The organism is Phormidium tenue FACHB-1050 (assembly GCF_014696925.1).
GTDB lineage: Bacteria > Cyanobacteriota > Cyanobacteriia > Pseudanabaenales > Pseudanabaenaceae > Pseudanabaena.
Genome location: NZ_JACJQY010000047.1, coordinates 1 through 44,432, shown reverse-complemented (window position 1 = coordinate 44,432; position 44,432 = coordinate 1). Strand labels below are relative to the sequence as shown.

Annotated in this window: 41 protein-coding genes and 1 pseudogene; 17 read left to right on the top strand and 25 right to left on the bottom strand. The window is 41.5% G+C overall.

Annotation, left to right across the window (positions count from 1 at the left end; genetic code table 11):
- The first annotated feature begins 192 nt into the window (after positions 1–192).
- Positions 193–1,218 (top strand): HNH endonuclease family protein, encoded by a 1,026-nt coding sequence (locus tag H6G05_RS21100; protein ID WP_190581192.1) that lies wholly within the window; start codon positions 193–195, stop codon positions 1,216–1,218.
- Positions 1,219–1,670: 452 nt separating this feature from the next.
- Here the strand turns inward: H6G05_RS21100 and H6G05_RS21095 are convergent, their stop codons facing one another.
- The 4 genes from H6G05_RS21095 to H6G05_RS25120 form a co-directional block, all read right to left on the bottom strand.
- A complete protein-coding gene (locus H6G05_RS21095) occupies positions 1,671–2,447 on the bottom strand; it encodes a photosystem II S4 domain protein (protein WP_190581190.1) in 777 nt (258 codons plus the stop codon).
- Positions 2,447–3,445, bottom strand: a complete 999-nt coding sequence (locus tag H6G05_RS21090) for a PRC-barrel domain-containing protein (protein ID WP_190581188.1) — start codon at positions 3,443–3,445, stop codon at positions 2,447–2,449. The genes H6G05_RS21095 and H6G05_RS21090 overlap by 1 nt, the downstream gene beginning before the upstream one ends.
- 463 nt (positions 3,446–3,908) lie before the next feature.
- A complete protein-coding gene (locus H6G05_RS25125; RefSeq protein WP_322096413.1) occupies positions 3,909–4,169 on the bottom strand; it encodes a transposase in 261 nt (86 codons plus the stop codon).
- Positions 4,157–4,690 (bottom strand): transposase, encoded by a 534-nt coding sequence (locus H6G05_RS25120; RefSeq protein WP_199310705.1) that lies wholly within the window; start codon positions 4,688–4,690, stop codon positions 4,157–4,159. Before H6G05_RS25120 ends, H6G05_RS25125 begins: the two co-directional genes overlap by 13 nt.
- Positions 4,691–4,787: 97 nt before the next feature.
- On the opposite strand from H6G05_RS25120, the pseudogene H6G05_RS21080 reads away from it, so the two are divergent.
- The 5 genes and pseudogenes from H6G05_RS21080 to H6G05_RS26065 form a co-directional block, all read left to right on the top strand.
- Positions 4,788–4,934 (top strand): annotated as a pseudogene (locus tag H6G05_RS21080) (IS256 family transposase); the annotation flags it as partial.
- A 23-nt stretch (positions 4,935–4,957) separates the two neighbouring features.
- Entirely contained in the window at positions 4,958–5,569 is a 612-nt protein-coding gene (locus H6G05_RS21075; RefSeq protein ID WP_190581186.1) for a transposase, read from the top strand.
- A 47-nt stretch (positions 5,570–5,616) separates the two neighbouring features.
- Positions 5,617–6,459 (top strand): IS5 family transposase, encoded by an 843-nt coding sequence (locus tag H6G05_RS21070; RefSeq protein ID WP_190581175.1) that lies wholly within the window; start codon positions 5,617–5,619, stop codon positions 6,457–6,459.
- A 242-nt stretch (positions 6,460–6,701) separates the two neighbouring features.
- Positions 6,702–6,878, top strand: coding sequence for a hypothetical protein (locus tag H6G05_RS21065; protein WP_242025717.1), 177 nt, complete (start codon positions 6,702–6,704; stop codon positions 6,876–6,878).
- A gap of 57 nt (positions 6,879–6,935) precedes the next feature.
- Positions 6,936–7,301 (top strand): HNH endonuclease, encoded by a 366-nt coding sequence (locus H6G05_RS26065; protein WP_242025715.1) that lies wholly within the window; start codon positions 6,936–6,938, stop codon positions 7,299–7,301.
- Here the strand turns inward: H6G05_RS26065 and H6G05_RS21055 are convergent.
- Entirely contained in the window at positions 7,246–7,446 is a 201-nt protein-coding gene (locus H6G05_RS21055; protein ID WP_190581200.1) for a hypothetical protein, read from the bottom strand. The two genes, H6G05_RS26065 and H6G05_RS21055, sit on opposite strands and share 56 nt — an antisense overlap.
- 18 nt (positions 7,447–7,464) lie before the next feature.
- Between H6G05_RS21055 and H6G05_RS21050 the strand changes: the two genes are divergently transcribed.
- Positions 7,465–7,704 (top strand): hypothetical protein, encoded by a 240-nt coding sequence (locus H6G05_RS21050; RefSeq protein WP_190581173.1) that lies wholly within the window; start codon positions 7,465–7,467, stop codon positions 7,702–7,704.
- Between the two features lie 7 nt (positions 7,705–7,711).
- The gene (locus H6G05_RS21045; protein ID WP_190581171.1) at positions 7,712–8,164 is read left to right on the top strand and encodes an HNH endonuclease; all 453 of its coding nucleotides are present in this window, start codon (positions 7,712–7,714) and stop codon (positions 8,162–8,164) included.
- Between the two features lie 185 nt (positions 8,165–8,349).
- On the opposite strand, the gene H6G05_RS21040 is transcribed toward H6G05_RS21045, so the two are convergent.
- The 9 genes from H6G05_RS21040 to H6G05_RS20990 all read right to left on the bottom strand — a co-directional run bounded on the left by H6G05_RS21040 (position 8,350) and on the right by H6G05_RS20990 (position 20,479).
- Positions 8,350–10,662: a response regulator gene (locus H6G05_RS21040; RefSeq protein ID WP_190581168.1), complete on the bottom strand. Its 2,313-nt coding sequence runs from the start codon at positions 10,660–10,662 to the stop codon at positions 8,350–8,352.
- Between the two features lie 140 nt (positions 10,663–10,802).
- Complete coding sequence (locus H6G05_RS25115) at positions 10,803–15,344, bottom strand: PAS domain S-box protein (RefSeq protein ID WP_199310701.1); 4,542 nt, start codon at positions 15,342–15,344, stop codon at positions 10,803–10,805.
- A gap of 106 nt (positions 15,345–15,450) precedes the next feature.
- Positions 15,451–15,600: a hypothetical protein gene (locus tag H6G05_RS21020; RefSeq protein ID WP_190581166.1), complete on the bottom strand. Its 150-nt coding sequence runs from the start codon at positions 15,598–15,600 to the stop codon at positions 15,451–15,453.
- 31 nt (positions 15,601–15,631) lie between these two features.
- Positions 15,632–16,573 (bottom strand): ribonuclease Z, encoded by a 942-nt coding sequence (locus H6G05_RS21015; RefSeq protein ID WP_190581164.1) that lies wholly within the window; start codon positions 16,571–16,573, stop codon positions 15,632–15,634.
- Between the two features lie 2 nt (positions 16,574–16,575).
- Positions 16,576–17,136 (bottom strand): OmpA family protein, encoded by a 561-nt coding sequence (locus tag H6G05_RS25895; protein WP_190581162.1) that lies wholly within the window; start codon positions 17,134–17,136, stop codon positions 16,576–16,578.
- A gap of 2 nt (positions 17,137–17,138) precedes the next feature.
- Positions 17,139–17,339: an NAD(P)H dehydrogenase subunit NdhS gene (locus H6G05_RS21005; protein ID WP_094536372.1), complete on the bottom strand. Its 201-nt coding sequence runs from the start codon at positions 17,337–17,339 to the stop codon at positions 17,139–17,141.
- A gap of 103 nt (positions 17,340–17,442) precedes the next feature.
- Positions 17,443–18,546: a DnaJ domain-containing protein gene (locus H6G05_RS21000; protein ID WP_190581159.1), complete on the bottom strand. Its 1,104-nt coding sequence runs from the start codon at positions 18,544–18,546 to the stop codon at positions 17,443–17,445.
- A 615-nt stretch (positions 18,547–19,161) separates the two neighbouring features.
- Positions 19,162–20,133 (bottom strand): M56 family metallopeptidase, encoded by a 972-nt coding sequence (locus tag H6G05_RS20995; protein ID WP_199310697.1) that lies wholly within the window; start codon positions 20,131–20,133, stop codon positions 19,162–19,164.
- Positions 20,051–20,479: a BlaI/MecI/CopY family transcriptional regulator gene (locus H6G05_RS20990; protein ID WP_190581157.1), complete on the bottom strand. Its 429-nt coding sequence runs from the start codon at positions 20,477–20,479 to the stop codon at positions 20,051–20,053. The genes H6G05_RS20995 and H6G05_RS20990 overlap by 83 nt, the downstream gene beginning before the upstream one ends.
- Before the next feature lie 221 nt (positions 20,480–20,700).
- On the opposite strand from H6G05_RS20990, the gene H6G05_RS20985 reads away from it, so the two are divergent.
- The 4 genes from H6G05_RS20985 (at position 20,701) to dprA (ending at position 26,147) form a co-directional block, all read left to right on the top strand.
- The gene (locus tag H6G05_RS20985; RefSeq protein ID WP_190581155.1) at positions 20,701–22,767 is read left to right on the top strand and encodes a serine/threonine-protein kinase; all 2,067 of its coding nucleotides are present in this window, start codon (positions 20,701–20,703) and stop codon (positions 22,765–22,767) included.
- A gap of 264 nt (positions 22,768–23,031) precedes the next feature.
- Positions 23,032–24,282 (top strand): SufS family cysteine desulfurase, encoded by a 1,251-nt coding sequence (locus H6G05_RS20980; RefSeq protein WP_190581153.1) that lies wholly within the window; start codon positions 23,032–23,034, stop codon positions 24,280–24,282.
- A gap of 4 nt (positions 24,283–24,286) precedes the next feature.
- A complete protein-coding gene (locus tag H6G05_RS20975; protein WP_190581151.1) occupies positions 24,287–24,850 on the top strand; it encodes an adenylate kinase family protein in 564 nt (187 codons plus the stop codon).
- 187 nt (positions 24,851–25,037) lie between these two features.
- Positions 25,038–26,147, top strand: a complete 1,110-nt coding sequence (gene dprA, locus H6G05_RS20970; RefSeq protein ID WP_190581150.1) for a DNA-processing protein DprA — start codon at positions 25,038–25,040, stop codon at positions 26,145–26,147.
- Between the two features lie 44 nt (positions 26,148–26,191).
- Here dprA and recJ read toward each other — a convergent pair whose 3' ends face one another.
- From recJ to H6G05_RS20940, 6 genes are all read right to left on the bottom strand, one after another.
- Positions 26,192–28,495 carry a single-stranded-DNA-specific exonuclease RecJ gene (gene recJ / locus H6G05_RS20965; RefSeq protein WP_190581141.1) on the bottom strand — a complete coding sequence of 768 codons (2,304 nt, stop codon included), beginning with the start codon at positions 28,493–28,495 and terminating at the stop codon, positions 26,192–26,194.
- A 99-nt stretch (positions 28,496–28,594) separates the two neighbouring features.
- Positions 28,595–29,470 carry an Rpn family recombination-promoting nuclease/putative transposase gene (locus H6G05_RS20960; RefSeq protein ID WP_190581140.1) on the bottom strand — a complete coding sequence of 292 codons (876 nt, stop codon included), beginning with the start codon at positions 29,468–29,470 and terminating at the stop codon, positions 28,595–28,597.
- A gap of 9 nt (positions 29,471–29,479) precedes the next feature.
- The gene (locus H6G05_RS20955; protein ID WP_190581138.1) at positions 29,480–29,929 is read right to left on the bottom strand and encodes an NADAR family protein; all 450 of its coding nucleotides are present in this window, start codon (positions 29,927–29,929) and stop codon (positions 29,480–29,482) included.
- A 142-nt stretch (positions 29,930–30,071) separates the two neighbouring features.
- On the bottom strand, positions 30,072–31,178 hold the full coding sequence (locus H6G05_RS20950) for a hybrid sensor histidine kinase/response regulator (RefSeq protein WP_190581136.1): 1,107 nt from the start codon (positions 31,176–31,178) through the stop codon (positions 30,072–30,074).
- 535 nt (positions 31,179–31,713) lie between these two features.
- Positions 31,714–32,073 carry a sensor histidine kinase gene (locus tag H6G05_RS20945; RefSeq protein WP_190581134.1) on the bottom strand — a complete coding sequence of 120 codons (360 nt, stop codon included), beginning with the start codon at positions 32,071–32,073 and terminating at the stop codon, positions 31,714–31,716.
- Positions 32,074–32,188: 115 nt separating this feature from the next.
- Positions 32,189–36,361: a GAF domain-containing protein gene (locus tag H6G05_RS20940; RefSeq protein WP_190581132.1), complete on the bottom strand. Its 4,173-nt coding sequence runs from the start codon at positions 36,359–36,361 to the stop codon at positions 32,189–32,191.
- A gap of 260 nt (positions 36,362–36,621) precedes the next feature.
- On the opposite strand from H6G05_RS20940, the gene H6G05_RS20935 reads away from it, so the two are divergent.
- The 3 genes from H6G05_RS20935 to H6G05_RS25890 all read left to right on the top strand — a co-directional run bounded on the left by H6G05_RS20935 (position 36,622) and on the right by H6G05_RS25890 (position 39,074).
- Positions 36,622–36,903, top strand: a complete 282-nt coding sequence (locus tag H6G05_RS20935) for a hypothetical protein (protein WP_190581123.1) — start codon at positions 36,622–36,624, stop codon at positions 36,901–36,903.
- 136 nt (positions 36,904–37,039) lie between these two features.
- Positions 37,040–37,789 (top strand): DUF4079 domain-containing protein, encoded by a 750-nt coding sequence (locus H6G05_RS20930; RefSeq protein WP_190581121.1) that lies wholly within the window; start codon positions 37,040–37,042, stop codon positions 37,787–37,789.
- A 238-nt stretch (positions 37,790–38,027) separates the two neighbouring features.
- Positions 38,028–39,074 (top strand): DMT family transporter, encoded by a 1,047-nt coding sequence (locus H6G05_RS25890; RefSeq protein ID WP_199310695.1) that lies wholly within the window; start codon positions 38,028–38,030, stop codon positions 39,072–39,074.
- A gap of 28 nt (positions 39,075–39,102) precedes the next feature.
- Here the strand turns inward: H6G05_RS25890 and glgB are convergent, their stop codons facing one another.
- From glgB to H6G05_RS20910, 4 genes are all read right to left on the bottom strand, one after another.
- The gene (glgB, locus tag H6G05_RS20920; protein WP_190581119.1) at positions 39,103–41,361 is read right to left on the bottom strand and encodes a 1,4-alpha-glucan branching protein GlgB; all 2,259 of its coding nucleotides are present in this window, start codon (positions 41,359–41,361) and stop codon (positions 39,103–39,105) included.
- 136 nt (positions 41,362–41,497) lie between these two features.
- Positions 41,498–41,632, bottom strand: coding sequence for a hypothetical protein (locus tag H6G05_RS25670; protein WP_277874776.1), 135 nt, complete (start codon positions 41,630–41,632; stop codon positions 41,498–41,500).
- Positions 41,633–41,638: 6 nt separating this feature from the next.
- Positions 41,639–41,989 carry a DUF5615 family PIN-like protein gene (locus tag H6G05_RS20915; RefSeq protein ID WP_190581116.1) on the bottom strand — a complete coding sequence of 117 codons (351 nt, stop codon included), beginning with the start codon at positions 41,987–41,989 and terminating at the stop codon, positions 41,639–41,641.
- 1 nt (position 41,990) lies between these two features.
- Positions 41,991–42,302 carry a DUF433 domain-containing protein gene (locus tag H6G05_RS20910; protein ID WP_190581114.1) on the bottom strand — a complete coding sequence of 104 codons (312 nt, stop codon included), beginning with the start codon at positions 42,300–42,302 and terminating at the stop codon, positions 41,991–41,993.
- 176 nt (positions 42,303–42,478) lie between these two features.
- On the opposite strand from H6G05_RS20910, the gene H6G05_RS20905 reads away from it, so the two are divergent.
- Together H6G05_RS20905 and H6G05_RS20900 are read left to right on the top strand one after the other, a co-directional pair.
- Positions 42,479–42,700 carry a hypothetical protein gene (locus tag H6G05_RS20905; RefSeq protein WP_190581112.1) on the top strand — a complete coding sequence of 74 codons (222 nt, stop codon included), beginning with the start codon at positions 42,479–42,481 and terminating at the stop codon, positions 42,698–42,700.
- Positions 42,700–43,110: a type II toxin-antitoxin system VapC family toxin gene (locus H6G05_RS20900; RefSeq protein ID WP_190581110.1), complete on the top strand. Its 411-nt coding sequence runs from the start codon at positions 42,700–42,702 to the stop codon at positions 43,108–43,110. Before H6G05_RS20905 ends, H6G05_RS20900 begins: the two co-directional genes overlap by 1 nt.
- Positions 43,111–43,399: 289 nt before the next feature.
- Here the strand turns inward: H6G05_RS20900 and H6G05_RS20895 are convergent.
- On the bottom strand, positions 43,400–44,432 hold a 1,033-nt coding region (locus H6G05_RS20895), incomplete at its 5' end, for a hypothetical protein (RefSeq protein ID WP_206756222.1).

Here is a 44,432-nt window from a genome sequence, read left to right as displayed (position 1 = left end):
GTTCTATGGATGGTTTACGCAATACCGCCGCTTTATTGACGGTTATTCAAACTTGTAAAGCTCAAGGTAAATCTGTCATTGATTTTTTTCGTCAAGCTTTAATTGATCCTTCTTCCATCTCTCTCATCCCTATTCTTACCTGAATTCTTACCTGAAAATCTATTGCGTATTAATAGATTAAAATATACAGTTATGTATCCTTTCTTGTTAAACTGCTATCACGAATACAATCGTTCTTCCATATCAAAAAATGAATTTATTGATATTTTAAAAACACTTGAAAACTTTGCAGTACGACGTTTAGTTTGTGATATTGAAACGTTTGGACTCAATAGAATTTTCCCAATTCTTTACAGAGATGCTAGACATGAAAGCACCTCAAACCTAATTGATGGAGTAAAAATCAGACTTGGAAAAAATCGTTATCCTAGGGACAATGATTTTTGTAAGGATATGCTCAGGACATCTTTTAGTGCTACTGATGAGAGAACAAAATTGATACTGGAAACAATTGAAGTCTATTTAAGGAAGCAAAATTCAAAAGATACAAATACTTTCCAATCTTCGTCTTACAAAGTAGAGTTAATAATGCCCGACTCAATCAATGTTGAATGGGAGAAAGAACTAGGAGAGGATTGGCAGCAATATTATTACACATATAAACAAGTTCTTAGCAACTTAACTTTAGTTCCTCTGGATTATAACTCCGCTAACAAGTCTTATCAGCAGAAGAAGCAGTATTTCAATCAAAGTGATCTACTTTTAAATAATTATTTTCAAAATGTTGATCAATGGAATAAATCAGCGATTGAAGATAGAGCTAAAGTATTAGCTGATATGTGTCTGGAAATATGGTCATGTTTTGTTCCTAACAATCCTATTTCCTATTCCGATGATGTCACAGGGACAAGACCAACTAAATTGACAATTGCAGGAGACGAATATCAAGTAACTTATTGGAAAGATGTTTACATTGAAATCTTAAAGTGGATTCAAGAATATTCTCCTGAATCGTTTACTGAGATTAGTAATAAGTTTCCTTCTTTTATCACGGATATTCCACGCAATCTTACGGTATCCTACGACCTACAAAATGATTACTTTGCCGAACTCAGACTAAGTTCAAAAACTATATACCGATTTTGTGAGCAAGTTATGCGTTTAGATACGATTAGAAATTTATGTGATAGTTGGAATGTAGAACGAGAGGGAAGATAAAAATCATAAAACTTTAATCAATTGCTTCATGACTGAGATTAGGAGTGATCGCTGCTTGATGTTGTTGATTTGTTGAGGGGGCGATCGCTTGTGTGGTGAAAGTGTTGATGTTTTATACCAAAACACAAAGTGGCTACGCCATTTTGTGTTTTTAAAACCCTTACTGGGTTTGGTTTTCGATTCACAAAAGTGTTGCCACACTTTCGTGAATTGGTATTAGGCGATCGCTGTTTGATTGAGATTTAAGGGGCGATCGCTGTTTGGTGTTTTTGGTTGTTGAGGGGCGATCGCTGATGTGGTGAAAGTATGGATATTTTAGGCGATCGCTTTGTGATTGAGATTAGGTGCGATCGCTGTTTGGTGTTGTTAGTTTGTTGAGGTGCGATCGCGGTGTGGTGGAAGTATTATGGATTATTGCTCTCTCTTCCGCAACTTTACCTAGTTGTTTTACATTAAACTGAGCGTGTCATTTGCACGCGGTAGCGTTCCTTTTTGGTAATCATAATTTCACCAATCGTAACTCTACCTTTGCCACGAATGGCGATCAGATCACCAGATTTGAGTTGATAGTTAGGCTGAGAAACTGTTTTCCAATTGACACGCACATCTTCGCCATTGATCAGATCCACCATTTTGCTACGTGACATCCCAAAACCGAAGGAGGCGATCGCATCTAGTCTTAAGGATGCTTCCGTGGAAGTAAGTTCTTTAGTGACAGGAATGCGGATTTTCAACTCTTCCCACGCGATCGCATTGACCTTGACGGGAACTGTTCGCACTTGATTAAAATGGATTTGCAAATATTCCATGAGTTCTGGAACAACGATCGCCTGTGCGCCTTTTTCGCCTAGGACATTAACATCGCCGACTTTTTGACGCTCGATACCCGTACCAAGGAGCGCACCCAAAAAATCGCGATGGGTTGCCGTGTCAAATAGGAAGTTGCCAGAAATCGATATGGGAGTGAGACTAACCATTGAAGGTTCAAGGGGCAACTCAGAACGAGCGATCGCTAATCTTTGGCGTTCGGCTTGTTCATAACCACCCCATGCTAGGCAATGGATTTCGGTCATTTTGCCGAATACTTGTAGCGCTTCCGTAATTTCGGGCGGTGATAGAAAATCACTGCATACGACATCCCATGTCTGGATAGCGCGATCGCCTAAATCCAGCAATCGGCTAACGGTATCGCGATTTTCAACATGATTCAATAGGTCACGAGGTAGCATTAAATTTCGTCAAATTCCTCTTCGGGAATACGTTGTTTGGACTTGTCAGGAATTTTGGTTTCGCCCCAAGCATCACGGATCTGCTGTTGGGTTTCGTTACGAAAATTAGTTTTCGGTGTATCTAAATAATCGTCTTCAAAATCATCATACTCATCATCATAGTTATCGATGGGCGCAGGTGGTGGAGCGATCGGGCGCGATGGCTCAGGACGGACTTCGGCTCTGGCTTGGCGACGTTGTTGCTGCGGGGGATTTACAGGAATGCGCTCCTCAGCCCAATTATCGCCATCATCCCATGATTGTTCTTGACGATAGACAGGACGTTGCTGCTGCGGTGGGGGTGAATAGGTGCTTCTTGTGCCAGACGATAGGGCGTTGTCGCGAATGGTGGTGGATGGTGGCATGTAGTCATCCTCGAAGTCATCTTCCCAAGGTGCTTTGCCTAGTCCTAGACGCTCTAACAAGCCTTTGCTAAGTTGGGTCATCCGATCTTCCATGCCTTCGGTGACAATAATGCGATCGCGTCCCACGGCGATGATTTCATTGACATCAAGCTCGTAGGTGCTAATCAGGCTGGCAGGAATAATTGGGTTACCAATGGAGGCAACGATTAAGAAAAGTAAATCACCTGTCTCAGGGTCAAATCTAAAATCGCGTACTTTACCAAGCAATTCCCCTGATTCTGTAACTACTTCGTTGTTAATGAGGGTGGTGTAGCGCTCAGTAATTAAAATATCTTCGAGTACCGACTCGTCATCTACCAAGATGGCATCTGGCCCCAGCAGGTCAATGTTATCGAGGGACATAAAAAATGTGTCACCTATGCCAATGGGTGTGCCTGGGACAAATCTTTCAGCGACGGTCATTCCGACGACCCGCCTCTGATCGACATCTAGCCAGATTTGGGTGACGATGCCAAGCCGCACGGCTGAGCGCTTGCTAAAGACTTGCAAACCCAATACGGCGGCACGTTGACGAAGATTTTCCGATTGCATCATGGCGGTGACGTGGCTCTAAAAAGATTCCCAAACGATCCCCAACGAGTGGGGCATGAACTAAACAGGACGGTAAATACCTAGGCTTGATCTTAGCAGACTAGATCCCCGTCGGTATCTTAACGTTTGTTCGGTCGATTGTTCGGGCGATCGCATTATGCTTTATTGATGCATGGAAGAACTTCCTGCGATAGCGAAAGTCTAGGGCTGGCAAGGGGGCGCAGCCCCTTGTCCCACTATTTCAACGTTCATACAATTGCCAGAAAAATATAGTGATTACCAGCAATTCTCATTGGTTCAATAGGTGAATCGGGGAGGTAAGGAAAGTAGAGAGTGCAACAAAGGCACTGAGCAAAGCTTTACCCCTTCTCTTAGCATTATGAACAAACTCAAAGAAGCTCAAATATAAAGGTAGCTTTTCTTGAGAAATACCACGATGAGGACGTAACCAAGAGCGCAAAAGCGACTAAAAGTCCTCCATCGTATTGACATGAAACTCGCACAAGCCATCACCATCTTCATCTCTTGCATATTCTCCCGCGCCATGACAAACAGTTTTGTGCGTATAGCCCCAAGATTGTAAAGGGTTGTAGATGGCATATTCGTCAGTGTAAACCATCGTACCAAGAGCAATCTTTGCTTTAATCAGAGGCTCAATAGTCCGTTGTTGAACGTTTTCCATCATGAGAATTACCACTTCACCACCACGCTGAATCATGCCGAAGATGGGTGGTTTTTCTTTTTCAAGCGTCCCCCGCCACCCCTTGAGGCGATTACGTCTTCCCTTGCGCCCTTTTTTTTAACTTCTTCGGGGTTGACTTTGTGGCCTGCTGTCACATATACCTCGTCACACTCGACTGCGCCAGATAAGTTTACTTCAGGCTTGCTTTGGTCAATACCTTCTCGTAACTGAGTGGTCATATCTTGCACTACATCCTTGTCTAGGTCTAGTTCTTGGGCAATTTGTCGGTTTGAGAGGTTTAAGCCCATCAAGTATAGGCACAATATCCACATCCGTAGTGGTTGATGGTTTCCTGCAAATATTGTGGCGGTTAGATCGTCAAAGTTAGTGTTACAAGTTTTACACTGGTATCGTTGACGGGCAGGTTGCGTTTCATCTTTGCCTCGCTTGATTACCTCTGAGCTTTTACATTTTGGACAGTGTATTCCTGTTGTCCATCTCATCTGACGCACTGTTTCGTAACATTTTTCATCATCGATTAGATGGGTTAAGTTCACGCTCAGCATAGTGTTCGCTGCTTTGGGATTTCGCTACAATTTTATCAATTCCTGCCTTTCTTTCACCTCCCCGATTCACCTATTGAGCCAAGTGATTAAGTCCCAACAGATTTTCCCCTCTGATGAGGCTGCTTTCAAGCTGGTTTATTTGGCAGTGCGGAATATTTCTAAGAAATGGACGATGCCCATTCGTGATTGGAAACCTGCTCTTAATCGCTTTGCTATCCTCTTCGAGGATCGTCTCCATCTCTAGCTTCTAGACTTTACACACTTTGCTTGACAATCTCGATTGTCCTTGCTGATACTGAGTTTAGTACGGTGAAGTTTTTCAATGCAGTCCGCGCCAAGTCTTGGCGCATAGTTGTCGGCGTACGCAACAATCGCAAACTTCAAGATGGACGTACCGTCAAACAACTTTATCGTCATGGCAAACGGGGACAACAAGTTTTACTGAAAGGGCTAACTAAGCCTTTGACCATCTCTTGGTTCTGGCTCAAAAGAGCAGATAGGAAACGGGAGTTACGCTTTGTCGTCTCTTCGCATCCTTATTCTGGTGCTTATCTGGTGATGTTAGGACGTAAGCGTTGGGCGATTGAAGGATTCTTCAAAACCGTCAAGCATCGCTTTGGTTTGCATTGTTTTGGGCAATCTACAAAACTTGGTGTTTATCGTTGGTTGATTCTCTCTCTGCTTTCTTATCTTTTGGCTCATTGGATTGATCAATGGTCGATTCCTCCCATCTTGGACTGGAAAGCTACCTCTGATTTAACTCTTTCAGTTTTATTCCCTTCTGTCCTTTGGTTGAAACTTCTCAGGTATCTTCAAGTTAGTGCCGATATTGCTGCTCGTCATGGCTTTGAAATTATTCTCAAACCCATTCCCACTTAACTCTTTCAGGAATGGTGCAAGATCTGAGGTAAGAAAAGGGTGCAAAGATGGGATATAGCAGTAGCCTAAGCAACAAGGAGTGGGAGATTATTGAACCTCTGTTGCCGAAAAAGAAGAAAACTTGCCCACCAAAATGGACAAAACGACAAATATTAGACGGCATATTTTACCAACTCAAGCAAGGATGTAATTGGGCAGACTTACCCAAGGATTTACCCCCATACTCCACAGTGTATTGGCACTACAAGCAATGGCGAGAGTCAGGAGTACTGAGGGAAATCATGACCGCATTACACGAACAGGTGAGAGGACAAGCCGAAAAAAAGCCTAAGTGGACAACCTTAATCATCGTCGATTCACAAGCCACCAAAAATACCTGTAATGCAAGCGTTGAGTCTAAAGGTTTCTGCTCCTACAAAGCCACAAATGGGATCAAGAAAAACCTCGGTGTGGATTCTCTGGGTTTGCCATTCTTTACGCTTTGCACCAAGGCAAGTCTGTCCGATGACAAGGCTTTGCTTGAAATGTTTGCTCAAAACATTGATTACTTTAAATCTAAACCCGTGAATATTCCCAAAATAACTGTCATGGTTGATCATGGTTATCATCCTGATAAGCTGATCCCAGACTTAGAAGAGATTTATCCACAGATTATGACCAAGATTAGGTTTAAGGTTGCTCCGAAAATGTCTAGTCAGGAGAAGAAGTCTTTGGGCATATCTGGTTTTGTCGTCATTCCTATGCGTTGGATTGTGGAACGTTCCAATGCTTGGATGGAGCGTTGTAAAAGTCTGGTCAAAAACTTTGACAGAACTTTAGACAACTCTAATGCAAGAATTCATCTTTGCTTTATTAGGCTTATGCTTAAGCGCCTTGCTAAAGCTTCCTAAGATACCAAATGGGTTCTATATAAATAGTTTGACTAGCTTGCTTTCATAATGAGAATTGCTGTCTTCGTGGATATCTACAGGAATTATTACCGCAAAAGTGGGCACTGGTTGTTAAAGAAGTGATGAATAGCTACAAGGCTTATCCAACAAGGATTTATGGTGATTGAGTAGCAAGCTCGTGAAAAGCTTGCCCAGAAATACTTTGAGATACTTATCCCTCTTTAACAGTCCAGAGCCCAAAAGTGCGTGATCGCTATTTATTTAAGTTCTCCGAAGAATTACAAAGTCGCTTAGATAACTTGAATGAACGGCTCAAAGGAATTGGACTAAATGACAGAGAAAAAGCGGAATTAGTAGGGATTTTAGAATTAGATCAAATTTTCACCTTGCTTAATGCCGCGATTATTAGCGAATTCTAGATTTAAATGGCAATCTCTACAGCAATAAGACTCCAAATAAGATGAAGAGCTAATTTCTTGAGTGAATATTGCCATTCTTCAGAAGAAATTAGTCCCGCAAGGTTTGAGATAGATCACATTCAACCAAGATCTATTGGAGGTTCAGACAACCTTGATAACTTAGCCTTAGCTTGCCAGCGCTGCAACTCACATCATTACAACTTCATTCAAGGCAAAGATCCAGCAACATTAAACGCCGTAAATCTATTTCATCCTCGTCATCAAGTATGGAACGATCATTTTATTTGGAGTAACGATGGCACTGGACTGTTAAAGAGGGATAAGTATCTCAAAGTATTTCTGGGCAAGCTTTTCACGAGCTTGCTACTCAATCACCATAAATCCTTGTTGGATAAGCCTTGTAGCTATTCATCACTTCTTTAACAACCAGTGCCATATTTGAGGCGATCGCTTTGTAATTGATATTAGGGGCGATCGCTGTTTGATGTTGTTGGTTTGTTGAGGGGTGATCGCTTGTGTGGTGGAAGTGTGGATATTTGAGGCGATCGCTTATAATTGTTACTAGCAAGAGCAAGGAGTTAAACAAATGATGACTCAAACAATGGTCAAGCCATCTTCGTGGATATCTACAGGAATTATTACCGCAAAAGTGCGCGATCGCTATTTATTTAAATTCTCTGAGCCATTACAAGAGCGCCTAGATAATTTGAATGAGCGTCTTAAGGGAATCGGACTAAATGATCAAGAAAAAGCAGAATTAGCAGGGATTTTGGAATTAGACCAAATTTTTACCTTGCTTAATGCCAAAGTTATTAGCGAATCCTAGATTTTGTATGGCAATTCCTACCGCAGTAAAACTTCAAATAAGACAAAGAGCCAGTTTTTTGTGTGAATATTGTCATTCTTCAGAAGAAATTAGTCCCGCAAGGTTTGAGATAGATCACATTCAACCAAAATCCATTGGAGGGTCAGATGATATTGATAACTTAGCCCTAGCTTGCCAGCGCTGCAACTCACATCATTACAACTTCATTCAAGGCAAAGATCCAGCAACATTAAATGCCGTAAATCTATTTCATCCTCGTCATCAAGTATGGAACGATCATTTTATTTGGAGTAACGATGGATGTAGGATTATTGGTATTACTGAAACAGGAAGAGCAACTGTAAATCGGCTAGATTTGAATGATGAAGTTCGCAGTGAAGCAGAAATTGTGAGAGCCAGACAAGCATGGGTGAGAGTTGGTTGGCATCCTCCATCAACTGATTCAAGGAAATCTTTCTAGCTTTTTGTCATCAAGCTAATAAAGCGATCGCTTATTTGTGAAAGTATGGATATTTTGGGCGATCGCTTTTTGACTAAGATTTAGGGGCGATCGCTGTTTGATGTTGTTGGTTTGCTGAGGGGCGATCGCTTGTGTGGTGGAAATATGGATGTTTGAGGCACTGATGATAACAGACTAGCGAATTCTCAAACACGCTCTAATAATGTTTGAACCATTTTAGCTAAATTCTTTAACTTAACTGGCTTAGCTAAATAATCACTGGCTCCAGCTTCTAGAAATCTTTCGCGATCGCCAGCCATTGCTAAAGCCGTCAGCGCTATAATTGGAATATCAACCAGATTTGGATCGAGACGGATCTGCTGAGTTGCTTCCAAACCGTCCATGACTGGCATTTGAATATCCATCAAAATCAGATCAGGTTTATGGGCTTTAGTAAGTGCGATCGCTTCTTTCCCATCTTTTGCTAAGAGAACTCGATAACCCTTAACTTTAAGGTAACTTGAAACCGTCATAGAATTGACTTCATCATCGTCTACGATCAATATCAGAAAATCCTGTCTGACATCTGTATAGGTGGTTGCGATTTCAGTCTCTAAGGGCTTAACTGGTCGATTGCTTGAGCCTATTTTAGTTTGAGGGTTTGGGAGAGGCAGACAAGGTAGCAGGATTGAGAAGCAACTGCCTACGCCCAGTTCGCTAGTTAAATCTACATAGCCACCATGAAGCTCGACAATGCGCTTTACCAATGCTAGCCCCAATCCCGTTCCCTCAAATTGCCGATTTAAGGCGCTATCGATTTGAATAAAGGGCTGAAATAGTTTCTGAATATTCTCTGGCGCGATACCTATACCCGTATCGCTTATAGAAATCTGTAGATAGTCCTGTGTTGTATTTGTTGTTTTATTGAGGACAGAAGGCAGTTGTGTGACTTCTAAGGTGACTGCCCCTCCACCAGTCGGCGTAAATTTAACTGCATTATTGAGGAGATTAATTAATGCTTGACGAATACGCCGTTCATCTATTAGCAGATTAGGGAGGTTAGGGGCAAGTTTGATGGTCAATTGAATTTGTTTTTTTAAGGCTTGCTGCTTCACAAATTCTAAACTTGCTTGCGCTATCGATGGGATTGAAGCGATCGCAAAATCTAGATCGATCTGACCAGATTCAATTTTTGCTAAGTCCAAAATGTCGTTAATCAATTCGAGAAGATGGTTACCGCTCCTTTCGACAGTTTGTAATGCGTCAAGTTGGCGATCGTTGACTGCGCCAAATATGTGTTCTTGCAGTGATTCCGTCATTCCTAAAATGGCATTGAGGGGAGTACGCAGTTCGTGACTCATATTTGCCAAAAAACTATCCTTTAGACGATGGGATTCAATCAGTTGAGTATTGGTTAGTTGCAATTGCTGCAAAAGATTTTCTTGGCGTTCCATCATACTGAAGAAGGCTGTCGATAAACGACTAATTTCATCTTTGGAGCTAATTTGCTCATTGCTTTCTGTGGATGTCACTTCGCAAGCCTCTAAAATTGGCTGCAATCGACGGTTTAGATAACGGACAAATATCCCTACAACAAAAGCCATGACAATCGCTGCCGTGAGAGTTGCACTGAGAGAGAGCAATAGCGCAGGCTTGACAACCGTACCATAGGGAATAGATTGCAACATCACCCATTGACTACTCGGCACTCTCTCATAAACCCAATAACTTTGTGTTGCAGTTGACTCGATAAATCCTTGAGATTTCCCTTGAGCTAATTCATATTGAACTGAATCCCAAACAGCTTTGTATGCGGGAATTGATGCAATATTTTCTAGTTGAAATGCTTTGTTAAGTTCATGAGCATAGCCTAAGATTATTCCCTCTTGAGTCACTAATACTGAATATCCAGCATCCTTGGAGACACTGTACTCGTTAAGATTAAGATCTCTAATGTTAATATCACCATTCACAATTCCAATTAAATTGCCATTGCGATCGCGAATTGGTCCCGCATATGTTACTAATGGAACTGGATAAACTGCATTGATATATGGCTTTGACCAAAAAAACTTGTTCTCCTTGACAGCATCGGTATAATATTGCAATTCATGATATTTATCGACTTGCCAAAGTTCCACTAAACTGTAATTGGCATCTTCGGGAAGTTTAACACCTCGATTTGGTTGTGTCTCTTCGATATAAGGTCCAAACCACTGGCGATCTACCAAGCCATTTGGAGTCTGCATCACGCCAAAGCCAGTAATCAGTTTGGGACGAGCAGACATAAATGAAAGAACTATTTGGTCGTATGCAGATGGCGATCGCACCCCGTTATTTTGTAAATTGATAGTTGCTGCGACTAAACTCTTTAAAAAAACCTCACTGTTACGAAGTTCAGCATCTACCTCTCTAACTTTGAGATCCGCTTCCGCAGTTAAATGGTGTAGCTTGTCAGCCTCCAAATTAAAATAAAATAGAGTCCCCAATCCAGCTAATCCGATAGTAACAGGTGTCATTATTGATAAAAATAACCGTGTACCAATCGAAGAAAGCGCGAAGTCTCCTAGTTTAAATGAATTGATAGACTGCTTTTTAGATAAACTTTTTCTCATATATATCAAGGCTAAAAATATTTAGGTTAGAAACATCCAAAAAATTACACATTTTTCTTTGCGTTTAAAATTTGTTGAATACTAGTAGCCAGTTGCTTAAGCTTTAAGGGTTTTTGTAGATATTCATTTGCCCCTGCATCCAGACATCTTTCGCGATCGCCAGTCATTGCTAAAGCTGTCAGCGCAATAATCGGAATATCAGCAACATCAGGATCGAGACGAATTTGCTTAATTGCTTCTAAACCATCCATGACAGGCATTTGCACATCCATCAAAATCAAATCAGGGTGCTCGGCTTTTGTAATTGCGATCGCCTGTTGTCCATCCTTAGCAAATAAAAGGTGATAGCCCTTAGCTTTTAGGTAACTAGAGAATGAATCGATATTAGCCTCATTGTCTTCTGCTAGCAAAATTACAGGTGGATTTAGACTTTCTGTTTGGCTTTGACCTACCAAATATTTATTTACTGCGTCATACTCAGATTGGACTTCGGGAGTAGGACATCCTATGTTAAAGGGAAGATTAACCGCAACGCAACTACCGCCCCCCAATTTGCTAGTTAGTTCTACACTGCCTCCGTGAAGTTCGACGATTCTTTTGACTAGAGCCAGCCCCAAACCAGTACCAGTATATTGACGATTCAAGGCGCTATCAATTTGGATAAAGGGCTGAAATAGTTTCTGGATATTCTCGGCTGAGATACCTATCCCCGTATCAATTACAGCGATTCTTAGGTGGTTTTGATTCGTGAGATTGGTCGCAACTGGATTAGATTGAACTAGCGATACTTCTAAAGTAATCGTTCCTCCCTCTGGAGTGAATTTAACCGCATTATTTAGCAGATTGATTAAGACTTGACGAATCCGCCTCTCATCCACCATTACTTCTGGCAAGGATTTGGGGATTTTTTGGATTAGCTGTATTCGCTTTGTGAGTGCTTGCTGCTTAACGAATGACAAACTAGATGTACATAAGATTTCTATATTTGTAGCAGTTAAGTCTAGCAAGACCTGTCCAGATTCAATTTTTGCTACATCGAGAATGTCATTAATCAATGCTAAAAGATGGGTACTGCTATTCTCAATAGTTTGCAGTGCTTTGAGTTGGCGTTCATTAATGCTGCCAAATATGCCATCCTGTAGAGCTTCATTCATTCCTAAAATCGAATTGAGCGGTGTCCGCAACTCGTGACTCATATTAGCAAGAAACTCATCTTTAAGACGGGTAGCCCGCCTGAGTTCTTCGTTGGCTAGATGTAATTTAGCTTCTGCTTGTTTGCGATCGCTAATATCCTGCACACTAGACCAAATCAAAAACTCTCCATTGCTCAAAATCATTAATCCTGACAACATTACTGGCACAAGATGCCCATCTTTATGGATGTATTCTTTTTCATAGGGTCCATAGCAACCTTCTGTTTGAATTAATCGTAGCTGTTCGGCTTCTTGCTCAGCATATTTACTAGGCGTGATATCCCAATAACTTAGAGATAGAACTTCCTCAACTGTGTATCCTAAGATTTGGGCAAAGACGGCGTTAACAAATACTAAGTGTCCATCCAAGCGACAGCTTGCTAAGCCAATCGGAAATTCTGTAACTAACTGACGATTAAATGCTTCGCTTTCCGCTAAAGTCTCTTCGGCAATCTTGCGATCGCTAATATCTTGATAGGTTCCTAAAACACCTACTACGTCACCCTTCAAGTCACGCAAAGGAACTTTATTGGTTTCCAACCAAATATTTGGTCCATTTAGCTTATATTGAGTTTCAATAATATTTAGTTTAGAGTTGCCTGAAGTGATGACTTGCTGATCATCACTTCTATAGCTATATGCTTCAGTATTTCCCCAAGGCATCTCATAGTCAGTCTTACCGACTATTTCCGATGGCGAGTTTAAACCTGCGGCTGTAGCAAAGTTCTGATTACAACCCAAATAGACTGATTGACGATCTTTCCAAAATACAAACAATGGAAATGCATCAAGCACTAGTTGCAGAAACCGTTGAGATTCAAGAAGATCATTTTCTGTTTGTTTGCGTGCAGTAACATCTCTAAAGATGCCTCTGGTAGCAACTGGTGAGCCATCTTTTAGTTGACAGTTCACATTACCTTCCACAACAATAGTTCGACCATCCTTAGCAACGAATCTGGTTTCGATCCCTACACATTGATCTCCTTGAGCGCCACAAAATAAATTTTGCATGGCTCTCTGGCAATGTTCAATATCTTCGGGGTGGATGATTTGAAAAATCGATAATTTTTCTAGTTCGGCTTCACTATAGCCTAAGGTTCTTTTCCAAGCTTGATTTACAAATAAGATATTTCCTTCTGGCGATACGCTTTGGATTAAATCAGTAGCATTGTCAAAGAAATCCCGAAGTTGTTCCTCCCGTTCTTGCAGTTCTTGGGTACGCTGTTGGACACGCATCTCTAAATCTTGGTTTAGGGTTTTGAGTGCTTCGTTGACATTTTTGCGCTGCAACTCCGCTGATGCTCTTGCAGCAAAAACTTGCAAAATACCGAGCGATTCAGCCCTTTTAATTTTTGAGATAGGCTTTGAGTCTAAAATACAAAGATTGCCAATCGCCTTGTCATGATCGTCTTTTAAGGCAATTCCCAAATAGCTTTCAGCTTGCATAGAGGCAAGATCAAGATCTTCCGCAAAGATTTGTTGGACAGCTTGCTCACAATGATATTCTCCTTCTTGCAAAGAAATTTCACAGGGAGTCTTGGCAGGTAGATAGGAAATAGAAGGTTGTATTCTGCCATGTGCCCAAAATCCTAGCGTAATCAATCGTCCATCCACAAATTCGGTCACGAGAGCATAGGTAACATCAAGAGCCTCGGCAATGTGACGCACCAATTCTACAAAAAAGTCTACTCCTGTAACTGCGGCTGTTCCTGTGACTAGTTTTTGTGAGATTGTCTCGGCGCGTTTGAGATCGCTAATATCGGTAATCGTCCCCACATAGCCAATGATTTCACCATAGATATCGCGTTCGGCGCTGGCTCGTGAAAGCACCCAAGTCACTGTGCCATCAGGCTTTTGAAAACGGCATTCAAGCTCAAACGGGCGATGCTCCTGTACGGAGGCATACCATTCTGCTCCAACTTTTTCGCGATCATCTGGGTGCAATGCTCTCGCCCAGTTAGGACCATAGGCTTCTGCTGCGGTCAAGCCTGCGATCTCACACCAGCGATCGTTGAGGTAGATCGCATCACCAGTGGTATTAGTGCGATAAATGCCCACAGGCGCAACTGCGGCTAAAGACTCGAAGCGTTGCTGACTCTCACTTAAGGAAATCTCGATCTGTTTTCGAGTCGTGATATTTACGCCAACGCCCAAAACTCCTTCTGTATTGCCATATATTTTTATTGGGCGCTTTTGCCACTGAAGCCATTGGGAACCAAGTTCTACATGAGGTATTTTTTCTTCAGGCAGGAACAGCTCTTGCTGGGTTTCAATTATCTGGCGATTTTCTTGAATGAATCGCTCCGCATCTATAGGATTGGGGTGAAAGTCTGCATCTGTCTTACACACAAGGTTTTCAACTGTGGTGTTATAAAACTCAGCCATGGTCTGATTAGCAAAGAGATAGTGACCATCATAATCTTTCACAAAAATTAAGTTAGGGATACTGTCAATGACTAATCTAAAAAATCCCTGTTGTTGCTGGAGTTGATTCCGATTTGTACGCAATGACTCCTCGATTTTTGTGCGTTCTTGATTTTCTTGCTGTAAATCCACGATCGCTTTTTGTAGTTCGGCAGTCCGTTCGTTAACAGTATTTTCGAGGCATTGTTGATAATGTCGCAATTTAAGTTCAACTGACTTGAGAGAAGTGATGTTGCGGATTACCCCAACCCTAATTAAGTGGTGGTCTTCGATGACGCAAGTTTCCGAGACTAAAGCGACGAAATTTGTGCCATCTGCGCGACGCATCACAATTTCCGCTTCGATACTGCAACTCTCATGACTAAAAGTAGGAAGATTTCCCACCCATTCTTCTAGATCAGGCTGTTTTAAAACTTGAATCGTTTGACCGATCGCCTCTTGGGGAGAAATATTACTAAACTCGGCAAAAGTATTGTTAATGTACTGTAACTTTCCTTGGTTATCTAAAATGTAGATGCTGTCTTTGACGCTCGTTACCGCACGGTTGAGTAAATTTAATTGCCGTTCGGTTTGGTGGCGACTCAGCGTTTTACTAATGGTTACGGGTAAAATTTTCAGGTAGTTGCGTTCGGGATCTTTAATCAGATAGTCATCCGCCCCTTCATTCATCAATCCCGCCGCCGTTTCCTCGTCCCCACTCTCTATCGAGATCACAAATGGACAATTTTGTTCTTTGAGAATTGGAAATAGCTCGTTAGACCGCCCATCACCTAAGTTGTAATCGAGAATCGCTATTTGAAATTTGCGATCGCGCAGAATTTCCAGCGCCTCTGAGAGTGAACTTGCTAAAGTACATTCATAGGGCAAACTATGCTGTTTTACAGTTCGCGTGAAGGCAATGCGATCTTCTTGATCATCTTCGACAAACAGAAGCTGAATCTTTTCTGAACTATCATTAGTAAAAGCCATAAACTTATTAGCAGGGAGCTAGGTAAAATTAAAAAACAAAATTCAAGATTTTGCTTAATCGTCAATATTAATAAAGAATTAGTAACTGTGATGTTACGTTGAACCCTCATCCCCCCGACCCTTCTATCGCAGCATAATCAACCCTAAAATAGGTTTTAGCTTTAAGCGTCACACTTGAATGCAAGGCGATCGCGACTTCAAAAGTTAGTCTAATCTTACCACTATAGGCTTCAACAATTTGGTTAGCGATCGCCATGTAATACTCAGTAATGAGTACAAAATCCCCATCAATTAGCAAGATGAGAAGGAGCGATTTCGTAAGTCATGAAGTCATAGGCAGGAATTGTATTCGCAAAAATCATCCGTGCTTCATTAACTAAATCTTCTAATAGAATGGGATTACCAGGGGAATAGCGAGGACTGAAATGAGTCATGATTAATTGCTTCACATTCGCTAGTAGTGCTACTTGAGCCGCCATCGTACTCGTGGAATGCAAACGCTGAAAAGCCATGTCAGAATCTTGATGAGCAAAGGTTGTCTCATGGATTAGGACATCTGCATTTTGAGCTAATTCCACGGAACTATCGCAAAAAATTGTATCCGTACAGTAGGCGATCTTCCGCCCGATTTGGGGAGCGCCACAAAACTCCTTTCCATCTATTTTGCGTCCATCGGGAAGCGTCACCGTTTTACCTTGCTTCAGTTCACCAAAAATTGGACCTGAGGGAATATTCATCGCGATCGCCTTATCGACATCAAACTTACCAGCGCGATCGCGTTCTACCAAGCGATAACCATGGGCTGTGACTTTATGCTTGAGTGGAGCCGCCATCATATAAAACTCTGAATCTTCGCAAACTAGTCCCGTTTTGACCTTATGTACCTTGATCGAATAGGAGAGGCGCGTCTCGCTATAGCGCAAACAAGCATCAAGATAGTCACCCAAACCTGATGGCCCATAAATATCAATATGGCTGACATTCCCCGCCATGCCACAACTTGCCAGCAACCCAGGTAAACCAAAAATATGATCGCCATGCATATGCGTGACAAAGATCTTGGTGATTTGGCTAATTTTTACATCACTTCGCAGTAACTGGTGTTGAGTTGCTTCACCACAATCGAGAAGCCAAACTTCGGCACGTTGAGGTAGACGCACTGCCACACTGGAGACATTGCGCCCGCGTGTAGGCACACCCGAACTAGTACCGAGAAAGGTGATTTGCATATCTAGTCATCTACAAAAATCTCGATGCGACGGTTACTTTTGCCATTGCTATCAGCCGCACTACTAGCCAAGGGACGACTAGCACCATAACCAACCACCATCCAATAATAGGTCTGATCTCCGCGCAGTCTTGCCAAATAGTCCTTAACGGCTGTAGCTCGTAAATACGAAAGAGTTAGCTCATCCCCTGCACTGCTCAAATCCATATGCCCATTAATCCTGACTCGTTTGCCCGTTGCTAAGGGTAATTGAGCCGCCACTTCATCAAGTAAGCGAAAACTTTCTGGACGAATACTTGACTTGTCCCCATCAAACAACGCATCTGATGAAAGGGTAAATTGCTGTTTTTTGTAATTTAAAAAGTTAAATGAGGGTTGCCAGACTAAATCTGGTCGCGTGAGTGCGATCGCTAAGCCAATGCTCGTACCTGCGATCGCACTCACGCCCAGAACCACGCTGCGAACGATAAATTTCACAGCCGAGCGCCCCACCTGACTAAAATCGCCAGAGGGTTGCCCCGAAGATTTACCTATTGACTTATCTGGAGTCGGTAAATTTGTCACAGTTATTTCTTCTTTGCTTTAGAGCTAACAGTTGTATCAATCAGTTCTAACTCAGTAGCACGAAACGAAACGATCTTTTCCCAGTTTCCACCACCAAAAATCACGGCGACACGACCATCGGTTACCCGTTGTACTTGTCCCTGAAACCCATAATAGGTATCACCTTCATTGATAACCCGCACCGCAGAACCTGGAAAAATGATTGGCTGCATACTCTCTCAAAACTCCTTACTATGGTTTTAACTAGGTTCATTCTATATCTTTTGCCGCCGCTCTGTGTACTGTTGCGATCGTGATGACTCATCTTTATTTACGTGAGTCATCGCGATCATCCGATGAAGTCCATCCGAGCAGATTGGACAGCCAACCGCGTTTTTGTGGTGGTGGAAGCGGTATTTTTTTAGTACTTGCAGGACTGGGCTTCGGTTCACTTTTACTACTGTCTTTAGTATTAATTTGGCTAGGATTGGGATTATCAAGCTCCTTAATATGTTTAAGTGCTAACGGCTCTCGAGGGTTGATCTGAAGCGATCGCTGCAAGCTAACTTTTGCCATTTGCGGCTGGTTGACGTTTTTATACACCACACCCAGCATGGCGTGACATTTACTATTGTTCTTATCAAGTTGTAAGATCTCTCGCAAATCCTTGAGCGCAGATTTCCAATCTCCTTGACTAATATAGATTTCACAGATTCTCAGGCGATCGCCAATCGCGCTAGTATCACTTTCCTCAATTCTGGTTTGAATTATAGTTTCGTCGGGGTCAGATTTGCGATTAATCGGAGGTTGGTAACTTTTGTATTGAGTAGGCTGGGGATAACTAGTTTTGGGGGCTGGGTTAGGATAGGGGGCTACATAAGGCTTGGGGTAGGTGGGTGACATGGGCATAAGTACTGGCGGCATATTGTCTGCACCATAGTGATAGCCCTCTTTGTAGAGAATATAAACCAGATTGAGTTCACTGATTTGGGCTGTATATTCCAGAATAGTTTTGATGGATTGATACTGTACCTGCGCGATCTTAGAAACTGAGCGCTCGTAAAGACCATCATTGGGAGCCATCATCAAATCACAGGCGATCGCCGAATGAATCGGTACATTGCGCGATTTTTGCATTAACCGTTTAGCAAGCAACTTAAAGATGCCTTGATAAGCTTTGCGCTCTTCCTCCTTCATCAGGACGTTATAGGCGGGATTAACCAATTTCGCTAGATATTGTGTGGCGATTTCCTTTTCTTCAGATCCAAAGCCATAAACATCAGGATGGAGTATGCGAGCAATACTCACATAGACATGGCGAATGTAAACAGGACTGCTGATGATTGGCAAGCCCAGTGCGGCGTAGTAGTCATGATTGAACTGACTAATACCTCGATCAATGCGGATAAACTGGGACTTGGGTTGATTCATGTTTACTCGCTTTGCTCATGGCTAGATGATAGTGGCGATCTGTTTTATCTAGATTTATCTGAATACTTATACCAATAATATCAATTGCCAAAAGTGTGACGACACTTTTGGCAATTATAGGGCTTACGCAAGGATTACTTGAAACCAGAATGTCAATGTAAGGGCAAAGTAAGGGCAATTCATGAATTGCCCTTACTTTGTCTTCTTTTGCGTAATATAGCAAAACAAGTTTTGCTTAGGACATAAAACCCAAGAATCGAGTGGCGGCGCGAAGCGCCGCCACTCGATTCTTGGGTTTTGGTTTGTACTAGCTAACTCTTTTTTTGCTATACCAATTCACGAAAGTGTGGCAACACTTTTGCGAATTAAAAACCAAACCCAGTAAAGGTTTTCAAATCACAAAATGGCTACGCCATTTTGTGATTTGGGATAAGTCCTACAGCGCTTTGCGCTCAAACCCAAACTAAGAAAATTTTTGAAAGCGTTGCTTCGCAACGCTTTCAAAAATTTTCTTGTAGTTCGTTTGATCGGTAATTGCTGTAAATTAAAAATCAAACCCAGAAAGAGTTTTTAAAATCTAAAAGTAGAGAGGGCGCTTCGCGCCCTCTCTACTTTTTAGTAATGCAATGGTAATACAGTAAGCGGTAACAGGGAAAAGCCAATCCAAAATAGCGATCGCCAAGAAAATTGTGGTAATGGTTCAGGATCGGCAAGTAAAAAACTCACCCGTTCTTCGAGGCGATTGTCTGTATTCGTCGCCCCAAAGGCTGCGGCAAAAGTTGGGGTGGAGTGCATATTGCTACTAACCATAGCTAGTAATGACTCAGCGATTAATAACCCATCTGTATATTGAGCCGCCCAGCGATCGGCACGCAGTTCTCTCAATAGTAGCAACTCTTCCCATAAAGCTTGTGTATTTGGCAACCAAGGCATCACTTGACGTAGGCAACCGAGCCAGAAAAACCAAAATGTATCGCGGTAATGGGCATGGGCGCGTTCATGCCATAAAACTGCATCAAGATGTTCGGCATCAAGGGTGTCAAGTAAACCTTGGCTCACAAAAAGTTGCGATCGCCAAAAGCCTATTTGAGCAGCAAATAGCATCGGCATATTCAGTAAGCGGATCGGTTGATTAACCGAGTTAACATGCTCCACATCGGTAACCATCTCTTGCAGTTTTTGTAAAGATTGCCAGCCGCTCCAAGCGAGTTGACCACTCCGAAACACACTGTAAATCAAAAACATTAAGGCGATCGCATAGCTGAGTCGTCCTGCTTGCAATCCAATCATTTGTCCTTCGGCTCCCATGCATAGCACGGCGATCGCGGTCATCACGACTAGTAATGGCGGCAGCACAAAGCATACTAGTGCTTTCTGCCAACGCATTTGCCAACTTGCAGGGTAAGTAACATCATTGCTATTTTGCCAACCATAGCGCAGCCCCCATGCAAGGCAGAGAGAGCCAAAGAGCATCACAAAATGTATAGAGAAAAAGGGCATGGGCTTAACCTTCTTGTGATTGTTCTCTCGATTGACGGATGTTTTTAAGACGGACAGCGATCGCTTCAAGTTTGTCCATACTGGCATGATCGAGATCATTAGCAAAAGCAGCAACTATATCTGCATCACCCACTTCTAAAAAGCGATTGAGTTGGTGATAGGCTTCCAGTGCTTGGGCTTCTTCGCGAGAAATTCGTGCTTGCCAATAAAGCGATCGCCCCTCTTTTTCGCAATGAATCCAGCCCTTCTGCTCTAGTCGTCGCAGTACCGTCATCACTGAGCCATAGGCTAACTCGCGATCGGGATCGGACAAGATGCGATCGTGAATATCTGTCGCACCTAGCCTTGTATTATCCCAAATAATATTGAGGATTTCTGCCTCTAAGCGTCCTAAAGATAGTTGTTTAGGGCGATATTTCGGTAAAGGGGTCATAGCGTCTTAAACTTGCACTTTAGCTAACACTATACTGCCTTAAGTCAGCCTAAAGCTGTGCTTCGTAAACCTTTAGAATATGGAGGCGACGCTTTGCGTTGTCTCCATATTCTAAAGGTTGATTGGTTGTCAATTACAGCGCTTTGCGCTGTAATTGACAACCAATCAACCCTGTATGGCAAGATTGTAATCAAGTCCAAGGCATCCACAGAATATAGTTTATGAGTCTTACAACTGGGCAAATAGTCGGTGGGCATTACGAAGTTACGGCGCGTTTAGGTGGTGGCGGATTTGGTGAAACCTATCTCTCACGAGATTTACACCTACCCGATCGCCCCACCAGAGTAATTAAAAGGCTGAGTCCCCATATTCAAGAAGCTAGCGTCTTGCAATTATCCCGACGACTGTTTGAAACTGAAGCTCAAGTTCTCTACCGACTCGGAACTCATCCCCAAATCCCCCAACTGTTTGCCCACTTTGAGGAATTATCAGAATTTTATCTAGTTCAAGAATATATTGATGGCAAAGATCTTAGCCATGAACTACCGCGTGGCAAGATTTGGGAACAGTTTGCAGTTGCGGATTTATTACAAAATCTCTTAACTGTCCTCAGCTTTGTCCATCAAAATAATGTAATCCATCGTGATATTAAGCCTGAAAATATTATTCGTCGCCGTGATGGACAGCTTTTTTTAATTGATTTTGGCGTAGTGAAACAAATCGTTACACCCACGGCGATATTAGAAGGACAATCAGATAATGGTGGCTATACCGTAGGAATTGGGACTCCTGGATATATGCCCAGCGAACAGGCGCATGGTGAGCCAAAATTTGCTAGCGACATCTATGCGATCGGAATGCTTGGCATTCAAGCGCTGACAGGGCTTGCCCCTAGTCATCTGCTCAAAGATGAAAACCTAGAAATTAGGTGGCGTGAATCTGCTCCCAAAGTCTATCCAGAATTTGCGGATATTCTGTCGCGAATGGTGCGGTTTGATTTTCGGCAACGTTATCCTAGTGCGGAAGTAGCCTATGAGGAGATCAAGGAATTTATCAATCGCTATCCGAGTTCTCAGGTCAATCACAGTTTGCCAACGGTACTGATCAGTGCAGAGGCGACTCAAGCCAACAATCCCAAGAGCTATGCCAACAATGAGCCTGTGCGCGATCGCCATTCAGCCCAGAAACAGGGAATATCTAAATTAGGTATTTGGCAACATTTTCAGCCTTGGCACTTGGGGTTAGGCATCATTACTCTGGGCGCGGTTATGATTACGGCTCTAGTTCTGACATTTGGACATTCCCCAAAACCAATAAATTCAGATAGTTCTGACGATTCCCCAGAAAAATCGACCTTGCCAGAATCTGCAACTAATTCCTCCAATTTATCAAATGTAGTTCCATCCTTGGTCAAAGAATTTCCCATTGATGGTGCAAGGGATGCCATTTATGGAGTTACGATTAGTCCCGATAGTAAAATCATAGCAGGGGCTAACTCAGAACGAATCATTGGGCTATGGGACTTACAAACGAATCAAAAATTGCGGACTCTGAAAGGGCATACAGGAAGAGTCTATGACGTGCACTTTAGTCCTGATGGCAAGCGTTTAGTCAGTGGTAGTGACGATCGCAAAGTGATTATTTGGGACGTAGCCACGGGTAAAATTCTCCATACGTTAGAAGGACACCAAGAACGGATATACACGACTATTTTCAGTCCTGACGGGAAGATGATCGCTAGCTCTAGTGGCGATCGCACCATTCGTTTATGGAATGCTGAAACGGGTAAACCAATTAGGACACTATCTGAAAAATCATGGGTTTATGATGTTTCCTTTACACCAGACAGCAAAGTTTTAGCCAGTGGCAGCAAAGATGGGGCAATTCGATTATGGGATGTGGACACAGGGAAAGTGCTCAAAACTTTAGTGGAAACTGGCAGCCCTGTGCGATCAATTGTCTACAGCAACGATGGTAAAAACATCGCTAGTGCAATGGAAGATAATACTGTCCGTCTATGGGATGGGGTGACAGGACAGTTAAAGGAAGTTCTCACAGGACATAATGGAGAAGTACATACGATCGCTTTTAGTAATGACAACCGTTTACTAGCTAGTGGCAGTGCCGATAAGACGATTCGGATTTGGTTTTTAAAAAACAAGCGATCGCCTCAAGTTTTGTCAGAACATGAGCAAGGTGTGTCATCGGTGGGATTTAGTACCGATCAAAAACTGTTGGTCAGTGGCAGTCTTGACGGAAAGATAAAAGTTTGGAAGTTGGCGAATTAATCTGTAAGTAGTTAGGCATAAGTAAACTTAAAACCCAAATAGTGTGAGGCGGCGCTTTGCGCCGCCTCACACTATTTGGGTTTTGATTTGTCCTGATACAGGTGGCTATAGCTATAAAACCCAAACGAATAGAGTCGGCGCAAAGCGCCACCTTATGGTATCTCCTAAAAAGCATGAAGCGTTGCTTCGCAACGCTTCATGCTTTTTAGGGGTTTGAACTGTTAAAATGCAGATAGCAGTTACGACAGCAATCATCTAAGCCTCATGACATTAACCTACGAAAAGACCTTGGCAGAGCGGGTCAGAGCAGATTTTGAAATTTTGAATCAAGAGGTCAACGGCAAGCCCCTCATTTATTTTGACAATGCCGCCAGTTCTCAAAAGCCTAAGGCAGTAATCAATGCTTGGAAATATTATTATGAGCATGATAACGCTAACGTCCATCGTGGCGCTCATACTCTTAGTGCAAGAGCCACTGATGCTTACGAAGGAGCGCGGGAAAAGATAGCCAAATTTGTTAATGCTCAGTCATCTCAGGAAATTATTTATACCCGTAATGCTAGTGAAGCGATTAATCTAGTTGCCTATACTTGGGGTTGGGCAAACTTGAAAGAGGGAGATGAAGTGATTCTCTCGGTTATGGAACATCACAGCAATATTGTGCCTTGGCAATTAATCGCTCAGCGTACAGGCGCAGTTCTTAAGTTTTTAGAACCGACTATCGAGGGAATATTGAGCGTAGAACAGTTCAAATCCTTGCTCAATCCTAAAACCAAATTAGTTTCAATTGTCCATGTTTCCAATACTCTCGGCTGTGTGAATCCAGTGGAAGAGATGATTCCCTTAGCACATGCACAGGGCGCAAAGGTATTGCTGGATGCTTGCCAGAGTGTGCCACATATGCCGATTGATGTACAGGCTCTTGATTGCGATTGGCTCGTGGCTTCAGGACATAAAATGTGTGCGCCGACAGGAATTGGATTTCTCTATGGTAAACGAGATATTTTGCTAGAGATGCCTCCATTTATGGGTGGTGGCGAAATGATTGCCGATGTATTTCTCGACCATTCCACCTATGCTAATTTACCCCATAAATTTGAGGCGGGAACTCCTGCAATTGGCGAGGCGATCGCCCTTGGTGCGGCGGTGGATTATTTAACAGCGATCGGGATGGATAAAATCCACGCTTACGAACAGGAATTAATTACTTACTTGATGGATTATCTCGATGATATTCCCGATATTAAAATTTATGGTCCCCGCCATGATCGCGCAGGTTTAGCCTCATTCACGATCGCTCACGGGATTCATGCTAATGACCTATCGGCTATGCTCGATCAAGACGGCATTGCGATTCGTTCAGGACATCACTGCACGCAACCATTGCATCGATTTTTAGGAATTAGTGGGACGGCAAGAGCAAGTGTTTATTTCTATAACACTAAATCTGAAATCGATACCTTTGTCGCTTCTCTAAAAGATGCGATCGCCTTTTTTAAAAACGTGATGGCTTAACTCTATGGTCAGACTTGTTCTATTAGGTGCATCAGGCTCAGGGAGAACCACCCAAGCTTCACATTTACAGGCTTTGCTAAATATTCCTGTGATCTCAACTAGCGAAATTTTGCGATTGGAGATGGCATCGGAAACAGATTTAGGCTTAGAGGTAAAAAGCTTTGTTAATGCGGGGAAATTTGTTCCTGATCTACTGATGATTGCACTGATGCGCTTGCGTCTGGGCATGGAAGATGCTCAGCAGGGATGGATTTTGGAAGGCTATCCCCGCACTTCTTTTCAGGCGGAGGAGTTAGACTTTTTGCTAGATGAGTTGGGCTGTCCCCTTGATCATGCTATTTATTTACAAGCTTCGGAAGAGACATTAATGCAGCGATCGCGATCGCGTGGTGGTTCCGATGACACAATCGAGGTAATTCAGAAACGGATTGAGCAATTTCTGGAGCTAACTATGCCTTTATTGGAATATTACGGCTATAAACAGAAATTGTTGACTATCGATAGTGAGTGTGATGCAGCCACTGTCAGCGCTAGTCTAGAGCATGGTATTAACCATTTACTGAAATAAGTGGTTGTGAGATTGCGCCCCTTTGGGGCGCAATCTCACAATCATCCAAATCTTACGACTCATTTAGAATCGCTATAGATGGACATAATTAATTACAAACCCAAATCCACAAAGTTGAGCCCCTGTAAGGCGCAACTTTGTGGATTTGGGAATTTATTTTGCACGAGTACTTAACACCATAGAATTCATGAGCCTTAGCCCTAATTCTGAAAGAGCCTATTGGTTAGCATGGTCGCAAATTCGCGGCATTGGGCCTGTGTTGATTAAACGACTATATCAAGCCTTTGGTTCCATGTCAGAAGCTTGGCAGGCTTTGCCGAGCGATTTGCAAGTAGTCGAAGGTATTGGCGGTCAAACGCTAGAAACCATTCGTCAAGCTCAGCGCGAAGTCGAACCCTTGTCACTATTGGCGATCCATGAGCATAATAATCTCAATTTCTGGACTCCCAGCGATCGCGAATATCCGCAGTTACTTTGGGAAATCCCCGATCCACCACCAATTCTCTATTATCACGGACATCTTATCCAGTGGAATGAACGAAATACAGTGGCGATCGTCGGAACGCGCAACGCTACGCCCTATGGAAAGCGCTGGACAAAGAAACTAGTCTCAGCCTTAGCAAGTCGTGGCTTTACAATTATTTCTGGTATGGCTGAAGGTATCGATGGCGAAGCCCACAAAGCTTGTTTGGAAGTTGGTGGTCAAACCTTGGCCGTAGTTGGGACGGGCGTTGATCGCATTTATCCCTACAAACACAAATCTCTTTACGAACAAATAGTCGCTTCAGGGCTAGTAGTTAGCGAATATCCTCAAGGTACTCCGCCCGATAAAACCCATTTCCCTGCACGTAATCGGATTATCGCAGGATTGAGCCGTGTTACTTTAGTAATGGAAGCACCTGAGCGATCAGGAGCCTTAATCACCGCCTATCAAGCCAATGAATATGGACGCGATGTCTATGCCTTGCCGAATTCATTGGAAGTCAATGAAGCAAAGGGTTGCTTGAAATTATTGGGTAAAGGCGCACAGGCGATTTTAGGCATAGATGAGTTATTGGAATCTTTGGGTATGTTGCCCAATCTAGATCAACCCGCACCTGCGATCGCTATTTCTGAGCTTCCACTATTGCAACAAAATATTCTCCAAGCGATCGGTTTTGGCGATCCCGTCGGCTTAGATTGGATTGTCGAACAAACAAAATCGCCTTCGGGTGAAGTATTGGGCGCTTTAACCCATTTAGAACTGATAGGTGCGATCGCGCCATACCCTGGAATGCGATATCAACGTTTAGTGTAAACCTTATTCAAATAAACCTTTACAAGTGTCGCACTTGTAAAGGTTTATTTGTTTTCGCTGTATGTTGCTATCTTCTTTAACTGGTGATCGAAAAACTGCTGCTGAAAGGCTAACTCATTCGCTGCTTGTATGAATTGCTTTGTTGGTGCAGATCTATCAACCGATGATGGAATTGAACTGACGCGGATAGTTACATCAAAAGCATACGAAGAATCAGCGATCGCTTGCACAGCATAGCCATATTGTTGAAGCTCATCAAAACCTATTTGCAACACATCTTGATCCGCAATTCCTAACTTGGTAATTAGCTGCGATCGCTTGATTTCCTTGCCAGTCCGACTCAGATATTTAGCTATTCCCACTAGGGTTTGCCATGCGATCGCTCCATTGATTTGTTGAGGGTCTGGATAAACTAAAGCGAGAGATTGATTAGCTTGATGCGCGAGCTCGATGATAGTGTTCAAATCTTGCCAACTCTGAGGACAGCGATCGCAAATAGTTGCTGATAAAGATTGATCAAGTTCAATCGCATCATGTCCATGCCAATCAATGATCTTGAGATTAATATGCGGATCTTTGATTGCTGTCGCAAGAGTTGAACCCTCAGCGCTAAGGGGCGCACTCTGAGCATGGAAATCCAGCAAACGCACATCATAGCGGCGACGAAAGGCATTATCGACTAGTTCGATTACGACATCACAAGCTGTATCAGGCAACTCATAGCTGTAATGCCCCCACCAATCACCATGAATTTGATTGCCAAAGCGATCGCTTAGGGTAAATTCGGTTTTAATATATTCAACCTTCTGTCCCTTTGCCGTACGAATATTGGCATTAGATACTTCTGAGAATATACAATTGCGAACTAATAATTTGGGATAGGGATTGCCCATGCCAAAGGGTTCTAGTTGCTTGAATTCGTTAAATAAGTCCTTTGTAAGATCAGCGATCGCTACTTCCAGATCAATCTGGATTGCCTTACTTTGCAGTTGTCCATATTGACTCCAAAATTTTCGATCAATTGACTCCGATAGTATCTGTAAGTTTTCAAATCGAAAGCTCAAGCCACCTGCTAGAGGATGTCCACCAAAGCTTAGTAACAAATGTTCTTGCTCTTTGAGAAGATCATAAAGATTAATTCCTTCGATTGATCGTGCACTACCCTTAGCAATTCCATCCTCAACTGTACAGAGAATCGTCGGGCGGGCATATTCGGCGACTACTTGACCAGCTACTAAACCTAAAACTCCCACTGACCATTGCGGATCGGCAAGGATAATAATTCCTGTTGTCGATAAATCAAGCTGTTTAATTTTCTCTTGAACCTGTTTGAATACCTTTTTCTGCAAAGCTTTACGCTGTGTATTCGCCAGTTCCGTTTGTTCGATCAGTGACTTGCAAACCTTTTCATCACGGGTGGTCAACAATTCCACACATTTCCGCACATCGCCCCAGATGCGACTGACAGCATTAATGCGCGGAGCAATCCCAAAACTAATATCAATTGGGCGATCGCCGACGCGCTTGCATTGTTCCAAAAGCATTCGCACACCAAGGCGTTTCTTTTGACGTAATACTTCGATTCCCTTTTGAGCAAGATAACGACAGTCTCCTGTAAGTTGTACCAAATCTGCAACTAAACCGATCGCCACTAAATCTAATAAATCCTCTAATGGCTTCTGAGGTACTTCCGACAAGGTTGCATACAATGCTTCCATTAACTTATAGGCAACTGCCACGCCCGACAAGTTAAATAATGGATGCTGATTTGATAAGTATCGAGGGTTGATAATGGCTGTGACAGGTGGACGCGCATCGGGCAAAGTGTGATGATCCGTAACGATCACATCAATCCCTAAGGCCTGAGCATAGGTTAGTGCAGCCAAACAAGTACTACCTGTATCACAAGTAATAATTAAGCTGAGTGATTTTCCTTCAGAATGGCAGTGCGATCGCAGTTCATCTAAACCTCGAATCGAAATCCCGTGGGATTCCTTAAGGCGATCAGGGATATAAAAAACTAAGCGATCGCCTTGAGCAAAAAATTGCCCCAATCCTTCCCACAATACTGATGTTGCCGTAATGCCATCCGCATCAAAATCTCCCCAAATAGCGATCGTTTCACCCTGTTCATAGGCTTTTTGAATACGTGCGATCGCCTGTTGCATCTCAGGAAAAGCAAAAGCACTCGTCGGTTGATAGGCTTCAGTATCTAAAAATGCAGCTATTTGCTCAGGCTCAATTATTCCTCTCTGCAAAAGTAATACTGCTGCAAACTTACCAACTTTTTTGATTAACCAAGTCGGTGGTTCAACTGTTTCTGAAATATGCCAATTAGTCAGTGACATGTTTATCCCAATAGTTTCTCTCCCCAAATAATGTATGAACTATTTGCAGGTTTAACTCATGGTAGTCTTGATACCCTTCCATTATGCGAATGGTAACGATTAATTTTTTGACGATCGCTTAGGTTTAGACGATTTAGGCATCTTGGATTTTTGGGAAAGCTTTTTTAGCTTTTCGACTTGTTTGAGGGTAAGTCCTGTAAATTGGGCGACTAATTCTACAGAAATATTGGAAAGCAACATATTTGTGGCAATTTGATTAGCAGTTTCAGCCTTACCTTCAGCCTTACCTTCAGCTTTTCCTTCAGCCTTACCTTCAGCTTTTCCTTCAGCCTTACCTTCAGCTTTTCCTTGCAGTAAAATTTCCTGATAAATTACAGATTCTTTCATCATATCGCTCCTCAAAAGTCTTTGGATGATTTCTTTATTCAGGGCTATACCTGATATTATAGCGGTCGAGGCAGCCACGTTACTTTGTAATTCTTTATCTTGGATATTTTCGATTTGCTTAGCAACTTGTCTTAGCGTTTCTGCGGGGTTGCTGGTTTGAGATAATGTTGCAAAAGGAAATAGTCCTTGATATTGCTGAAATATTTCTGTGGGCTGTTCCCATAGCCTAATTACGTTAAATTCATGATTTAGTGCGCCAATCCTAAAAGTTGTTTCATGTACTAATGGTGATTGGCTGGTCTTGAGATAGATAACGACCTGATGAATTTGTCTGTCGGGAAATTTGCGATATAGCCTGAGCCGATAGTCTGCCATGCGGAAGGGAACATTTTTATTTGGCTCGGTCTGAAATTCTATGTGCAGGATGATTTCGCTTGATTCTAGAAATATCACGGAGTCGGCGCGAATTGGTTCAACGGACAGTTCCGATGGTTCGATTTTGGTTAAAGCGATCGCCTCTCCTAGTATCCAACTGGCAAAGTCTGCGGAGAAACTTTCTGCTAAAAACTTACAGATGTTATCAATCATAGCGGGATTTTAGCAGCTTGAAATGCTTTCTAAGATTTGATCTCGAACTTCTTGCAAGATTTTGCCTAACATATTTTTGCCAGAGCCATCAGCTCCACAACCCCAATAATAATCACCTGCGGCGTTTTCCACAATTTCCTGATCGCCTGTGGAAATCAAAAGAGCTTTGAGTTGGGGATGGGTTTGAAACTTCTTGAGAACAGCCCTCCGCATCACATCATCTTTAATTTCTTCCCAATCTTCTCGGAGTGGAACTGAACGACTTCTCCCTAAATTAGCGGCAGTTTTGGGATCGGGAGCTAAACGAATTTTTTCTTGATAGGCTTTGTCTAAAAACTTTTGTGCCTGAAAATAATGCTCAGTTGTGCGCCACCATTGTCCATCTAGCTCAATGCCAAAGGGTGCGAAGTTAGAGAACTCTGCGTAGGCTTGATTTTGACTATAGAAATAGATTGTCATATAGTAAAAAAGAGTTAGCTAGTACAAACCTAAACCTAAGAAGCGAGTTGCGGCGCTTCGCGCCGCAGCTCGCTTCTTGGGTTTAGCGATCAAAATTGTGGAGCATAGTTCATTGTTATAGGATTTAAAAATTTGGAATATGTCAAACCTTGCAGGGCAAACTTACCGTAAAACAACTTCCTTCTGCTAATTTACTATGTACTTCAACCTTACCACCATGTAGTTCGACAATTCTCTTGACAAAGGCGAGTCCTAACCCTATACCATTATTTTGGCGATTGTAACTCTTATCAAATTGATTGAAGGGTTGAAATAATTTAGCTATTTTTTGAGGTTCAATGCCTATACCTGTATCTATTACAGAAATTTGAATAGTAGTTGTTTGCTCAGTTAATATGGAGTCTAAATTGTGCTTAACTATTAAACTGATCAGCCCATCGTTAGGAGTAAACTTGACAGCATTTTGAAGTAAATTGACTAATACTTGGAACATCCGCCTTTCATCAATCATTAAGTAGGGAAGAGCTTCAGCAATATTTACTTCAATTTGAATTGATTTTTGAGCTGCTTCCGCTTTGATTTGATCTATTGCTGAGTGACAGATTGGTGTAATTGGTGCTAGATCACTTTGTAATGTAAGCTTTCCTGCTTCCAGCATTGATAGATCGATGATTCGATTAATCATTTTGAGTAAATGATTACCACTGCTGTTAATGGCTTGTAAAGCTTCTATTTGCTCTGAATTAACTGTACCGAGCATCTCTTGCTTTAAGCACTCTGAGAATCCTAAAATTGCATTGAGGGGGTTACGTAGTTCTTCTCTAATAATTGAGAGGAACTTGTCTTTAAGAACTGATTCTTGCTCCTCTGTGTGTTTGGCGCTATGCGTTGTTAATGCGATTGTAATTGTCGAAAGAAGCTGCTCACTACGGAATGGCTTGACTACATATCCCATAGGATTGGTTAATTGAGCACGCTTTAGAGTTTCTGCATCTGAGAAAGCTGAGAGATATACAAGGGGAATATCACAGAAGGATTGAATGAATTTAGCAACATCTATACCATCGATTGCTCCCTTAATCCGAATATCAAGCAAGACTAAATCAGGAGCAGAGTCTAAGATATTTTTAATTGCAGTCTCGCCATCCGACGCGATCGCACAGATTACATAGCCTTCGTCTTGGAGTATTTGAGCAATATCTCGTGCGACTAATCTTTCATCTTCAACTATTACTACTCTGGTACTCAATATTTTGACCTCTCTTAAACTGACACCTATGACATATAGCAGTCCTAAATCCTAAATAATTTGTGGAAGCGCACCACTAAGGGGTGTGCTTCCACAAATTATTTAGGATTACTATAGCAATCCTAAAATTTAAGTAGATTACAATTTCAAGATTTGTTACTCACAATTATAATCTTAGTAAAGGATTAAGGACTGCTACATATTTAAGCAAAATATTCGGAAAAGCTTACTTCAGTGAGCTTATGTTTACATTACTAAATTGCAGTGATGATTATAGCTCAGTATCAAAGTTTGTTTTATAGCAAATCTCTTGTCCTAAGCTAGAGCCATGTAATACCAAAACAGAAAATGGCTGAGTCATTTTCTGTTTTGGTATTACATACTCCCTTCCCAGTTAAAGAATAGACGTGGCGGCGCGAAGCGCCGCCACGCTATTTCTTGGTTTTATATGTCTATTTCTTCGGTGGGAAGGGAGTAGCTAAGATTAAAAAATTAAAAATCTTCGATAATTACCCAGCAAATCTTAAATGAAATCTTAAAGGACAGGAAAAATCACTTGGAACTTAGTTCCATTCTCACTGCTATAAATTAGATGTCCTTCTAGTTGCTCGGTTAGGCTATAGACTAGCTGCATTCCTAAGCTATCGGTATTTTCTAAATCAATTTCTTGAGGAATTCCAATTCCATTATCTGCAACAGTTAAATGGTATTTATTTGCAGTTTGCATCAATTGGATATTGATCTCACCCGACCCATGCGGGAACGCATATTTCAAAGTGTTGGATATTAATTCATTAATAATGAGCCCTAGAGGGATAGATTGCTCGATGGGTAAGAAAATATTAGTAACTGATGTTACGTGGAACTCAGATGATGAATCTCTTGTTGCTAGCACGACAGGGCAACCACGGGGGGATTGCCCCTACTCCAATAATTTAGATTTTTGTAGGGGCTGTGCCCCCGTGCCAGCCCTAGACTTAGATGATCGTAGGGATTCTATCCACGTAACATCAGTTAGTAACATCTACTTGAGATTGAATATTTGCCGATGCATTGCCATAGCACTGAAATAAATTAGAGAGTAAGTCGGATATGTAGTCATGGAAATCAATGCTAGCGAGATCATCATTGCGATGTAATTGGGCATGAATTAAAGCCATAGATTGAATCCGATTTTGGTAATCTTCAATCAAGATTTTGAGATCGGGCGTGGTTTTGCGGAATTGCATTCTCAAGAGACTAGACATCACTTGCAAATTATTTTTGACTCGGTGATGTACTTCTTTGAGCAGTACTTTCTTTTGGTGCAATTCATTGGCTAACTGGATATACAGTGTTTCTTTGTTTGCTAGCTCTTCCTGTACTTGCTGATATAAGTTTGCCTGTTGAATGGCGATCGCTAATTGATTACTAATTTGCTGGATGAGGATGATTTCCTCTATTTCCCAATTGCGAGGCGATGAACATTGGTGAATACAGATGAGTCCCCATAGTGATGAACCATTGAGTAGTGGGACAACTAAATTTGCTCTAATTTGAAATGCCTCTAAGACATCAATATGACATTGTGAAAGCCCAGCATTGTAGATATCCCCTACGGCTTGATAGTCTCCATATTTGTAAGACTGAGAATATCGCTCACCAAAACAATGATCGTGACAAGGAATCTTGACTACTGAATAAAATCCAGCAACTACGGATTCGGCAACAAATTCACCATCATTAAAACCAGAGTCAGGTTCAAATTTGAAGATGCCAACACGATCTGCTTGCAGAAACTGCCGAATTTCTAAAGTGGCGGTCTCAAAAATAGTATGCAGATCAAGGGATTGGCGAATACGCTGCATAATCTCGCGCAGTAAAGCCTCTCTATCTGCCTGTTGACGAATGAGCTTTTCTGCATATTGTCGATCGTGCAGTTCCAGTTGCAGTTGTTGATATAGGCTCGCCTGTTGAATAGCGATCGCAAATTGGCTAGATAGCTGCTGCATCAGATCTATTTCCCAATCTTGCCAATGACGTGGGTGATCGCATTGATGAGCAATTAGCAATCCCCAAAGTTTTTCATCTTGAATAATTGGGACGACTAGCTTGGCTCTTACTTTGATTTCTTTAAGAAATTCTACTAGGCATGGTAACATCATCTCAATCTCAAGATCGCTGAGCGCATAAACCTTTCCTTTTAGATATTGTTCTTGGATCTCGATGGGAAAAACTTCTTCACTATAGGTGTTATTTAGGATTGGTTGACAGCTAAAGCTTACAGATTCAGCAATAGCTGTCCCCGTTCCATCTGCAAATACTTGATAAACCAATACTCTACTTGAGTTTAAGACCTGATGTATTTCCGCAACAGTTGTATTCAGGATTTCTTCAAGGTTAAGAGAGGCTCGAATGCGCTGAGTGATTGAACCAATTAGCTTTTGCTGCTCTGTCTGCTGTCTTACTTGTAGCTCAGCAAGTTTGCGATCAGTAATCTCTAAGACAAGTCCATGCCTTACGATGTCACCATTTTGACGTTTAAATAGATTGATATCCATTCCATGAGTTTTTTCCACAAAGGCACTAATCTGTAGCCATTTAATCTTGCCTGAAGGAGTGATAATGCGCCATTCATTACTAAAAGACAATAAATTCTCAGCACTACGATTTAAGGATTTGAACAAACTTGTTTGAGTTTCAGGATGAATACAATCGTAGATAAATTGAGGGTTATTAAGAGCTTCCTCCACTGTAACTTCATAGATTCTTTCAACGCCAGAGCTTACATACTCTAAATACTCTGAACCATCGGGACGTTGAATGGTAGTATAGATAATTCCAGGTAAAGTTTCGGCGATCCTTTCAAATCTTCTCTCACTTTCACGCAGAGCTTCTTCAGCAATTTTGCGATCGGTTATTTCTAACATAATGCCATGCCGAGCAATATCTCCATGTTGGCGGTTTAATAGTGCGACATCAATTTCTTCTATCTTTTCGGGTAAAGATCTAAGCTGTAGCCATTTAATCTTACCTGAAGGAGTAATAATGCGCCATTCATGATTAAAGGGGGTCATCGTTGTAACACTATGATTAGCGGCAGCAGCAAAGCCTGCTCGATCATCGGGATGGTGCTTATCATCAAGCCATTTTGGATCTTCTAATATTTGCTCAACCGCTACTTCACTAATTTTCTCGACTCCCGAACTAATGTATTCAAAATAATGAGAACCATCTACACGTTGAATCATCGTGTAAATCATCCCAGGCAGAGTTGCAGCAATGCGCTCAAATCTTCTCTCACTGATGCGTAGTGCTTCCTCAGTACGCTTCTTTTCGCTAATATCTCGAACTAAAAGCAAAACTTCGTCCTTAGCATAGGGAACAATTCGCACCTCCTCAACTTGAGTTTTTCCATCAATGAGAAGAATCTGTTCATATACTTGAATAGAATTAGTATCTAATGCTTTGCAAATATATTCAATGCGTTCTTGTGCTAACTCATGGGATAGAACTTGTGAGATGCTGGTTCCTACCAAATCAGTACTACTACCTAAAACATGGAAATTTGGACTGGCAAGAAATTCTAAATAGATTCCTTCTCGATTAATTCGCATGAGTAGGTCTGGCAACGCACTGATTAAGGCTCGTTGATGGGCTTCGCTAGTTTGTAGAGCTTTTTCATAGCGTTTGCGATCAGTGATGTCTTGAGCGCTGCCAATTACCAACAAGATATTACCATGCTCATCTCGACTAAACACAGCATCTCGGCTATGCAACCAACGCCATTCTCCATTAGCATGTTGCATACGGTAGTCCATATCGATGATTGTGCCATCTTCCGCAGCATGGAGTCGCGCTAAATTAATCGATACTTGACCAATGTCATCGGGATGAATCAGTCTTTGAAAAAGATCTGCCCCCATGTCCTGTACGTCTTGGGTCGTGTATCCAAGTATGCAATAAATCTCGCGGTTCGCGTAGATGTTTCGCCGCTCTTGTACGTTGTATAGATAAAGAATGTTTGGGGATGCCTCGGCGATTTGCTGAATAAATTTTTGACTTTCTCGAAGCTCGAACTCAACTTTTTGGCGATCGCTTAATTCTTGTTGTAGTTGTTGATAGAGCAATTTTTCGCGTTGCAACTGCTGCTGTAAATTGACATCACTGTGATTGCGCTCAATGGCAATACTTGCAGCGTAAATAGTATTCCTAATTACTTTGAGTTCTTCTATGGATGGCTGTAATAACTCTCGATAGCATAGAATGCAGAATCCTAATACCTTTTGTTGATTGCGTGCAAGAATTGGATTGATCCATAGAGCTTTGAAACCGTGAGATATTGCTAAATTTTTATAGTCTTGCAAATGGGAATTAGTAATGTCACTTATATTGACACTTTTGCCTTCAAGAGTATTACCAAAAACAGGCGTGATTTCATCTAAAGGAATATCATTGAGAACAAGACTAAAATCATTTGGCAAATTAGGTTCAGCAATACATTTGAGTTTGTCTTGATGATCAATCACTAAAATAGAACATAGGGCATCATTTGTTTGCAAATCAATTAACAACGAAAGAAGATTAAATGTTTCTGCAAGGGGATCGCCCATCGCAATACAGCCTAGGCAACGATTTTGGATTTCTAGTAATGATTCCGAAAGATTATATTTACTAAATTCTGTCTTAATGTCTTGTTCAAAAAAATCTTGCTGGGTTTGATTCTGTTTGGTCTGTATCTCAGTAAAGCTATTATTAAATACAAATTTTTGCAATTTTTTATTGGTACTGATGACTTCTTGATGTAACTGAGATTGGGAGATCGCATTCCTAATTGCTGAGAAAATTAATTCTTTATTTAGGACTTCTTTAATTAAATAATCATGATAATCCCATTGCATATTGGATATTAATTTCTCCATGAGTGTGCTTATCAAAAGCACTACAGGAATTTGACGCAAACTCATCTGTTGTAAAAAAGTTGATCCATCTAGGTTGGGCAATTCCCAATCCAACAAAATGCAATCAGGATTTTTGATTAGACTGGCTTCTATGGCTTCAAAATGTGACAGGCAAAGCTGAATATGGTAAGAATTTTGGCGGTGTTTTAAAGTGCTTGTATGGCTAGACAACGCAAGATACTGACAAACCAAATCGTTATAGTTAGCCGCGATAATTAAAACCTGATATTTAGAGGTAGCCATACATCCATTAATTTAGATAAAATGCAATAGATATAGCATTCCCAAATCAGAGCATAAAGTACTTCGTTAAACCCACAAATCTACACATGATTTAGGACTGCTATATTAATGAGAGTTAATGCTTTTCATTGATTCTCATTAATATGGGTTTTATGAGTATCATGCTTTGGTAGGATGATGATGTGTGGATATAAGTACTAGACTTTACTGCAAAGATTTGGATAAAAAATCAGTATCAGCTAACTGGTGGAGATCATGTTATGAATACACAAGAAGCGACCATCGAATCCTTGCAAAATCGAATTAAGTATCTGGAAGCACATCTCCATCTAGCTTTACAGGTTTTAAATGAAATAGAAAATGATTCTCAAGAAGTAGCAAAATCTTTAGAGTATCAGCATCAATCTCAAACTATAGATATAATTCCCAACAGCAAAATCCAACTACCTACATTTTTACATGCACGCACATGGAAGCATGATTATCCTGATGCAGGAAATCATGAAAATTCACGCGATCGCCTAGTTGCTAGGGCTTCTTAAACTGTGGTACTTGTGTTTATCAAAAAAGAGATGACGTGCAGAACACGCCATCTCTTTTTTAGTTTTCAGAAAATGTTCCTTTTACAAATCAGAGAATTAATGTGAAAATTGCTATATTAATTCGTGGATGAAGACTATGGAACTGGAAGATTTTTTTGCTTTAGTACATCCTGCGATCGCGGTTATTGTGGTGTTTCCCTTAATCGGCATTGTCACAAATCGCGCTTGGCTAGTTCGACAGCGCCGCCTGCAAGTGATCGATGGCGAAAAAAGCAAGATTCCTCCAGTTGTGGGATCTGAACATGTAGCGATCGGTAACTGGTTGAGCATCTCAGTTGTAGGAGTTACTTTATTGGGTATGGCTTATCCAATTTTTTCCAGATTTCTCAAAAATAATGTCTTCTCTAAGGATTCTTTGCGTGCGTCTTTTGTAGTCGCTATTTTCATAGCCACGATCGCTTCATTTACGTTTCTGTTTAAGGCTAAGGTCAAAATAGGGCGAAATATTTTTGCAGCTTTAACATCAATTGGATTGATTGTGTTAGGGGCGCAGCCAGAAGTATTTCGTCGGGATAATGAATGGTTCTTTTCTCATTATTACTATGGTATTGCTGCCGCGATATTGATGATTATTTCGGTCGCTATTACTCAAGATATTTACAAGGACAAACAAAATCGCTGGCGGAATATCCACATTATTCTTAACTGTTTTGCTTTACTTCTATTTGTTGGACAGGGAATGACTGGTGCTAGAGATTTATTATCGATACCTTATAGTTGGCAAAAAGAATATCTGCGTCCTTGCGATTCCAAAACGAGAACCTGTCCAAAATCTACAGCTTTTTACACTCCAACTAATGTAGAGCCTATTTACAGCAATTTATGATCAGCTTATGTTGCTTATAGCTATAGCTACCTGTATCAGGACAAATCAAAACCCAAATAGTGTGAGGCGGCGCGAAGCGCCGCCTCACACTATTTGGATTTAAGAATGACGACAGCTATAGAATCAGAGATTAGGGGCTTGGAGACCAAGTCCCTACCTCTACAAAAATGTAGGGATTTGGTCTCCAAATCCTCTTTTGCAGCGATTTGCTTTAAATTCCCTTATGTAAATTGCCATAGTGAAAATCAACAATATTCAGAAATTCTTAGAACGCACTCCTAGCTCAATTTACCTTGCTATTGCTGTCTTGATTTTTGCATCTTCTAACTCGATTACTCGCAAAATCGTAGCCATTGGGAAACAGAACTTGATCGATGGTAGAAATCCCATCTCACTCTGTAACGTTCTGTTTGTGGGTAATATTTGCGCCTTTGGATTGATGGCTTGTATCTTTCATCAAGACTGGAAAATTAAGAACCTCAAGGCAATATCTCTTAAAAATTGGATTAGCCTCACCATCATGGGCATCCTGTCTGGCGCGATTGCCCCAGCCTTAATTTTTACAGCACTTGAGCAAACAAATGTGACTAATATCGTCTTAATTGGGCGGATTGAGCCAATCCTGACATTGATATTAAATGTTTGTTTATTAGGTGCATCAGTTAACATTTGGACGATCGCAGGTTCTTTCTTATCCTTTGCGGGTGTCGTCATCACAGCCCTTTTAACAACATCCAGTAGCAAAATGATGATGATGGGAGGATTTGCGATTGGTACTGGCGAAATTTTAGTAGCGATCGCGGCGGTGATAGTTTCCATTTCCACGATTGTTAGTAAATTGCAATTACGGGCGATTCCCTTGGGGATTATGACCCTTTATCGTAATGCGTTGGGAACTGTGATTTTTTTTATAATAGCGAATGTGCTTTATGGAGCAGTGCATTTTACCGATGTGCTGTCTCCTTTGCTCTGGCAATGGATGCTCATCTATGCTGCTGTGATTGTGGTGGTTGGGCAAATATGTTGGTTAGCAGGGCTAAAAAATGCTACTTCCACAGAACTAAATTTAGCCAGTTTATTCAATCCAATCATCGCGATTATTATGGCGTATCTGATTTTGGCTGAAGTTCCTACTCAAGCCCAATATTTAGGAGGTAGCCTTTTGTTAATCGGGTTTATCTTCAGTTTTATTGGCAATCGCTACCAAACAAAGATTAGTCAAAAATTAAAGAAGCCAAATCTTCCTGAAGCAGAGGAAATGATGGGTGGTTTTCGAGGAGTATAAAAAAAGGGGCGCATTGCGCCCCCTTTTTTTACACTTCGCCGATGTATTTCAGCACTACTACACTTAATGGTGGTGCAGTTACGTCAATTGAGTAAGGCTTGCCGTGAGTTCCATAGTCATCAGCATACTTACCGCCCAGATTGCCAATACCACTACCGCCGTAGATCGGCGCATCACTGTTAAGCACTTCCTTATAGAAGCCCTTCTCAGGTACACCAACACGATAGTTATGATGAACAACAGGTGTAAAGTTGCAGACCACCAACACAAATTCACCATCATCAGCTTTTCGCAAGAAAGAGATGACGGAGTTCTGGGTGTCGTTACACTCAATCCATTCAAATCCATCTTGAGTAAAGTCTTGAGTGTAAAGCTCAGGTAGCGATCGCAAAAGTTTATTCAGATCGCCAACATATTTTTGCAGAGTCTTGTGGCTAGGATATTGCAGCAAATGCCATTCCAAATCGCCCCAAACGTTCCACTCAGCCCATTGTCCAATTTCCATGCCCATAAACATGGTCTTCTTACCTGGGTGAGTAAACATATAGCCATAGAGACAGCGCAAGTTAGCAAACTTCTGCCACTCATCCCCCGGCATCTTGCCGATCATCGGACTCTTACCATGTACTACTTCATCATGGGATAGCGCCAACATGAAGTTTTCACTGAAGGCATACCAAATGCTAAAGGTAAGATAATTGTTGTTATGCCCACGGAAGTATGGGTCAAGCTTGAAGTAATCAAGCATATCGTGCATCCAACCCATGTTCCATTTCAGGTTAAAGCCTAAGCCTCCTGAATAAGCGGGCCATGTCACCATCGGCCATGAAGTTGATTCTTCGGCGATCGATAATGCCCCTGGATAGTAGGTGAATAGAATGCTGTGTAGGTGACGGAATAACTCGATCGCTTCTAAGCTTTCACGACCGCCATACTCATTAGCTAGCCATGTCCCTGGTTCACGGTTGTAATCGCGATAGATCATTGAGGCGACGGCATCAACGCGAATGCCATCAATGTGATATTTATCAAACCAAAACAGCACATTGGCGATCAAGAAATTCTTAACTTCACTACGCTTGTAGTTAAAGATCTTGGTTCCCCATTCCTTATGCTCACCAATGCGGACATCGGCGGGTTCATAGAGGAATGTACCATCAAAGAAAGATAAACCATGTCCATCCTTAGGGAAGTGGGCGGGAACCCAATCGACAATGATGCCAATGTCATTTTGGTGACACTTATCGATGAAGTACATCAAATCTTGGGGTGTGCCATAGCGCGACGTGGCGGCATAGTAGCCCGTCACTTGATAACCCCATGAGCCATCGAAGGGATGCTCTGCTACAGGCATCATTTCAATGTGGGTATAGCCCATCTCCTTGACGTAGGGGATCAGGTCTTCGGCAAGCTCACGATAGGTGAGAAATCTTGCCCCTGGTTTGAGGTCGGCGGCTGATACCGCAGGATAGCCACTGGCTGGAGGATTGGCTGCGGAGGCGTGCATCCATGAGCCAAGGTGCATTTCGTAGACAGAAATCGGCTTTTTGAGAGGATCTTCAGTGCGACGTTTTTCTAACCATGCCTGATCATTCCATTCGTAGGTACTGAGATCGGTGACTATTGAGGCTGTCTTGGGGCGAACCTCTTGGAAGTATCCATAGGGATCGGATTTTTCGTAAATATGACCTTCAGGACTCTTAATTTCGTATTTGTAAACAGTACCAACGACTAATTCAGGAATAAATAGATCCCAAATGCCTGTATTGCCTTTACGCATTTGGTGCTTGCGTCCATCCCAGCTATTAAAATCGCCGATAATCGAGACGTTACGGGCATTAGGAGCCCAGACTGCAAAATAAACGCCACTTACACCGTCAATGGTGGTGGGGTGTGCGCCCATTTTTTCGTAAATTTGATAATGTGTACCTTCACCAAATAGGTAAGCGTCAAACTCAGTCAGCAATGGTGATTTAAAATAGTAGGGATCGTGAATTAGGCGATCGCTGTCTCCAGCCTTGACTCTAAACTGGTAATTAAACAGGTGGGGCGCATCGCTAATCACACATTCAAAAAAGTGGGGATGATGCACTGATTGCATTGGATATTCTTTGTGCTGATCGGGCGTAACTACATAGACTGCCTCTGCATCGGGTAGATACGCTCTAACCACCCATACCGACTTACCATCTTGCTCAATTTCATGGGGACCAAGGACTGTAAAGGGGTCGTGGTGTTGATTCCACACAATGCGATCGATTTGCTCGGTGGGGATGGTTGGGGTCATATCTCTTTTAGTAAACGCACATATTTAAATTACTGCATATTATTCCCTAAATTGCGGGGTGTAATCTAAACTAAAGACTGATATACATTTTCTTTTATTTTTTATACACATAAAATATGCGGTTGAGATATATTTTTTAGAGGTATTGCGATCGCGTAGAGAACCTTTTAGATGAAATGGTGATCGCTCTAAACTCTTTACCAAAAATTGCGATCGCTTCTTCAAAAATTACAACTAATTTGGATATCTGCGCTACGTTAAGATTGTCCATGCAATTTCACTTAAAAGGAATATATTCAACTGTATTCATCCATTCGTTAGGCTCCGAAGCTTGAGCGATCAGTTCTAGATCTTTGACGAATTGCCCAATTGTGCCACCGAGTTGATGTCCAAAGATTAATCCTGCAAATTGTTTGCCTTCTACTTGCCAAGTCTCAGCTAGAACTCGAAAGCGAATGTCTTGGGTAAAGAGAACTCGTTTGAGTTCTGTTGTTCGTTCTAAAAGTTGATCATCAGGCAATTCTGTAGTTTCATCCTCAAAGGCTGTTAATACGTCTATGCCTTTACGACGCAGTTGTTGTGTAATTGCTTGAGGGACATGAACATCCATGTACAAAGCGATCGCCATTTTAGAGAACTCCTTGCGCTTTCATCCTGACGTAAAAAGGCGATCGCATAGATTGGCTAGTACTTCCTTGGACTTGCTCCCATTCTTCTTTGATTTCTTGGTCAATTTCTTTTTGATGATCGAAGTAATAACCCATTGCTGCATGGGCTTCTGCGGGTGTTAGGTAAAGGTGTTGACGGCATATTTCTTCGACTGACCAACCATAGGCGAGGTAATCCATGACGATTTGCGCTACTCGAATGCGCGGTAGACGTTGCAGTCTAGCGGGTTGGTTGTCGCTTTTTTCGATATGTGGATAACTTAGGGCTAACATAATATTTTATTTTGATGCATGGGCTATTTGTTGCATTGTTGTACTAGTAGCATTAGATTCAGTCATTGGCTTAGATTTATTCCAATAACTTACAACAAGTATACTTTTGCTTTCTGTGTTTGCGTATTTTTAAACTAGATTACAATTTATACAAAGTAAGCTTTAAATTCTTTGTTATGACATCTCAAGAACTACAAAAACAAGCGTTGCAATTGCCGATTAGCGATCGCTGGCAGTTGGTACAAACTCTCCTAGAGTCTCTAAAACGGGAGTCTCAACCAAGTGTAAAACGTGGTAATCTATCGAGCCTTAGAGGTATAGCTAAAAGTTCGACTGGAATGGATGAACTTGATGCTAAGGAAGAATATACTAACTATCTCACTGAAAAATACCAGTAATGAGAGTTCTGATTGACACTAATGTTGTTCTTGATTTCTTGCAAGAACGTGAGCCGTTTGTAAAAGATGCGGCGAGATTGTTTGCGCGAATTGATGCTGGGGAAATTGAGGGATTCATTGCTGCGACGACAATCACCAACATCTATTATATTGTCCGTAGAGCGGCAGGAATGGAAGCCGCTCAAAATGCGATCGCACAAGTCTTAGCTGATCTAAATATTTGCCCTGTAGATCGAGATGTTTTAGAACAGGCTATCAAACTTAATTTTCGAGATTTTGAGGATGCGGTGCAATATGCTTGTGGAGTTGTGCATAGTGTGGATGTAATTGTAACTCGTGATGTATCGGGGTTTATCAGTGGGGAGATTCCAGTAGTTTTGCCGAAAGATTTTGATGATTTTACGATTTAGAATTTGCTTATTTTTTAATCCGTTACTGCTTCTTTAACTTGATCACGTACTTGAAACTCTCTCAGGAATTTAAAAACATTTCAAAGCCTGTCTTTTCATCGTGCTAGGAGAGCATGGTTAATTTTGTAGATAAAGTAAGGGAGATGACACTTAATATTTTTTTCTGTAGCTATATAGAATAAAATCTAGTTAATATGCTTTTTAAATTACAAATAAGAAAATATATTAAATTACAAATAGAAACCCAAGAATTATATTAATAATGAATCTCCCTAGATAGATGATTAGTCTAATTTATAATTGATTTTAGAAAGTGATCTAGTAAAAACTTTATAAAATAATTAAACGGGGCAGCAAATAATATCGCGAGTACTTTGTTAGAAATTTTCTTAGTTAACTTTTTGTTCTTTCGTTCAAAGTCATCTTTAGCATTTTCATCTCCTTTTGTGATTTGGAAATTTGGATATTCTTCTAGTTTGTCAATTTGCTTGTCAATTGACTTTTCAATAAGACTACCGACAAAAGATCCAACCATAAAGAAACCCAATAAAAATATTAGACTTGTTTGTAAACTGTCAAGTGAGAGGTCTTTCTCAATGCCAATAATAGGGTATAGATAGTCAGTATAACTAAAAATGATAATTAGTATTAGAAGGGGGAAAAAATATCGAATGAATCCAGTTGTTGATTTTCCGTACTTCTTTAGAAGGTTCTGGATAAGTTCAGGCTCTGGAACTTTTTTTAAGCCTTTATACCATTTTTCTACAATAAAAAGTAATTCATTTGCAACTATAGTATTAATAAAATCAACTTTACAAACACCCGCAGAAATAGCTTCTTTAACCTCTGAGATATCATCACTAGTAAGCATCATTTGAAATATATCTTTAGGTGGTATTGCATTCCCAATTCTTAGTTTCATTGAATGGGTTTGAGGAGATTTATGCTGTGGCAATTGAATAAGGATATTCCAATTCATGCTAATGGCATCAACCTTTTCATTTACTGTATTCCATTTTACTCTTTCAAACTCAGCCCAAGTAGAAAAATCCTTTATTCTTTTGTTGGCGAGAGTAAAGGCTATTGATACCGTTTGCCCAGTAGTTTCATGATTCCCAAGTTTAGCTGCAACTTCCTCCTCAAGAGTCATAATGTCTGACAATTCAACAATTTTACCTCCTGTTAGAAAACAGATCTCAGTATCAGGTTTAGCATTATATAACTTAGTACAGGACAAAAAGTTGCAAAAGTAGGCAGGAAGGGGTTTTATAAAAGATAACCACATCACAAATAAAACCCCTATGAAAGAGATTAACCTATTT

Excerpts from the sequence above, each read along its gene's own strand:
- glgB (WP_190581119.1), bottom strand. The coding sequence starts at position 41,361 with ATGACCCCAACCATCCCCACCGAGCAAATCGATCGCATTGTGTGGAAT.
- H6G05_RS20980 (WP_190581153.1), top strand. The coding sequence starts at position 23,032 with ATGACATTAACCTACGAAAAGACCTTGGCAGAGCGGGTCAGAGCAGAT.
- dprA (WP_190581150.1), top strand. The coding sequence starts at position 25,038 with ATGAGCCTTAGCCCTAATTCTGAAAGAGCCTATTGGTTAGCATGGTCG.
- H6G05_RS21040 (WP_190581168.1), bottom strand. The coding sequence starts at position 10,662 with ATGACACCTGTTACTATCGGATTAGCTGGATTGGGGACTCTATTTTAT.
- H6G05_RS21015 (WP_190581164.1), bottom strand. The coding sequence starts at position 16,573 with ATGCAAATCACCTTTCTCGGTACTAGTTCGGGTGTGCCTACACGCGGG.
- H6G05_RS20930 (WP_190581121.1), top strand. The coding sequence starts at position 37,040 with ATGGAACTGGAAGATTTTTTTGCTTTAGTACATCCTGCGATCGCGGTT.
- recJ (WP_190581141.1), bottom strand. The coding sequence starts at position 28,495 with ATGTCACTGACTAATTGGCATATTTCAGAAACAGTTGAACCACCGACT.
- H6G05_RS25120 (WP_199310705.1), bottom strand. The coding sequence starts at position 4,690 with ATGCTGAGCGTGAACTTAACCCATCTAATCGATGATGAAAAATGTTAC.
- H6G05_RS21100 (WP_190581192.1), top strand. The coding sequence starts at position 193 with ATGTATCCTTTCTTGTTAAACTGCTATCACGAATACAATCGTTCTTCC.
- H6G05_RS21045 (WP_190581171.1), top strand. The coding sequence starts at position 7,712 with ATGGCAATTCCTACCGCAGTAAAACTTCAAATAAGACAAAGAGCCAGT.
- H6G05_RS25115 (WP_199310701.1), bottom strand. The coding sequence starts at position 15,344 with ATGGCTTTTACTAATGATAGTTCAGAAAAGATTCAGCTTCTGTTTGTC.
- H6G05_RS20960 (WP_190581140.1), bottom strand. The coding sequence starts at position 29,470 with ATGATTGATAACATCTGTAAGTTTTTAGCAGAAAGTTTCTCCGCAGAC.
- H6G05_RS20975 (WP_190581151.1), top strand. The coding sequence starts at position 24,287 with ATGGTCAGACTTGTTCTATTAGGTGCATCAGGCTCAGGGAGAACCACC.
- H6G05_RS21090 (WP_190581188.1), bottom strand. The coding sequence starts at position 3,445 with ATGATGCAATCGGAAAATCTTCGTCAACGTGCCGCCGTATTGGGTTTG.
- H6G05_RS21070 (WP_190581175.1), top strand. The coding sequence starts at position 5,617 with ATGGGATATAGCAGTAGCCTAAGCAACAAGGAGTGGGAGATTATTGAA.
- H6G05_RS25670 (WP_277874776.1), bottom strand. The coding sequence starts at position 41,632 with ATGGACAATCTTAACGTAGCGCAGATATCCAAATTAGTTGTAATTTTT.
- H6G05_RS21000 (WP_190581159.1), bottom strand. The coding sequence starts at position 18,546 with ATGAATCAACCCAAGTCCCAGTTTATCCGCATTGATCGAGGTATTAGT.
- H6G05_RS20915 (WP_190581116.1), bottom strand. The coding sequence starts at position 41,989 with ATGGCGATCGCTTTGTACATGGATGTTCATGTCCCTCAAGCAATTACA.
- H6G05_RS20905 (WP_190581112.1), top strand. The coding sequence starts at position 42,479 with ATGACATCTCAAGAACTACAAAAACAAGCGTTGCAATTGCCGATTAGC.
- H6G05_RS20910 (WP_190581114.1), bottom strand. The coding sequence starts at position 42,302 with ATGTTAGCCCTAAGTTATCCACATATCGAAAAAAGCGACAACCAACCC.
- H6G05_RS20990 (WP_190581157.1), bottom strand. The coding sequence starts at position 20,479 with ATGACCCCTTTACCGAAATATCGCCCTAAACAACTATCTTTAGGACGC.
- H6G05_RS20985 (WP_190581155.1), top strand. The coding sequence starts at position 20,701 with ATGAGTCTTACAACTGGGCAAATAGTCGGTGGGCATTACGAAGTTACG.
- H6G05_RS20935 (WP_190581123.1), top strand. The coding sequence starts at position 36,622 with ATGAATACACAAGAAGCGACCATCGAATCCTTGCAAAATCGAATTAAG.
- H6G05_RS20955 (WP_190581138.1), bottom strand. The coding sequence starts at position 29,929 with ATGACAATCTATTTCTATAGTCAAAATCAAGCCTACGCAGAGTTCTCT.
- H6G05_RS20940 (WP_190581132.1), bottom strand. The coding sequence starts at position 36,361 with ATGGCTACCTCTAAATATCAGGTTTTAATTATCGCGGCTAACTATAAC.
- H6G05_RS21095 (WP_190581190.1), bottom strand. The coding sequence starts at position 2,447 with ATGCTACCTCGTGACCTATTGAATCATGTTGAAAATCGCGATACCGTT.
- H6G05_RS20995 (WP_199310697.1), bottom strand. The coding sequence starts at position 20,133 with ATGCCAGTATGGACAAACTTGAAGCGATCGCTGTCCGTCTTAAAAACA.
- H6G05_RS21020 (WP_190581166.1), bottom strand. The coding sequence starts at position 15,600 with ATGGCGATCGCTAACCAAATTGTTGAAGCCTATAGTGGTAAGATTAGA.
- H6G05_RS21050 (WP_190581173.1), top strand. The coding sequence starts at position 7,465 with ATGATGACTCAAACAATGGTCAAGCCATCTTCGTGGATATCTACAGGA.
- H6G05_RS20900 (WP_190581110.1), top strand. The coding sequence starts at position 42,700 with ATGAGAGTTCTGATTGACACTAATGTTGTTCTTGATTTCTTGCAAGAA.